The 57,671-nt window shown below is 40.0% G+C and carries 58 protein-coding genes and 4 tRNA genes (2 of these 62 cut by a window edge); 22 read left to right on the top strand and 40 right to left on the bottom strand.

What is annotated here, in order from left to right:
* Positions 1 to 690 carry the 3' portion of a hydroxyacylglutathione hydrolase gene (gloB, locus tag FTU13_RS10035; RefSeq protein WP_180127861.1) on the top strand. 42 nt of this gene lie to the left of the window's left edge, so only the last 690 of its 732 coding nucleotides appear in the window; its start codon lies beyond the left edge, outside the window; its stop codon occupies positions 688 to 690.
* A 91-nt stretch (positions 691 to 781) separates the two neighbouring features.
* Here the strand turns inward: gloB and FTU13_RS10030 are convergent, their stop codons facing one another.
* Positions 782 to 1,048: a hypothetical protein gene (locus FTU13_RS10030; RefSeq protein ID WP_257226740.1), complete on the bottom strand. Its 267-nt coding sequence runs from the start codon at positions 1,046 to 1,048 to the stop codon at positions 782 to 784.
* A gap of 441 nt (positions 1,049 to 1,489) precedes the next feature.
* On the opposite strand from FTU13_RS10030, the gene FTU13_RS10025 reads away from it, so the two are divergent.
* Entirely contained in the window at positions 1,490 to 1,693 is a 204-nt protein-coding gene (locus tag FTU13_RS10025; RefSeq protein WP_078188846.1) for a hypothetical protein, read from the top strand.
* Between the two features lie 318 nt (positions 1,694 to 2,011).
* Here FTU13_RS10025 and FTU13_RS10020 read toward each other — a convergent pair.
* From FTU13_RS10020 to FTU13_RS09995, 6 genes are all read right to left on the bottom strand, one after another.
* Positions 2,012 to 2,096 (bottom strand) — tRNA-Leu (locus FTU13_RS10020).
* Between the two features lie 72 nt (positions 2,097 to 2,168).
* Positions 2,169 to 2,253, bottom strand: a tRNA-Leu gene (locus FTU13_RS10015).
* Between the two features lie 36 nt (positions 2,254 to 2,289).
* A tRNA-Trp gene (locus FTU13_RS10010) sits at positions 2,290 to 2,363 on the bottom strand.
* A 37-nt stretch (positions 2,364 to 2,400) separates the two neighbouring features.
* A tRNA-Leu gene (locus FTU13_RS10005) sits at positions 2,401 to 2,485 on the bottom strand.
* 107 nt (positions 2,486 to 2,592) lie between these two features.
* A complete protein-coding gene (locus tag FTU13_RS10000; RefSeq protein WP_180127858.1) occupies positions 2,593 to 3,417 on the bottom strand; it encodes a protein kinase in 825 nt (274 codons plus the stop codon).
* Positions 3,395 to 4,906 carry a DUF3336 domain-containing protein gene (locus FTU13_RS09995; protein WP_078193611.1) on the bottom strand — a complete coding sequence of 504 codons (1,512 nt, stop codon included), beginning with the start codon at positions 4,904 to 4,906 and terminating at the stop codon, positions 3,395 to 3,397. The genes FTU13_RS10000 and FTU13_RS09995 overlap by 23 nt, the downstream gene beginning before the upstream one ends.
* Before the next feature lie 189 nt (positions 4,907 to 5,095).
* Here FTU13_RS09995 and FTU13_RS09990 point away from each other — a divergent pair, with 189 nt between their 5' ends.
* The gene (locus FTU13_RS09990) at positions 5,096 to 5,968 is read left to right on the top strand and encodes an ATP-binding protein (protein WP_180127857.1); all 873 of its coding nucleotides are present in this window, start codon (positions 5,096 to 5,098) and stop codon (positions 5,966 to 5,968) included.
* A 69-nt stretch (positions 5,969 to 6,037) separates the two neighbouring features.
* Here FTU13_RS09990 and FTU13_RS09985 read toward each other — a convergent pair whose 3' ends face one another.
* Positions 6,038 to 7,381 (bottom strand): amidase, encoded by a 1,344-nt coding sequence (locus FTU13_RS09985; protein WP_180034727.1) that lies wholly within the window; start codon positions 7,379 to 7,381, stop codon positions 6,038 to 6,040.
* The gene (locus tag FTU13_RS09980; protein ID WP_078193614.1) at positions 7,378 to 8,673 is read right to left on the bottom strand and encodes an MFS transporter; all 1,296 of its coding nucleotides are present in this window, start codon (positions 8,671 to 8,673) and stop codon (positions 7,378 to 7,380) included. The genes FTU13_RS09985 and FTU13_RS09980 overlap by 4 nt, the downstream gene beginning before the upstream one ends.
* Before the next feature lie 97 nt (positions 8,674 to 8,770).
* On the opposite strand from FTU13_RS09980, the gene FTU13_RS09975 reads away from it, so the two are divergent.
* Positions 8,771 to 9,739, top strand: a complete 969-nt coding sequence (locus FTU13_RS09975) for an Lrp/AsnC family transcriptional regulator (RefSeq protein WP_180023872.1) — start codon at positions 8,771 to 8,773, stop codon at positions 9,737 to 9,739.
* 39 nt (positions 9,740 to 9,778) lie between these two features.
* On the opposite strand, the gene tsaD is transcribed toward FTU13_RS09975, so the two are convergent.
* Positions 9,779 to 10,795, bottom strand: coding sequence for a tRNA (adenosine(37)-N6)-threonylcarbamoyltransferase complex transferase subunit TsaD (tsaD, locus tag FTU13_RS09970; protein WP_180127974.1), 1,017 nt, complete (start codon positions 10,793 to 10,795; stop codon positions 9,779 to 9,781).
* Positions 10,796 to 10,941: 146 nt separating this feature from the next.
* On the opposite strand from tsaD, the gene rpsU reads away from it, so the two are divergent.
* Both rpsU and FTU13_RS09960 read left to right on the top strand, forming a co-directional pair.
* Entirely contained in the window at positions 10,942 to 11,157 is a 216-nt protein-coding gene (gene rpsU, locus FTU13_RS09965) for a 30S ribosomal protein S21 (protein ID WP_001136722.1), read from the top strand.
* Between the two features lie 39 nt (positions 11,158 to 11,196).
* Entirely contained in the window at positions 11,197 to 11,643 is a 447-nt protein-coding gene (locus tag FTU13_RS09960) for a GatB/YqeY domain-containing protein (protein ID WP_078193617.1), read from the top strand.
* 114 nt (positions 11,644 to 11,757) lie between these two features.
* Here the strand turns inward: FTU13_RS09960 and FTU13_RS09955 are convergent, their stop codons facing one another.
* The 14 genes from FTU13_RS09955 to FTU13_RS09890 form a co-directional block, all read right to left on the bottom strand.
* Entirely contained in the window at positions 11,758 to 12,315 is a 558-nt protein-coding gene (locus tag FTU13_RS09955; RefSeq protein WP_180127855.1) for a GNAT family N-acetyltransferase, read from the bottom strand.
* Positions 12,316 to 12,362: 47 nt separating this feature from the next.
* Positions 12,363 to 12,722, bottom strand: coding sequence for a hypothetical protein (locus FTU13_RS09950; RefSeq protein ID WP_180115231.1), 360 nt, complete (start codon positions 12,720 to 12,722; stop codon positions 12,363 to 12,365).
* A gap of 121 nt (positions 12,723 to 12,843) precedes the next feature.
* Positions 12,844 to 14,283 carry a M48 family metalloprotease gene (locus FTU13_RS09945; protein ID WP_180127853.1) on the bottom strand — a complete coding sequence of 480 codons (1,440 nt, stop codon included), beginning with the start codon at positions 14,281 to 14,283 and terminating at the stop codon, positions 12,844 to 12,846.
* Between the two features lie 85 nt (positions 14,284 to 14,368).
* Positions 14,369 to 15,340: a D-glycerate dehydrogenase gene (locus FTU13_RS09940; RefSeq protein ID WP_180127851.1), complete on the bottom strand. Its 972-nt coding sequence runs from the start codon at positions 15,338 to 15,340 to the stop codon at positions 14,369 to 14,371.
* A 20-nt stretch (positions 15,341 to 15,360) separates the two neighbouring features.
* Complete coding sequence (locus tag FTU13_RS09935; protein WP_180127849.1) at positions 15,361 to 16,008, bottom strand: hypothetical protein; 648 nt, start codon at positions 16,006 to 16,008, stop codon at positions 15,361 to 15,363.
* Positions 16,009 to 16,182: 174 nt separating this feature from the next.
* Complete coding sequence (locus FTU13_RS09930) at positions 16,183 to 18,072, bottom strand: M48 family metalloprotease (RefSeq protein WP_180127847.1); 1,890 nt, start codon at positions 18,070 to 18,072, stop codon at positions 16,183 to 16,185.
* Positions 18,073 to 18,163: 91 nt separating this feature from the next.
* Complete coding sequence (gene purF / locus FTU13_RS09925; protein ID WP_078193623.1) at positions 18,164 to 19,702, bottom strand: amidophosphoribosyltransferase; 1,539 nt, start codon at positions 19,700 to 19,702, stop codon at positions 18,164 to 18,166.
* A 24-nt stretch (positions 19,703 to 19,726) separates the two neighbouring features.
* Positions 19,727 to 20,314, bottom strand: a complete 588-nt coding sequence (locus tag FTU13_RS09920) for a CvpA family protein (RefSeq protein WP_078188866.1) — start codon at positions 20,312 to 20,314, stop codon at positions 19,727 to 19,729.
* Between the two features lie 5 nt (positions 20,315 to 20,319).
* Entirely contained in the window at positions 20,320 to 21,321 is a 1,002-nt protein-coding gene (locus FTU13_RS09915) for a quinone-dependent dihydroorotate dehydrogenase (RefSeq protein ID WP_078188867.1), read from the bottom strand.
* Between the two features lie 90 nt (positions 21,322 to 21,411).
* Positions 21,412 to 21,891: a type II secretion system protein GspM gene (gene gspM, locus FTU13_RS09910; RefSeq protein ID WP_078188869.1), complete on the bottom strand. Its 480-nt coding sequence runs from the start codon at positions 21,889 to 21,891 to the stop codon at positions 21,412 to 21,414.
* Entirely contained in the window at positions 21,891 to 23,030 is a 1,140-nt protein-coding gene (gene gspL, locus FTU13_RS09905; protein ID WP_180127844.1) for a type II secretion system protein GspL, read from the bottom strand. Before gspL ends, gspM begins: the two co-directional genes overlap by 1 nt.
* Before the next feature lie 27 nt (positions 23,031 to 23,057).
* Positions 23,058 to 23,513 carry a histidine phosphatase family protein gene (locus tag FTU13_RS09900; protein ID WP_078193626.1) on the bottom strand — a complete coding sequence of 152 codons (456 nt, stop codon included), beginning with the start codon at positions 23,511 to 23,513 and terminating at the stop codon, positions 23,058 to 23,060.
* Between the two features lie 79 nt (positions 23,514 to 23,592).
* Entirely contained in the window at positions 23,593 to 24,666 is a 1,074-nt protein-coding gene (locus FTU13_RS09895) for an NAD(P)H-dependent glycerol-3-phosphate dehydrogenase (RefSeq protein ID WP_180127842.1), read from the bottom strand.
* A 60-nt stretch (positions 24,667 to 24,726) separates the two neighbouring features.
* Entirely contained in the window at positions 24,727 to 25,317 is a 591-nt protein-coding gene (locus FTU13_RS09890; RefSeq protein WP_218955020.1) for a nitroreductase family protein, read from the bottom strand.
* Between the two features lie 212 nt (positions 25,318 to 25,529).
* On the opposite strand from FTU13_RS09890, the gene FTU13_RS09885 reads away from it, so the two are divergent.
* Positions 25,530 to 25,919: a hypothetical protein gene (locus FTU13_RS09885; RefSeq protein WP_180049388.1), complete on the top strand. Its 390-nt coding sequence runs from the start codon at positions 25,530 to 25,532 to the stop codon at positions 25,917 to 25,919.
* A gap of 98 nt (positions 25,920 to 26,017) precedes the next feature.
* On the opposite strand, the gene rhlB is transcribed toward FTU13_RS09885, so the two are convergent.
* Together rhlB and FTU13_RS09875 are read right to left on the bottom strand one after the other, a co-directional pair.
* A complete protein-coding gene (gene rhlB, locus FTU13_RS09880; protein ID WP_078193628.1) occupies positions 26,018 to 27,169 on the bottom strand; it encodes an ATP-dependent RNA helicase RhlB in 1,152 nt (383 codons plus the stop codon).
* A gap of 99 nt (positions 27,170 to 27,268) precedes the next feature.
* Positions 27,269 to 27,481, bottom strand: a complete 213-nt coding sequence (locus FTU13_RS09875) for a cold-shock protein (RefSeq protein ID WP_005014923.1) — start codon at positions 27,479 to 27,481, stop codon at positions 27,269 to 27,271.
* 415 nt (positions 27,482 to 27,896) lie between these two features.
* Here FTU13_RS09875 and FTU13_RS09870 point away from each other — a divergent pair, with 415 nt between their 5' ends.
* The 6 genes from FTU13_RS09870 (at position 27,897) to FTU13_RS09845 (ending at position 31,444) form a co-directional block, all read left to right on the top strand.
* Positions 27,897 to 28,091 carry a sulfurtransferase TusA family protein gene (locus FTU13_RS09870; RefSeq protein ID WP_078189214.1) on the top strand — a complete coding sequence of 65 codons (195 nt, stop codon included), beginning with the start codon at positions 27,897 to 27,899 and terminating at the stop codon, positions 28,089 to 28,091.
* 142 nt (positions 28,092 to 28,233) lie between these two features.
* Positions 28,234 to 29,103 (top strand): RNA polymerase sigma factor RpoH, encoded by an 870-nt coding sequence (gene rpoH / locus FTU13_RS09865; protein ID WP_078188879.1) that lies wholly within the window; start codon positions 28,234 to 28,236, stop codon positions 29,101 to 29,103.
* Between the two features lie 168 nt (positions 29,104 to 29,271).
* Positions 29,272 to 29,637 carry a DUF423 domain-containing protein gene (locus FTU13_RS09860; protein WP_111885687.1) on the top strand — a complete coding sequence of 122 codons (366 nt, stop codon included), beginning with the start codon at positions 29,272 to 29,274 and terminating at the stop codon, positions 29,635 to 29,637.
* Positions 29,638 to 29,694: 57 nt separating this feature from the next.
* Positions 29,695 to 29,892 (top strand): sulfur carrier protein ThiS, encoded by a 198-nt coding sequence (gene thiS, locus FTU13_RS09855; protein WP_111885686.1) that lies wholly within the window; start codon positions 29,695 to 29,697, stop codon positions 29,890 to 29,892.
* A gap of 12 nt (positions 29,893 to 29,904) precedes the next feature.
* Complete coding sequence (locus FTU13_RS09850; protein WP_180127840.1) at positions 29,905 to 30,690, top strand: thiazole synthase; 786 nt, start codon at positions 29,905 to 29,907, stop codon at positions 30,688 to 30,690.
* Positions 30,691 to 30,757: 67 nt separating this feature from the next.
* Entirely contained in the window at positions 30,758 to 31,444 is a 687-nt protein-coding gene (locus FTU13_RS09845; RefSeq protein WP_180127838.1) for a hypothetical protein, read from the top strand.
* Between the two features lie 81 nt (positions 31,445 to 31,525).
* Here FTU13_RS09845 and FTU13_RS09840 read toward each other — a convergent pair whose 3' ends face one another.
* Entirely contained in the window at positions 31,526 to 32,137 is a 612-nt protein-coding gene (locus tag FTU13_RS09840; RefSeq protein WP_078188886.1) for a glutathione binding-like protein, read from the bottom strand.
* A 215-nt stretch (positions 32,138 to 32,352) separates the two neighbouring features.
* Here FTU13_RS09840 and FTU13_RS09835 point away from each other — a divergent pair, with 215 nt between their 5' ends.
* From FTU13_RS09835 to trmB, 4 genes are all read left to right on the top strand, one after another.
* On the top strand, positions 32,353 to 33,795 hold the full coding sequence (locus tag FTU13_RS09835; RefSeq protein ID WP_180127836.1) for a SulP family inorganic anion transporter: 1,443 nt from the start codon (positions 32,353 to 32,355) through the stop codon (positions 33,793 to 33,795).
* Between the two features lie 286 nt (positions 33,796 to 34,081).
* Entirely contained in the window at positions 34,082 to 34,354 is a 273-nt protein-coding gene (locus FTU13_RS09830; RefSeq protein ID WP_180161108.1) for a hypothetical protein, read from the top strand.
* Between the two features lie 18 nt (positions 34,355 to 34,372).
* Complete coding sequence (locus FTU13_RS09825) at positions 34,373 to 36,025, top strand: sensor histidine kinase (protein ID WP_180127832.1); 1,653 nt, start codon at positions 34,373 to 34,375, stop codon at positions 36,023 to 36,025.
* A 174-nt stretch (positions 36,026 to 36,199) separates the two neighbouring features.
* Positions 36,200 to 36,916 (top strand): tRNA (guanosine(46)-N7)-methyltransferase TrmB, encoded by a 717-nt coding sequence (gene trmB, locus FTU13_RS09820; RefSeq protein ID WP_180023891.1) that lies wholly within the window; start codon positions 36,200 to 36,202, stop codon positions 36,914 to 36,916.
* 103 nt (positions 36,917 to 37,019) lie between these two features.
* On the opposite strand, the gene FTU13_RS09815 is transcribed toward trmB, so the two are convergent.
* The 6 genes from FTU13_RS09815 to FTU13_RS09790 all read right to left on the bottom strand — a co-directional run bounded on the left by FTU13_RS09815 (position 37,020) and on the right by FTU13_RS09790 (position 44,384).
* Complete coding sequence (locus FTU13_RS09815) at positions 37,020 to 38,636, bottom strand: GMC family oxidoreductase (protein WP_180127830.1); 1,617 nt, start codon at positions 38,634 to 38,636, stop codon at positions 37,020 to 37,022.
* A gap of 221 nt (positions 38,637 to 38,857) precedes the next feature.
* A complete protein-coding gene (locus tag FTU13_RS09810) occupies positions 38,858 to 39,535 on the bottom strand; it encodes a class I SAM-dependent methyltransferase (RefSeq protein ID WP_180127828.1) in 678 nt (225 codons plus the stop codon).
* Between the two features lie 62 nt (positions 39,536 to 39,597).
* The gene (locus FTU13_RS09805) at positions 39,598 to 40,374 is read right to left on the bottom strand and encodes a Rossmann-like and DUF2520 domain-containing protein (protein ID WP_180127826.1); all 777 of its coding nucleotides are present in this window, start codon (positions 40,372 to 40,374) and stop codon (positions 39,598 to 39,600) included.
* 227 nt (positions 40,375 to 40,601) lie between these two features.
* Positions 40,602 to 40,814: a hypothetical protein gene (locus FTU13_RS09800; protein WP_078193638.1), complete on the bottom strand. Its 213-nt coding sequence runs from the start codon at positions 40,812 to 40,814 to the stop codon at positions 40,602 to 40,604.
* A gap of 332 nt (positions 40,815 to 41,146) precedes the next feature.
* Positions 41,147 to 43,756 carry an aminopeptidase N gene (gene pepN, locus FTU13_RS09795; RefSeq protein ID WP_180127824.1) on the bottom strand — a complete coding sequence of 870 codons (2,610 nt, stop codon included), beginning with the start codon at positions 43,754 to 43,756 and terminating at the stop codon, positions 41,147 to 41,149.
* 352 nt (positions 43,757 to 44,108) lie between these two features.
* Positions 44,109 to 44,384: a hypothetical protein gene (locus FTU13_RS09790; RefSeq protein WP_078193640.1), complete on the bottom strand. Its 276-nt coding sequence runs from the start codon at positions 44,382 to 44,384 to the stop codon at positions 44,109 to 44,111.
* Between the two features lie 494 nt (positions 44,385 to 44,878).
* On the opposite strand from FTU13_RS09790, the gene FTU13_RS09785 reads away from it, so the two are divergent.
* The 3 genes from FTU13_RS09785 to thiM all read left to right on the top strand — a co-directional run bounded on the left by FTU13_RS09785 (position 44,879) and on the right by thiM (position 47,330).
* Complete coding sequence (locus FTU13_RS09785) at positions 44,879 to 45,142, top strand: hypothetical protein (RefSeq protein ID WP_078193641.1); 264 nt, start codon at positions 44,879 to 44,881, stop codon at positions 45,140 to 45,142.
* Between the two features lie 149 nt (positions 45,143 to 45,291).
* Positions 45,292 to 46,449 (top strand): hypothetical protein, encoded by a 1,158-nt coding sequence (locus tag FTU13_RS09780; RefSeq protein WP_180127822.1) that lies wholly within the window; start codon positions 45,292 to 45,294, stop codon positions 46,447 to 46,449.
* A gap of 11 nt (positions 46,450 to 46,460) precedes the next feature.
* Positions 46,461 to 47,330, top strand: a complete 870-nt coding sequence (gene thiM, locus FTU13_RS09775; protein WP_180026863.1) for a hydroxyethylthiazole kinase — start codon at positions 46,461 to 46,463, stop codon at positions 47,328 to 47,330.
* A 99-nt stretch (positions 47,331 to 47,429) separates the two neighbouring features.
* Here thiM and FTU13_RS09770 read toward each other — a convergent pair whose 3' ends face one another.
* From FTU13_RS09770 to FTU13_RS09760, 3 genes are all read right to left on the bottom strand, one after another.
* Positions 47,430 to 47,981 carry a hypothetical protein gene (locus FTU13_RS09770; protein ID WP_180127820.1) on the bottom strand — a complete coding sequence of 184 codons (552 nt, stop codon included), beginning with the start codon at positions 47,979 to 47,981 and terminating at the stop codon, positions 47,430 to 47,432.
* Positions 47,982 to 48,000: 19 nt separating this feature from the next.
* A complete protein-coding gene (locus FTU13_RS09765; protein WP_180127818.1) occupies positions 48,001 to 48,729 on the bottom strand; it encodes a hypothetical protein in 729 nt (242 codons plus the stop codon).
* A gap of 380 nt (positions 48,730 to 49,109) precedes the next feature.
* Positions 49,110 to 50,630 carry a transporter associated domain-containing protein gene (locus FTU13_RS09760; RefSeq protein ID WP_180110638.1) on the bottom strand — a complete coding sequence of 507 codons (1,521 nt, stop codon included), beginning with the start codon at positions 50,628 to 50,630 and terminating at the stop codon, positions 49,110 to 49,112.
* A gap of 616 nt (positions 50,631 to 51,246) precedes the next feature.
* Between FTU13_RS09760 and FTU13_RS09755 the strand changes: the two genes are divergently transcribed.
* Entirely contained in the window at positions 51,247 to 51,711 is a 465-nt protein-coding gene (locus FTU13_RS09755) for a MarR family winged helix-turn-helix transcriptional regulator (protein ID WP_078193646.1), read from the top strand.
* 20 nt (positions 51,712 to 51,731) lie between these two features.
* Here the strand turns inward: FTU13_RS09755 and FTU13_RS09750 are convergent, their stop codons facing one another.
* Complete coding sequence (locus FTU13_RS09750) at positions 51,732 to 52,391, bottom strand: SOS response-associated peptidase family protein (RefSeq protein ID WP_180003049.1); 660 nt, start codon at positions 52,389 to 52,391, stop codon at positions 51,732 to 51,734.
* Between the two features lie 38 nt (positions 52,392 to 52,429).
* Between FTU13_RS09750 and FTU13_RS09745 the strand changes: the two genes are divergently transcribed.
* Entirely contained in the window at positions 52,430 to 53,416 is a 987-nt protein-coding gene (locus FTU13_RS09745; protein ID WP_180127816.1) for a hypothetical protein, read from the top strand.
* Between the two features lie 76 nt (positions 53,417 to 53,492).
* On the opposite strand, the gene FTU13_RS09740 is transcribed toward FTU13_RS09745, so the two are convergent.
* The 3 genes from FTU13_RS09740 to FTU13_RS09730 all read right to left on the bottom strand — a co-directional run.
* Complete coding sequence (locus FTU13_RS09740) at positions 53,493 to 54,935, bottom strand: aldehyde dehydrogenase family protein (RefSeq protein ID WP_180127814.1); 1,443 nt, start codon at positions 54,933 to 54,935, stop codon at positions 53,493 to 53,495.
* 111 nt (positions 54,936 to 55,046) lie between these two features.
* Complete coding sequence (locus FTU13_RS09735; protein WP_180127812.1) at positions 55,047 to 55,523, bottom strand: hypothetical protein; 477 nt, start codon at positions 55,521 to 55,523, stop codon at positions 55,047 to 55,049.
* An 88-nt stretch (positions 55,524 to 55,611) separates the two neighbouring features.
* Positions 55,612 to 57,671, bottom strand: the 3' portion of a protein-coding gene (locus FTU13_RS09730) for a malate synthase G (RefSeq protein ID WP_180023904.1). 103 nt of this gene lie beyond the right edge of the window; 2,060 of the gene's 2,163 nt are visible here — the last part of the coding sequence; its start codon lies off the right edge, out of view; its stop codon occupies positions 55,612 to 55,614.

The following is a 57,671-nucleotide window of genomic DNA, read 5'->3' as shown; positions in this document are numbered from 1 at the left end:
CAAAATTATATTTGGCTGCTTGAACACACCGAAAGCCATGATGTCATTGCAGTAGATCCTACTGAAGCTGCCTTGGTCGAGCGCTATTGTCAGGAACATCAGCTCAATCTTACGCAAATTTGGCTAACGCATTGGCATAAAGATCACGTTGGTGGCGTACCAGAACTTATTCAGGATAAAAACATTGCCGTTTACGGTCCCCGTGCAGAATTGAGCCGTATTCCATGGGTGAATTTTCCTCTCGATCATAATGACCGTTTTGAATTTCATGGTCTTGAAATTGAAATTACAGCAACTCCCGGCCACACCCTCGGTCATATCGTATATTTTATCGATGACATTCATACACTTTTCTGTGGCGATGTATTATTTGCTATGGGTTGTGGACGTGTATTTGAAGGCACCTTTCAACAAATGTACGATTCCTTGAACCGTATAGCCGCATTCCCTGCTGAAACTCAAGTGTATTGTACTCATGAATACACCCTATCAAATGCTCAGTTTGCGCGGCATGTTGAACCTGACAACCTTGCCATACAACAGCGTTTTGATGAGGTTGAATCAATGCGCATGCTCAGACAATGTACTTTACCAAGCAGTATTGAATTAGAATTAGAAACCAATCCATTTTTACGCGCAGAAAGTGTTGAAACGTTTCAGCGCTTAAGAGAACTTAAAGACAATTTTTAATTGGATTGAGAGGTATAAGCATTTTAGATTTCATCACAAATAAACTGTTTTATTTGTGATGAATGTTTCGGGCCGATTCATCATTTTATATTTATAAAATTTGATTGGTGGCAGCAAACTCATCCAATTCAGCTTGTGTTACAACTTGAACGGCTTGCATTTCATCGATACGTACCATCAATAAACCACCTAATGCCGGTTGATAACGTCGTGCACTACCAAATGGTGTATATGCCACTTTGGATTGCTCCGAAAAGACCAACCAATCTTCATGTCCAAGCATCACCGCAACAGGCGTCTGTCCCGCTTGTTGCATCTGTTCAATTTTTGCTTTTACAGCGTGCTCAATGTTCTGCATGCGTTCAATCTACTTATACCAATAGAACATAGTATAAAAGCTTTTCGATAAATCTTGATGAGAAATAGCATTGCAAGCTCACCTATCCAGCGAATTAGGCTTTGAACAAGCTGTTATTTGCAATCCACAACTGCATGCCCAAACAGCTGTGCATTCTAAGCCAAACAATCGTTTATTTTGCGCACAGCTTCTCTATAAACATAGTTCAGATTTTAAGCCAGCAGTTAAAACCCAAATTTTTAAAATACGTTATATTTACTTACATTAAGTTTAGCTTGTTATAAAACAGCGAGTTAAATAAGTTTATACCGTTTACAAGCCGATAATCTGTTTATTTATCCATCAAAATTTCATATTTTAAATAAAAGTTTTCCATTTCCCCTTTAAAAAATATTTTGACACCCCTATTTAATATTTTAATGATTGATAAGGAGTTCGCTCGTGAAAAAAGTGGTTAAAGCAAAAAATTTAGTTGCCTTCCGTCTTTGGTTAGAAAAGTTAGGATATTCTGTTCGTACACTGGCAGATAATCGTGGATTTACATTCAGTTTTAAAAAAGAATATGGTCTAGTGACTGTAGACTTGTCTGGTAATGCTTTGGCCATGCAGCTCGGTGAAGAGTTTGAAGATCATTTAAAGGCATAATCTTCTTTATAATTTATGCGAACGATTAGAAATAAATGATTTAATTCGATTGATTCGAATCCGCATTTCTAAATTTGCCCGTATATGCGGGCTTTTTTTCACCTTTGTTTTACTGACTCATTTTAACGAGATAAATTTCAGACAATAAAAAAGCAAGATAAGACATCTTGCTGTATCTCTGGTTCATCATTCTTTCATTAGATTTTTTTATTAGATTTTTTTATTAGAATTAGTCTTCAAAAAAGACCATGTTTAAGACACTGATTTTTTCGCATTTCAAAAACAAAAAAGCAAGGTATAAAACCTTGCTTAATCTAATGGTGGGGACGGAGAGACTCGAACTCTCACACCTCGCGGCGCTGGAACCTAAATCCAGTGCGTCTACCAATTTCGCCACGTCCCCAACTCGGGTGCTGACAATGTCAGACTTTAATTTGTTTAAAAACCTGTTTATTTGGCAACTTAATAAATTAAGTGGTGGGGACGGAGAGACTCGAACTCTCACACCTCGCGGCGCTGGAACCTAAATCCAGTGCGTCTACCAATTTCGCCACGTCCCCAACAGGGTTGCTGACAATGTCAGACTTTTTAAAACTTGGCAGAGGATCAAGGATTCGAACCTTGACGAACGGTTTTGGAGACCGTCATGCTACCATTACACCAATCCTCTGTGACCTTCATTACCAAACTCATGTTTAGTAATTCAGTGGTGGGGACGGAGAGACTCGAACTCTCACACCTCGCGGCGCTGGAACCTAAATCCAGTGCGTCTACCAATTTCGCCACGTCCCCGATGGCTGTGTATATTATAGAGATCACCCCTACATGACAAGCCTTTTTTATAAAAAAGCATCTTGTTTGTTTAAATAAAAAACAATAGTGCTTTTTTTGTATTTTTCTTAAGCAAATTCAGCAACTAAGTCGCTTTTTAAGCGATAAAAATCCACCAATCTGTCATTTTTTTGCTTCATCAACATGTGTTGCATTAGCTGATTAAACCCTTGATATTGCATTGGCAGATCAAGCTTTAAGCGTTGGCAATGTAAATAGGCCCAATCTTCATAGTTTTTCGCCTCTAAACGCTGTGATGTCAGCCATTCCAAGAAAATTATCCCCAATGCGTAGATATCACTGTGCAAAGATTTTGCTTGTCCATGGAAAAGTTCTGGAGCCATATAACGTGGTGTCGCAGTTAAGGCATTTTGCTGGTCAACAGCCAACGGGAGCGCTTGCTCAAAGTCGATGAGTCTGCACTGCCCTTGCCAATTCACAAAATGCTCTTGTTTTAAATCTGCATGTATCCAACCGTGCAAGCTTAATCGCTCAACCACATCGATTGCTTGCCATAGCACTTGCCTCACCTGCTCAATGCTCAAATTCGATGCAGACTGTAAGAACCAAGGCTCAGCATTGGGCAGTATTAATAGGCGATCAATAGGCTCTTGCTGAATACTGAGATGCGTCTCTTTTATCACTTGAAAAGGTAGCGTGATACTGTTTTGTCTAGACGCTTGATTGAATAGCTGGTACAGCTCAATTTCTCGACCAAAACTAGCTACATGTTCAGGGCTGCTGTCACTGACTTGCGCCTTGAGCCAATAACGTTGTTGATTGAATTGAAATTGATATAGACGACGGCCAAAAACCAAACTTTTGGTTTTGGTTTTTGGCTCGCAAATGGTTTGCGCTAAATCTGTGGATTTAAACCGCAATAAATTCTGCATGTCGTTGACTGGGTTCATTTTGATAATTTAATAATTCCAAACAATGCTGAATGGTCTTACCAATGCGGGCTTGCGTTTCGATTAATGAAATTTTCGGCCATGTGGCTCTTTCACCTTCACGCTGCAATACTTTAAACAGATAAGGTCGCGGATTTTGCAACATATAACTATAGTGTCTTAAGCCATATTTCCCCACAATATTGACATCACCATAGTAACGCTGATCCACCACGCCATAACCATGATCAAGCAACCGTCTTACCGGTGGGATACTTCCTGCACGCTCACGGGCAAAATCCATCACCCCTTTACTAATCACCTTACCTTGACGACGAACGATCCGCTCAGGCCAACTCAACATACTTTTACGAAAGCGTGATGCATCATCCTGCATAAACGGCACAATATGCGGATTGACCTGACTAGCGATACTGTAATTAATATTATACAAACGCGCCATTTTCTCCTGTGGGAAATCACTGCGCACACTGCCATCCACCCAACGCGTTGCCGACATATATGGCGTAAATTGCCCGTCATAACGCTTACTGGTCAGTCGTACCGGTGGAAATAGAATGGGCACTGCACAAGATGCCAACACTGCACTCCACACCAACAAATCTGGTGATGTATACGCATTCATAATTCGTGCATCTTGTGATGCATCATAAGGCGCAACTGCCACATTGATATGCAGACCTGATTGCTTATATGCTTCGGCAAAAGTTAAGTCACCTAAGTTTTCAACCAAAAACTTTTTCAGATATTTTACATCTGCCAAACCGCCATTACCCTGCACTAACTCAGTCAATTTACGAAAGTGAAATGCCTCACTAAAGAAATTTTGTCCGTTTAATAAATTGGTAAATTCTGACGGTTTAGATACACCCAACATCCCGGTCATAATTGCGCCAGCACTGGAACCAGACAGAACTTTTGGCATCAAATCTTGTTCCATCAGTGCTTTACACACACCGGTATGAAACAAACCTAAAGTTGAACCGCCTGAAAACATCAAAACAGGTTGACCATAGGCTTTTTGGCTTTGTTCAAAGAATTCAATTTTTTGTGCAGCATTGAGACAAACGCATTCGTGGGATGCGATAAATGCCAAACTTTGACTCACCTCATCAACATAGTCTTCAATAATTTTTTTGGTACCGACGTAGGCTTCTGTAAACAGCAAGGGATGGGCAATATTGCCCACATCATAAGTTAAACCTTCACTTAAAATGTACATCAAATCTCGAGTACGTTTCTGAGCACGATATCGTCTCAGTAACCCTAAACGATGTGTGATGATTTCTGCATCAAAATACGGTGAACTATTATCGAGTTTCCATTCTTGCGCACCCGATTCTTCATCTATTTTAAGTGCGATATCTTTCCATTCTTCATAACATTCAGCACGGTCGAGCTGACGCTTTAATTTTTTTATCCGATATGCCTGATGTGGATTAATACTTTTTGAAAACCCTGTAAACAACATGACTATCCCTCAGCACATTTTAAACTGTTCACTCAGCTAGATTTATAACAACTTTTTGGTTATTCGAATAGCGCTGATCTCCTAGAACAATCATTTAACTTTGACATATTGAGGCGATTATAACTGCATTATTGATGTACACTGCTGTCATATACCAACCAACAACAAGACACGACAAGCTGACTTATCATGGCTACAATTGATTTACCTGACAACATCCTTCAATCGCTATCTACTGTACTCTTACAACTACAGCACAGTTTGCCTGAGCTTAAACAAGCACCCGATTTTTCGAGTATCGCTTTCAAATGGCAAGATAAGCAGCTTAAGGCCATTAAACAGCCCAAAGTCATGTATTTAGAAGACTTAAAAGGAATTGAACGTCAAAAAGAAAAAGTGATTCAAAACACTTTACAGTTTTTAAAAGGCTTACCTGCCAATGATGTTTTACTCACTGGCTCTCGTGGTACAGGTAAATCATCCATCGTACGTGCTCTGCTCACCCATTATGCAGACCAAGGTTTACGTTTAATTGAAATTGAGCGTGATGATTTATCTGATTTGCCAGAAATTCAAAAGTTAATTGAAAATCGCCCTGAAAAATTTATCGTGTATTGTGATGATTTGGCGTTTAATGCTGAAGATGAAAACTATCGCAGTTTAAAAAGTGTTTTAGATGGTTCATTACAATCAGGTTCGAGTAATTTTATTATTTATGCTACCAGTAACCGTCGTCATTTATTGCCTGAATTCATGCATGAAAACACACCTGTAACAAAGGTAGATGTGCCTCAATATACCGAACTTCACCCTCAAGAAGCGATTGAAGAAAAAATATCTCTTTCTGACCGCTTTGGGATGTGGCTGTCTTTTTATCCAATGGATCAAAATTTATATTTAGAAATTGTTGAACATTATTTGGCTAAAGCCGAGATGCCATGGACAGATGAAGCGCGTGCTGAGGCACTACGTTGGTGTCAAGGTCGTGGGCAACGTTCAGGGCGTGCTGCTTATCAATTTTCAAAGCATTGGATTGGGTCAGAACAACTTAAACAAGCCTAGAGCCAAAAAACTAAATAAAAAAAGAACCGCTATAGCGGTTCTTTATAATTGAATATGACAAATGATTCTTTAATTCTGACAAATAGGTGGAAGGACAGAACGAATACCTAAACCATTGGCAATTTTCTGCACTGTGTTTACCACATTAACATCATTAGCTTGATATGAAACCAACTGAATACCCATCGGCAGTCCACTTTCACTTTGAGTCATTGGAAAAGCATAACTTGGTGCATCTAAATAGTTAAATGGACGCGTGTATTCACCCACATGACTAAACTCGGTATCCGTTGAGCTTGACACAGCTGCAAGGAATGGGCTCACTGGAAACAGCAAACATTGACCATTTAAAGAAGCTTTAAATGTCTGCTGAAACTCAGTTCGCTCTGCAATCAATGACTCGTATTTTTCCTGTGAAATACTCTTACCGCGTAGCACACGCTGACGAACTAATTCCCACATCTGTGTTTCAGCATTTTCAGCTGTATCGCCATGATATAAATAACTTTCATAAGCAATAATGTCAGACGTCCGGTCTGATAAATTATGAAAATCGAAATGTGCAGGTGGTTGCCAGTTTTTAATTTCGATTCCCAATGATTCAATGCGTTTTAACCCTTCGCGCCAAAGGGTTAATACCTCAGGCTCAAGCGGATATGGAAATGCAGATTCATCTAAAGCATAAATTACATTTTGACTTGATGCCGCTCCAACATCTACATCCATCAGTACATTGACTAAAGCGCTAATATCATCTGCAAATCGTGCAAAAGGCCCTAGAGTATCTAAAGTTTTGGATAAAGGTACTGCACCCGTGTCGGCAATTTTATGGGCTGAAGGTTTAAAACCAAATATGCCATTTAATGCTGCTGGTGTACGAATCGAACCACCTGTATCACCGCCAAAGGCCATAGGACTAAGACCACTAGCCACAGCAACCGCTGAACCTGAAGATGATCCACCCGGTGCAAATTGCTGCTCTGCCCACGGGTTTTTAGGTGTGCCTTGCATTGGATTTTGACCAGACAAACCAAAAGCCAACTCGGTCATTTTAGTTTTACCTAAAATCACAAAACCTAAATCTTGCAATTGATCAACCAGTTTACAGTTCGCTTGCGCTTTTTGATCTAAATAAACCGTACCTGCATAGGTGATATGACCCGCTACATCCAGATTATCCTTTAGTAAAATTGGCACACCATGAAATGGACTCAATCGTGTGCCTTGCTGAAGCAACTCATCTAAATGTTGTGCCTGTTGCAAAGCCTCAATTTCGAATAATTCCGAAATACAATCTAGATGTTTAAATGTTTGGTTTCGATCAATATAAAATTGAACTGTCTCTACTGAAGTTATCTTTTTGCAGGCAATCTGGCGACCAAGCTCAAGTGCAGATAAATTCACAATATTCATTTTATATCTTCCAAACCTTTTCCTGCCGTTTCAGGCATTTTCATAAATGTGATTAATGTTAATAATGCGCCAACCAATACCATAAAATAGAAGTAATCTTGTTTACCAATACTTTGTAGCCAAGTTAGCACATACGGTGTTGTGCCACCGAGTAAAGCCACCATCAAGTTGTAAGGTGCGCCAATACCGACAGCTCGTACTTCTGTCGGAAACTGTTCAGACATGACAGCTGGGCCAATGGCGGTATATAAAGCATATAAAACCAAGCCGAAAAGCTCGACCAATAAAATTGATGCAAACGTGCCATCCATCCATTTAATGATTGGATAAAAGAACACTAAATATCCCACAGCAAACACGATCAACTGCGGTTTACGACCAATTTTGTCTGATAGCCAGCCAAATACAGGCTGACACAGCATAAAGATAATTAAGCCAACAGTATTTGCAGCAAAGGCTGTTTGTGGCTCTGCGCCTAAAACTTTAATGGCATAGGTCGGGACATAGACCACAAAAATATAGAATGCAAATGTTGTTAAGATAGAAATACCCACAATACGAAGCGTTTCTTTCGGATGACGTTTAATCAGTACAACCAAAGGATTTTTTACTGATTCTTTTTTATGGGTCATTTCGCTATCAGGTACTGATTTACGAATCCACATACCCACCAAGCCGCCAATCGCACCCAAAATAAACGGAATACGCCATCCGTATTCGCTCATTTGCGTTTCAGTTAAAGTACTTGTTAAAGCCCAAGCAAGACCTGAGGCCATCAAAATACCAATCGCTGAACTGAAAAACATAAAGCTTGAATAGAATCCGCGTTTATTTTTCGGTGCCATCTCTGAAAGATAAGTTGCCGCTGAAGCGAACTCACCACCCAAAGATAAACCCTGAAGTAATCGCGCTAATACCAAAATAATCGGCGCAAAAATACCAATTGATTCATAGGTTGGTGAAAGACCAATCATCAAAGAACCACCTGCCATCATTATGATGGTTGCGGCCAAAGCTGCTTTTCGACCATAGCGGTCAGAAAAGATACCCAATACGATTCCACCTAATGGTCGCATGAAAAAACCTACAGCAAAAATTGCGAAGGTCGCAAGCAAGGATGCGGTTGAATCATCTGATGGGAAAAATTGTTTCGCGAAAAATACTGCAAAAGTTGCATAAATCGTCCAATCGAACCATTCAATAGCATTTCCTACAGTTCCTGCAAGAATAACTTTCTTTTGTGATACATTTCCTTGTGTGGAAATTGAGTTTTGCATTTTTGACTCATCCATAAGCGTCTCATTTAATATTTAGACATAAATAAAGGTTGTATTTTATTTTCTAGACTTAAATTTAGATTATAATTAGTTTTTGGACAAGTCAATCATCATGAGTGAATCTTTTAGTTTCGACGAAATCGATACTGCATGCATCAAAGCTCTTATCTCCAATCCGAGAGGATCATGGCGAGAACTGAGCCAGATTAGTGATGTCCCTGAAAAAAAGCTGTCTCGACGTCTAGGTAGATTGCTAGATGACCAAGTTATACGAACTGCAATTGAATTAAATCCTGTGGTTGCCAATAAGGGTTACACCGTTCATGTCTGGATCAGTGTGAAATTTGGGAAGGAAAAAGAAGTTGCGCAATTTTTTGCAAACCGTCCAGAAGTACGCATTGTTTTTCTAACCACAGGACTTGCCGATATTTTTCTTGAAATTGGATTAGAAAAGGCCGCCGATCTCTCTGTTTGGATGCATGATTTTGTTACGCATATTCCGGATATTAAAACCGTAGAAACCCAAGCCGTATTAAAACCATTTACTTGGGCAAGCAAACCCAAAGCTTTAGAAGGTACAAGCGATAAAAACGTCAATTTTAGAAGTTTGACTGAAATAGAGTTAAAACTGATTCATGCTCTGTCTATTGATGGGCGTTCATCTATTAAAAGTTTGGCAGAGCAAATCGAACTCAGTGAACATAAAACACAGAAATTATTGAATGATTTATTGGAAGAAGGCATTTTCAACATTCGTGTCGATGTAGAACCCAGTTTGATGGGCTATAAGTCCGAAGCGATTATTTTGATTAAAGCTCGTCCAGATGCAGCAAATCAAATTGCCAAAACCTTGTCTGAACTTAAAAACACACGCTGCCTATTTGGCATTAGTGGAGATTCACAATTTTTCTGGCATGTCCTATGTAATGATTTAAGTGATTTATGGAAACTCATTACAGAAGATCTTGGTAATTTTGAAGGCATTCAATCTTGCAATACCAACATGGTGACATTGGCATTAAAACGTGCAGGATTTATGCGAAAAATCAGCAGCGCGCAGTTATTTTCAAATTTAGATTAAAAAAAAGAACCGCAAATGCGGTTCTTTTTTTAACGATTTTTACGCTTCGTTTGGATTACTTAATTCCGTCATCGGCCAACGCGGTGTAGTTGTAACAGACAAACCATCATGCTGACCCGCTTTAAGACGCTGATAACCTGCAAACGCAATCATTGCACCATTATCTGTACACAGCGCAGGTTCTGCATAAAACACATTTGCACGGATTTTTGCCAAGTCAGCTTCTAAGCGCTCACGTAAACGCTTGTTTGCACTTACACCACCGGCAATAACTAAACGTTTTAAACCAGTTTGTTTTAAGGCCTTCACTGATTTTTTCACCAATGTATCAACCAACGCTTCTTGGAATGATGCAGCGATATCCGCCTCACTACCTTCGCCTTCAACTTTTTTCAATTGAACTGAAACGGCAGTTTTTAAACCACTAAATGAAAAATCTAAACCTTGGTGTAGCATTGGACGTGGAAATTCAAAGGCATTGATGTCGCCATTGATCGCCAATTTCGAAATATTTGGACCACCTGGGTATGGTAGACCCATCATTTTAGCGACTTTATCGAATGCCTCACCTGCTGCATCATCAATCGACTCACCCAATAATTCATATTGACCAATTCCATAAGCAGCCATCAATTGAGTATGTCCGCCAGAGACTAAAAGTGCCACAAATGGAAATTCTGGTGGAGTTTTAGACAACAAAGGCGCCAACATATGACCTTCCATATGATGTACACCAATTGCAGGTTTATTCAGTGCAAATGCCAACGTACGACCAAACAATGCGCCTGTCATTAATGCACCCATCAAGCCCGGCCCGCGAGTATATGCAATGGCATCAATTTCAGATTTATCCATCTGACTTTCTTCAAGCAATTGTTTTAATAACGGAATTAACTTACGCACATGGTCACGTGAAGCTAATTCAGGTACCACACCACCATATTCTGCATGCAGTTTGATTTGGCTATACAATACTTGTCCGCGTAATCCTTGCTCACTATCGTAGAGTGCGAGTCCTGTTTCATCACACGAAGTTTCCAAGCCTAAAACGATCATTAAACTGCCTTTTGCCCATTTCAAAATATTGCGAAACCTATTATAGACTTGTGATATGAGATGTAAATGAGTAAAATACTGACCTTCACTTGTGATCAAGGGTAATTCGACCCGAGATCTTATCCATAACTTAATGAGGATTCTTCATGCCACAAGTTAAATTGAAAGAAGGCGAACCAGTAGACGTAGCTATCCGTCGTTTCAAACGTTCATGCGAAAAAGCAGGTGTTCTTGCTGACGTTCGTAAACGTGAATTCTACGAAAAACCAACTCAAGAACGTAAACGTAAAAAAGCTGCTGCTGTTAAACGCTACCAAAAGAAATTGGCTCGCGAATCAGTACGTACTACTCGCCTTTACTAAGATTAATTTGTGATTGATTGACTAACCTGGACAAGATAAATGACTACTTTAAAAAACCAAATAACTGAAGTTTTAAAAGCCGCTATGCGTGCTAAAGAAATGGACAAGTTAACGGTAATACGTAGTCTACAGGCAGCAATCAAGCAAATCGAAGTCGATGAGCGCATAGAGCTTGACGATAAGCAAGTTCTTGCGGTCATTGAAAAGCAAATCAAACAACGCAAAGAATCGGTTAAAGCCTTTTTAGGTGCAAACCGAGATGATTTAGCTAGTAAGGAACAAGCCGAAATTGAGGTGTTATCTCAATTTCTACCAGAAGCTATGACTGAGGAAGAACTTGATTCCATCATTGCGCAAACAATTACTGCGCAAGAAGCTACTAGCATGAAAGATATGGGTAAGGTGATGAACTCTCTACGTCCGCTCATAGCCGGACGTGCCGATCCTGCACAAGTTTCAGCTAAAATTAAAGCGAAACTCTCTTAATCTTTCATCTATATTGTTTGATTTGGTCTATTTAAGTACGCTGATGACTTAAATAGCCAAATTATCCAAATTCAAAAATAATTCAAATTCATTCATCATTTATAATTATCTTTCTTATTTAACGATTTCATACTTACATATATCTCGCCAACTTCCATCTACTGGATTTTGAATTGCAGCTTGTTCGATTTCAATCAATTTAAAATTTGCTCGTTCACATAGACGTCGTGCTTGCTTGTTCTCTACATCTACAAAAGCGTTTAATTGCTGAAATCCTAGATCATTCAATAATTGATCCACAAATAACTGCAAAGCTTCTGTCATCAAACCCTGCCCTTTAAATTCAACATTTCCCCAAAATCCAACGTTAGCTTGGTTTTCCATCCAATTGATTTGATGAATATCCATGACACCTAGAAAGTTATGCGACTGTTGCTCACGAATCACATAAACAAAATTTTCCTGATTTAACGCTGCCAACACCCTCGAATCACAAAATGCCAATGAAGCATCTAAATTAGGTTCTTGTAAGGACCAAGCCAAACTTGCAGGAAACATTCGTAAGGTTACTATACTTTGACAAATAGCCTCATAAAGTGCTTTTGCATCGTGGCGCTGAATCAACTGAAGCGTGATTCTGCCATGACTCATATCAAAATCATCGAGTTTCATTTTTATTCAGTTTCTCGTGATGAATTAAAATGCTTATAAATTTATTTTTAATTTAGGGCACATTGCACATTATATTTTTTTAATAATTGCATCTCTTTTGATGCGATCACCTGTTGAATCACATCCTGCTTATTCATAGTACGGTACTCACGATCTAAAAATGCACGATTTTCGTCAGCAGCACGATAAAGATCATTCACATAAGTCTGAACAATACCGCAGTATTTCACTTGCTGGTCTGCTTTAAATCCCTGTTGCTGTGGATCTAACTGACTAAAAAATTGTCGTACATCAGTTTTGTATTTTTCGTTAATATCATTCACAGCGATCACATATTGCTCTGCGCTAGCTGCTGCAATATTCGTTGCTAAGCCCAACAGACAGGCCGCCAAAATCATATTTTTCATTTGTAAGTTCTTAATCATAAATATTTTACATCCAGCTAGTTTACACTGATTAATCCAAGCCACTAAAACTACAATTTGCACTTTATAATCGACATAGATAAGTGCATCACATTTGAAATCTTTATATTTTTAATTTCCGTTCATTTTGCATTTCGTCTACACGATGCTTGATTTTCGCAGAAAGACTTTTCGAGTCTTTGGCGATGCGCTGCGCCTGTAGCAAAGATTTAATCGCGCGTTCTTCATCCCCGCCCCAATACTCTACTTCAGCTCGATATCGTAGTACATTGACTGAACGGAAGCTTGCATCTTTATCTGCATCAGCCATTTGCAACATCAGTCGCCAACCACTCAAGTCACGCGGATTTGCTTGTAAAAAACGCTGTAGAATCAGTTGTGCTTGCGCATATTCTTTGTTTCGAATCAAAGCCTCTGCATATTTATAATTTAATGCACGATTTTCAGGCATGATGATTGCCGAACTTTTCACAGCGTTCACGGCTTCAGCCGCTTTGTTTTGACCCAACAGCACATCGGTCTGCAAAATAGTAAAAAGTGCATGCGAAGCATTTTGTTTTGCTGCTTCATTTAATAACTTTTGAGCAGCACTAAAGTCACCTTGTTTAATATGCAAGCTCACCAAAGCCAACTCAGCTGCATAGTTCTTTTGTGCCACCATTGCATTTAATTGCAATTCAGTCGCCTGACCTGATAGTACTCGACTATACCAATGCAGAATTTCAAAATCTTGATCAACCAAACTGGTTTTAACTTGAGGCAACTGATTGGCACGTAAGCGCGCTTCGCTCATACGCTCCGTGGTTAAAGGATGTGTCAACCAAAAATCAGGCAGAAAGCTCACTCGACTCGTAGAGCGATGCATCACTTCAAAGAAGTCAGCCATGCTCTGCGGATTGTATCCAGCACGGTACATATACTGCATCCCAATACGGTCTGCTTCACGTTCTTGGTTTCGGCTATAGGTTAGTTGCTTATCCATCAAAGCGGCTTGTGAGCCCATCATTACAGCCGCACCGACATCACCATCTGCCTGTGAGGCCACCAAGGCTCCAACCAAAATACCGGCTAGTGACAGTAAACCTTGCCCTTTAAAAGCTTCCTGCGAACGACTGTAATGACGTTGTGATACATGTGCAATTTCATGTGCCATCACCCCTGCCACTTCATCCATATTACGTGCTGAATTAATTAATCCCGCATTTAATGCAAACAAGCCACCTGGTACAGCAAAAGCATTAATTTGTGGATCATTAATTAATAACAAACCAACCGGTTGATTGAGTTGAGTTTGACTCAAAATATGCGTAAAGACAGATAAAAGACGATCTTCCATCCACGGATTTTCAGTCACAGGGAGTTGACGATGCACCTCACGATACACTTTCTCACCAATGGCACGTTCTTTTTGTTGATCCAACAAGCCGACGCCACTACCAATTTCAGGCACAGAAAATTGTGGGGATGAACTAAAATCTACGGACTGCGTCTGCGCCAATGTCGAACAAAGCCCGAGACCACATGCCAGTAAAATCTTTTTCAAAGTCTATTCTCTAAATTTCATATTCGTACTTCATCGAATATAGCATTGAATTTTGGTGAATTATGGAGAAAACTGTTGTGATTGTTTATTCAAATTTTGGATTGACCACATAGCGTGGCGCACGCTCATGTACCAAAACATCCACTAGATTTTGATAAGCCAATTCCGCCATACGTTTACGGGTTGCCGCTGTTGCTGAACCCACATGAGGCAATGTCACGACATTGGCTAATGTAAATAATGGCGATCCCTGAAGTGGCTCTTGCTCATACACATCTAAGCCGGCTGCAAAAATTTGACCACGACTTAATGCATCGATTAAAGCGGTTTCATCAATCACTGAACCGCGTGAAATATTGACCAATACAGCATGCGATTGCATCAAGGCCAACTCACGTTCACCAATTAAAGCTTTCGATTCTGCATTTAAATCCACTGCAACGACCACAAAGTCAGCACGTTGCAACAAATCATCCAAATCGCAATATTGCGCTGATAACGATTCAGCCAATTCAATTTTTTCTCGGCGATTATGATAGAGTACATTCATATTAAAGCCGTAGCGAGCACGACGCCCAATGGCTGCGCCAATATGTCCTAAGCCAATAATACCAATAGTTTTAGCAAAGACATCCATGCCAAATTGCTCAGGGCCCACTGTACGCTTCCACTGCCCTTGTTTGGTCCATTGATCCAATACAGGCACTTTACGTGCTGCACTCATCAATAAGGTAAATGCTAAATCTGCTGTAGTTTCCGTCAATACATGCGGAGTATGGCTCAACCAGATATTTTTTTGATTTAAAAATGCTAAATCATAGTTGTCATAACCGACACTTACACTTGAGATGACTTTTAATTGTGATGCATGCGCTAAATTTGAGGCATTCAACAAACGTCCCGCACCAATCATGGCGTCAGCATCTTTTGAATGCTCAAGAATTTGCTGATTCACATCGCCCAATTTAGGACTAATTTGGAAAACTTTAAATTGCTGTTCTAAACTTTGGATTATTTCTTGATCTATTTGACTAAAAACCACTACTTTTTTTTGCATAAATTTTCCATTTACGTAATTTAAGTATTTTGTCCTGCCTTATTTTGCATAAATTGCCATAGGCGTTTTTTCAATAAAGGCTGTTCAATCATTTGCTGTAAAGATGCCAATGGATACACCTTCGCATGCTCTAAATGCGGAATATCGCCTAGACAAATGACATTTTTATCCAAGCTCATCGCATCGATAAAACCCTGTACATAAGATGCTGCACCACGACCATCTTGCAAATTCACCCAGCCAAAAGGCCACTGTAAAGCAAAGAAATCGGCACTGACTGCGCGCTGAATATTGCTCCACAAAACTTGCTGCTCTGCCGTTAATTCTGTGGCATCAATGACAATGACACAGTGCATTAAACAGATGGCTTCTAAGTTAAACGAAGGGATTTGAACAATTGGACGAATTTCAACAGGCTCAACAACCTTTGGTTCATCTTTAGGTGCTTCTACAGGTTGATTTACAACAACATCAACGTTCTTTTTAAGCTCAGTCTGTGATGAAACAGGCGTTGGCTGAGGCGCATTTTTGAGTAGAATTTCAGAGACTATTTCAGGAGCCGCCTGATCTCGCCAAATATTTGAGCTAAATTGCTGACACGGTGCTGCCTGAGGAATCCATATATCAATTCCCATTGCCGCCATTATGCTTCGCTGATGCCCAATCATGCTTTCATTTTCACCTATTCAAGGCTTGATATTCTAACGGGATTCACTCTGTTTTGCTGAACTTTTATAAATCAATTAGATCATACTATTTCTTTAAAGATTCTGTAGACTTGCTCAGACTAATTTTGACTTAAAATTAAACAATTTATTAATAAATCAAGCCGCTATAAATAATTATACGATCATCAAACTATTTTTCTTTTGCATTAGTTCAACTATCTCAGCTGATTCAAATCCAATACGCCAATATAATAGTTGCAAAACATCCAACTCATCTTGCGTGATAATTCGATCATTCCATAAACATATTTCAGCAACCCCAAGAATGCTTAACCGCTCACGCAGCAGCAGCCCAGAAATATCATTTAGGATTTCAGCCAAATCAATTGGCTCATCAGATATATCGCGATAGAACTCAAGTTCTTCTTTCGTTAAGATTCGATTGAGGATTTTTTCACGCACTTCGAGTTGGTTGTCACTGTTAATTTGTTGCACATGCAACAAGGCATCAATCAAACGCACAATACTCGGTTTTACATCTTCTAAAGACGTAGGTGTATGTGCAGGCAACTGATTCAACTCATATTTCACTGTTTCAAGTAGTAAGGCATCGAGCAAACCAATTTCACCATCTTCTTGAATAATTTTGGCCAGCTTGGTTAAGAACTGCCGTGAAATCGTCGCAGGCATAGTGCCAATATTTTTACATGCCTCATGAAAAATGGAGATATGCACACGACCATCAAGATTCAATAAGGCATCTACAATCGCACGACTCACTTCAGCTTCAGTCGGAATAAACTCTCGATACTGACGAATCATTAAAATAGCAACCATCACCTCACGCGAACCCGTTGCTGTTTGCAAGGCACGTTGGATCAATTCAGGCCGCTGCCAATTTTCACGAATCTCGGGGTTCAACGGTTTAATTGCATCTCGTATCGCAAAACTAATCGGTGACAAGCGCAGTAAAGGTAATGGTTGTGGCGAGTTCCATGGTGTTGCAACATCTGGACTAGCTTCTTCTAGTGAACGGAATAAATAAAATAGCGGCTGGTTTCGCAGTTTTTTTAAATTTTCTAGTTGCAGGTCATGAATGAGAGCCGGATTTAATTCAAAAATACGCTGTTCAATACTTGGGTGAATATTCATCCAGTTTTGCGGACTGAGTGAGTTTGCAAAACACATATGAGAAATCGATTCCGCATATTCACTATGAATTTGCGAACCTGAATGATGCACATAAATCCTTAATAAGGTTTGAATATTGGCATCATTTTGAATCAGACGTTTAGTTTTCTGGTCATTACGATAGGTTCGAGAACCCAAAGAGATATATTTAATAAAGCGGGAAATCAAAACACCTAAACTACCGATCAACCAAATAACTGCGCCAATCGCTACAAAGAGCGTTTCAAACTTATTGTCCCTTGCTTGTCCATTTTTATAGAAACCACGTTTTGCAATTTTACTGCCCCACTGACTAAAGGTCGTCAAACCGCTATATAAGATTTTCAAACGGGTATTTTCAGCAGCTTCCCCCGACAAGATCTTATTAAATTCATGGCTCAGCAAACCATACATTTCCATCTCATCTAGGGTTTGTAAGGCACCCCAGGTTAAAATGATCGATGTATCTCGAGGGCTAAAACCAGCGGTGAGCGCATTCACACCCACTTCATCAGGTAGGACATAAAGTGCGGGAGTATCGATTAAAAAGGTATCTGCCAGTTGCTCTGTCATACGCAGTGCAACACTTTCTTCAGGAATACTTTCAATCAGACTCAGACGTCGCGCACCTAACTGTTTGGCAAGTGAATAACCACCTAAACGAAAGGTGTAAAAATCATAGAGAACTGAAACCAACATAATCAGCAGTACAGCAGCCACTAAAAATGGGCTAAGGACATGCCAATAGATAGACTGAGTGGAATCATAATAATCCACAATTAAACCGACAATTACATTAATAATTGCGACGGTCAAAAACACTGCCGCCATACACATGGTGACAGGCCAAAACATATTTTTGTTTTTTATAAAATCATAACCCACACGTCTCAATGTAATACCCTTAAGTTACATTGTCTTTTGTTTGCTCATCATAAATGAAAAAAGCGGGAAATTCCCGCTTTTTCAGTGTGTTTTCAGCAGATTATTCTTCGCGAACACCTGTTAAATCCACAGAAGCCGCATCAATGTTAACATCAATATAGGCCGGCTTTTCATTTTTTGCAGAGTCATTACGCTTACGCTCTAATGCTGCCAAATATTCAGCATCAATACCACCTGCCACATATTTACCATCAAATACCGAGCAATCAAAGTCCTGTAACTCAGGGACTTTCTTGGTACGTACTGCAGATTTTAGATCTTCCAAGTCTTGGAAGATTAGGCGATCAGCACCAATAATTTCACGAATTTCTTCAACGCTACGTTCTGACGCAATCAGTTCAGATTTGGCTGGCATATCTATACCGTACACGTTTGGATATTTCACCATCGGTGCAGCAGATGCAAAGAATACTTTTTTCGCACCCGCATCACGCGCCATTTGAATGATTTCGTTACAAGTCGTACCACGAACAATCGAGTCATCGACCAAGAGTACGTTTTTGCCTTGGAACTCTAGCTCTACAGGGTTGAGCTTTTGACGCACAGATTTCTTACGAAGTTGCTGACCCGGCATAATGAAGGTACGACCGATATAACGGTTCTTCATAAAGCCTTCACGGAATTTCACACCTAAGGTATTTGCAAGTTCTAGCGCCGAAGTACGTGAAGTATCAGGAATTGGGATCACGACATCGATATCGTGCTCATCACCCCATTCACGTAGAATTTTCTGAGCAAGTTTTTCGCCCATTTTCAAACGTGCTTTGTAAACTGAAATACCATCAATAGTCGCATCTGGACGCGCAAAATATACGTATTCAAAGATACAAGGACGATATTCAGGGGCTACTGCACACTGCTTGGTCGACATCACGCCATCAGCAGTAATATAAATTGCTTCGCCCGGTGCAATATCACGCTCAACTTTAAAGCCAAGCGCTGTAATTGCGACAGATTCAGACGCAATGATATATTCCATACCATTTTCAGTTTCACGAGAACCGTAAATTAATGGACGAATACCATTTGGATCACGAAAACCCACTAAGCCTTGACCGGTGATCATAGCAACAACCGCATAACCACCTTTGCAACGTTCATGCACACGTGAAACCACGTGGAATACATCTTCAGCGCTTGGTGTAAGTTTTGCGCGTTTTTGCAATTCGTGAGCAAATACGTTTAATAATACTTCTGAGTCTGAATCGGTGTTCATATGACGTAAGTCAGTCTTGAACAAGTCATCATGAATTTCAGCAGCATTAGTTAAGTTACCATTATGTGCAAGCGTGATGCCATAAGGTGAGTTTACATAGAATGGCTGAGCTTCAGCACTGCTTGAAGAACCAGCAGTTGGGTAACGAACATGGCCAATACCATAATTACCCTGTAATGCACGCATATGACGTGTGTGGAACACATCACGCACCATACCCGTATCTTTACGCAGGAATAAACGACCATCCTGACAAGTTACGATCCCGGCTGCATCCTGTCCACGATGTTGTAACATCGTTAACGCATCAAACAACATTTGGTTAACAGGTGATTTACCAGCTATACCAACTACTCCACACATAGCAACCTCGCAGACAAGCTAGGGTTAATAAAAAGGATTATTTGTTGACTCACCCGATCCAGAACGTCCGTGCTTGTTCTGCGACTCAGATGGGAGGTCTGAAGATTTCTGAGCATCTTCAGACTGAATATGATGAAGTGCTTGATTTGCAGCATCTTTGGACAATTCGGTTGCCCAAGGCGCATATGGCAATAATGACTGAACCATTTTAGATTGTTTCCAATGTGGTGAACTTTCTACCCAAGGACCTAGCCCCTGCATAGTGATCAGCACCACCAACAATCCTTTTAAGCTTCCAAAAACACCACCTGCCAGTCGATTTAACGGACCGAGCTTTAATGTTTTCAAAATACTGTTCAATAACCATGTCGCGACCCAAGTCATGACTACAATCAACAATACAATAAATGCGAACGCGGCAATCTTCTGTACCACTGGATCTGTACTTAAAGATGTCATCGAAGGTGCAAGGACGGTTGCATACTTTGCCGCAATGACAAGTGCAAGAATCCATCCAATGAAGTTCGCAAAGGCTTTTACAAATCCTTGACGCAAACCGTTAAGCCCTCCAATGAGCAAAATAATCAGTATAAAGATATCAATGGTATTCATGATATTTACAATGCGTCTACGCAGTCTTTTACAAGTGTCGGACCTGTATATATGAGGCCACTATACACTTGTACAAGGCTTGCTCCTGCTTTTTGTTTCGCAACAGCATCCGCGCCCGACAAAATACCACCAACACCGATCAATGGAATTTGACCGTTTAATACTTTAGCAAAAGCCGCCAAACATGCCGTACTTTTTTCAAAGACTGGTGCACCGGATAGACCACCAGCTTCATCACCAAATGGAAGGCCTTCAACACCTTCCCGTGACAAAGTCGTATTGGTGACAATCAGACCATCAATTTTAAATTTTAACAATTGTTGGGCAATAAAATTAATGTCTTCAGGTTCTAGATCTGGTGCAACTTTAAGTACTAAGGGTACATAATGTTGATTTTCATCCGCCAACTCGAGTTGACGTTTCTTGAGCGTCTCTAACAGTTCAGTCAAAGCATCACCGCTTTGTAAGCTGCGAAGATTTTTTGTGTTAGGAGATGAAATATTAACGGTAATATAAGAAGCGTAGTTATAAACTTTTTCTAGACAAATCAGATAATCGTCAACTGCTTTTTCAACAGGTGTGACTGCATTTTTACCGATATTGATCCCAAGTACACCCTTAAATTTTGCAGCTTTGACATTTTCGATCAACTGATCCACGCCATCGTTGTTAAAACCCATGCGGTTAATAATGGCTTTTGCTTTCGGTAAACGAAATAAACGAGGTTCAGGGTTCCCTGATTGTGGAAGTGGTGTAATTGTACCAATTTCAATAAAGCCGAAGCCCTGGCTCGCCAGCGCATCGATATAAGCACCGTTTTTATCAAGACCGGCTGCTAAACCAACTGGATTCGGAAATTCGATTCCCATACATGTCACTGGTTTAGACGCCACGTTTTGACGCATCATTCCCATCTTGTGAGAAGATTTCAACAGCGATAATGTCAGCTCATGTGCACGCTCTGGTGCTAAAGTAAACAACAAAGGGCGGGCTAGAGAATACAACATATCTATAAAAGTCTACTGCTTTTTAAGTCGGCATATTATAGGCACAGCACAAATAAAACGCCATGCTTAGCAGATCTTTATTTTTACCGATTATTGTACACTCGCTGTTAATTTGACCTGTCCTGCTTCAGAACTTAACTCCATCTTTTCAATACTTAAGCCCATTTGAACCAATTGAGTCAAAAAATTGGCCAGAATTGCATAATTTTCATGCATCACTGCAATCTGTATTTGCTCACCGACTTGTTGAGATGCCACTGACAAGCCCTGTTGTTGCGACACACGCTGAACTTTTTCCAACGCACTCAGTTGTGTATCACCTGCTGGTTTCATCGTGACGGCATTACTTTGCATCCAAACAACAGTATCTTTAAGTTCATTCACGCGCTTTTGTTGAAAATTTGCAGCTTTGTTCATATAAAATAGTGCCGAACCAATCGCTGCCACTACAACAAAAATCGTGGTAAAGATCACCATGACTCGTTCACGAGTAGAAAGTTGGTCTAAATAATCAGTGATGCGCTCAATTTGCCCATCTATACGTTGCTGTAGGTTTTCCATTTTTGTCATTATTGTATTTTCACCAATCCAATCGCGCCGTTGGCACTTGGTTGAATATTCCCTAATTCAACTTTAAAACCTTGTTGTTTTAATTGATTGGTTAGGGTTTGTAGTACTTCTGCCGAATTGGCTTTTAGCTCCATATTTAACATCGAGGCTTCATAGCTCACACGATTTGCAGAAATTTGGTTTTGCATCAAAACTGGCCCGACACGGCTCAGCAAGGACAGCGCCTGCGCATTGCCCGTTTGACTCTGACGCAATTGTGATTCGAACTGGCTTTTCAGCGTTTGTTCAGTCACAGGATAGCTTTGCCCAAACCAATATTTAAACTGATCAATCGCTTGTGCCGCAGTGATATTAGCCACTTTTTTGTATTGATACCAACGAACTGCATCATAGCTAAACTGTGTAATTACAGCCGCGACCAAAACTGCTGCACATGCTTTCCAATAGCCACTCACACCATTATTGGCTTTGGCTTTCGGAAAAACATTGAGTGGATGTTGTTTTGGTTTTTTTATATTGGGTAGTTCATAATGAAACGATTCAATGTGATCATGCGTTACAGCGGCTTCAAGACTATGCGTCTGATCTGAACTTAGATTTGAAATCTTATAGTTCGGCTGACCAATTTGATAATCCAAGTACAATGCCAAATCATCAACAGACTGACCGACATATTCACTATTTCGGACCAATAAATGACCGCTGACATTTGCCAAAACATGTTGCCCAGCTTCTGGGCTTGGCAAGACCAAAAAGTCAGGTAATAACGAAATGACTTTTACAGGAATTAGCGTCAAAGCATGCTGCATCGTTTCAACTGTACTATGCGCAATCCCCATGACCGTTAATTCATCCGGACTTTGAAAATGATGCAATACTTTCATTGCATCCAAAGGCAAAATGACATATTCCTCAAGTAAATATTTTACGCCGTCTGGGCCAAGTTTTTTATACTGGTTTTTTGGAAAATTTTGCTGAATGATTTGTACATCACGACTTGGAAAGAAAACAACCGCTTCCTTTCCCGCATGTGGCTGAATTTCCTGAATCAATTGTTCAAGTGTCGATGACTGCTTCCAGAAATCCCCTTCTGACCATTGCCAAACCCCATTGGCTTCGGGCATCCATAAATACAACATTAATTTTTCTGCCGTTTTAATTGGTTTTTATGTTGATGGTATAAACGTTTTAATTTGAGTCGATAACCCTGGAGCAATGACCGCTTGTTCATAAATACGCGCTTCTGCCAAAGCATAGGGATTAAAATATTCTGAGACTAAAACACTGGCCATATGTGCCACAACGTTCATATGGCACACCACCACAATAGACTCATACGGTAAATGTGATAACCATTCCACTGCAACTTTGGCATCATCTTCCGGTTTGATGGCATTACAAATAACCACAGGCACATGTGGAAAATGTTTTTGCAAAGATGAAAGTGTTTGCTGCGCACGCAGTAGCGGACTCACCACAAAAACGTCTGGTTGAATTATATCTTTCAAATATGCTGCAGTTTCTGCCGCTTGAGTTTGTCCGCGCGCTGTTAAAGGACGCTTTTCATCATTCCCCATTACTGGCGGAGCAGCTTCGCCATGCCTAACCAATGTCAGTTGCATAAAATTTCCTTATTCTATTCCGCACATTATATACAGCCAGTATGACAAAGCTATGTGTATTGCATATGAATCAGCAAACTTAAACTTGCTGATGTGGCAAGACAAATTCAACATCACTACGATGGCCATTTTTCATCAATGACAATGCAATGTTCAGTGCCGGCGCACCTTCAAAAATCACTTCGTACAAGGCACTGGTAATTGGCATATACACATCGAGCTCTTCAGAGCGTGCGCGTACTTGCACAATAGTATTAATCCCTTCCGCAGTTTGTCCCAGTTCTTTGGTCGCTTGTTCTAAGCTTTTACCACTACCGAGTGCAAAGCCGACTTGGTAATTACGGCTGAGCGGACTACTACAAGTTGCAAATAAATCACCGACACCAGATAAACCTAGGAATGTTAATGGGTTTGCGCCTAATTTCACTGCAAAACGGCTCATTTCTGCCAAAGCACGTGTCAAAATCATACTCTTGGTATTTTCACCGACACCATAAGCCGCAGCTAGACCCATCGCGACTGCATAGATATTTTTCAAAGCACCACCCAATTCCACGCCATGCACATCATCACTTGCAAATACACGGAACAACGCACTGTGTAGCGCTTGTTGAACTGCATAACGAACCAGTTCAGATTGGCTTGCGATCACTGTTCCTGCAGGCTGTCCCGCAACAATTTCCTTCGCCAAGTTTGGCCCTGAAAGCACACCGTAAGGAACTTCTGGTAATTCTTCACGAATAATATCGCTCATAAAGCTAAAGGTATTGGCTTCAATACCTTTGGTTAAAGACACCACTGCTTGTGAGGTGATAAAAGGCTTGATCTGCTGTAAAACACTACGGAAAGAATGGCTCGGAATGGCCACCAAAATAATGTCACGATTACATACTGCTTTTTCTAAATCTGAAACAGCAAGCAAACTTGCTTCTAATTGAAAATCTGGCAAGTAACGTTTATTAATATGTGTTGCATTAATTTCCGCAGCTACCGCCTCATCACGAATCCATATCATGGTGTCACAGCCATTACGTACTGCGGTATTGGCCATCGCAGTACCAAAACTCCCACCACCCAACACCGTAACACGTAGTGCAGTTTTTTGGTCAACTGACACAGGGCTAACAAGACTTGCAAAATCAAGTTCTGACATTGTTCTTTTATCCTAATTTCTTTACTGATCGATCTTGTTCAATCGACCTATTTTTCACTTTTATTGCTTTGCTTTATGCCAATGGCTTACAAAGTCAGCAGATTGTATTTCAGCACGCGGTGGAATGGCTTTCACAGCTGTACCGATATAAATAATGCCTGAAATCAAATCATTTTCCGTTAAGCCTAAGGCTTGTTTAAACAATTTAGATTCAACCACCGCCCCACTACGCCACATGGTTGAAAAGCCCTGTGCTTGTAAAGAGAGCAAAAAGTTTTGTACTGCTGCGCCTGAACTTAAAATTTGTTCGAAATGCGGAACTTTGGGATGATCTTGTAATTGAGTTAACGCCAAAACCAATAGTGGCGCACGAAATGGATGGTGTTTCACACGTTCCAACTGCGCTTCTTCTGTTTGTCCAGTATCGGCTAAAGCATGTGAAAGCAACTCACCAAATGCTTCACGTTCAGTTTCAGGAATAATCACGAAACGCGTAGGCTTAAGACGATGATGATCTGGCGCCGTTAAAGCGGCTTGAAACGCATTTTCCAATTGCTCAGCATTCGGCGCAGGTTCAATTAAATGACCAATCGACTGACGCTGATGAATATTTTGATGAACTGTATCAACTGCTGATTTTAGAATTGACATCTATACACTGTACTTTAAAACGTTTGCTCAAGATTAGCATATTCTCAATAACTTACTCTAGAATGTTTACGTCAGACTCGGTGCTTATTTGTTAAGTCAGCTTTATTCACAGATTTACTATAAAAAAACCGCATAACTTGTACAGCAGTTCCCTGTTCTATAAGAAATTTTATGTTCAAATAAATCAAATTATTTCTAACTCGGGGCACCGCATGAAAAAATTCAACAAAACTGTTGCCATTGTTAGCACGCTAAGCGCAACTGTGCTTTTAGTTGCATGTACAACTACGCCAACAAAATCTTTAGCGATTCAAAAACCAAATAATCAATATGAAGTGACTGCCGTAGGTAAAACCAGTTTAGCGGCAAAAAATAATGCAATTGCAGCTGCAAATAGTACCTGTGGTAAAAATGCGACCCCTGTCGTGGTGGATGAAAAGCAAGAATACAACGGTGTATTAAAAGGCGTGGTCGATGAAAAGACAGGTCAAATGATTCAGGCTGCGGCTGGTGTACTTGGCACCATTACAGGAAATAGCGGTAGCATCAGCAAAGATGATGATTACCAAACCGTACTAACCTTTAGTTGCCGTGCAAACTAAAACGCTAGTCTGTGATTTTGTTTTGCCATTAACTCAAAATGAAATAGTCGACATGAAATAAAAAAGCCTGCAAATCTGCAGGCTTTTTAGAAGCAAAATTAGCAATAACCGTCTAAACGGGTTAAAGGTAATTTTTGACCAATGGCTTTTTCAATTTCAGGCAGTGAAAAAGCATCATCTTCAGACAAGAAACTAATACTCACACCACGAGTACCTGCACGACCTGTACGACCGATACGGTGTACATAATCATCAGACTGTTCAGGAAGTGTGAAGTTCACTACATGAGAAACACCATCGACATGGATACCACGACCCGCAACGTCTGTTGCAATCATGATGTTATGTTGACCATTTTTGAACTGATCAAGCATTTTCAAACGCTTATCTTGAGCGATTTCACCTGACAACATCACCACTTTATAACCGTCTTTTTTGAGATGATCATAAAGTTTACGCACCTGATCACGACGATTGGCAAAGATCATGACCTTTTCAATTGGTTCATCACGTAAGATGTCTTCCAATAATTTATATTTATCAGACTTCGCCACCATGTAGACACGTTGCTCTACATCTGCATTGGTTTTTTTCTCAGGTTCAATTTCAACAGTGACTGGTTCAAACAACCATTGCTGTGCCAAATTTAAAACGTCATAACTAAACGTCGCAGAGAACATTAGCGTTTGGCGTTGTTCTTTACGTGGTGAAAAGCGCACGATACGTTTCACTGAAGGAATAAAGCCCATATCTAAAAGACGGTCAGCTTCATCGATCACTAAAAATTCAATTTGATCGAGCCAAACTTCTTTTTGTTCCACAAAGTCAATTAAGCGACCCGGTGTCGCCACCATAATGTCGACAAAATTACGATTTAATAGATTTTTTTGCTTATCAAAATCTACCCCACCGAGCAAAGTCATGACATTGAGATCAGTGTATTTCACTAAATCTTTTGCATCACTTTCAATTTGCAAAGCAAGTTCGCGCGTTGGTGCAAGAATCAATGCACGCGGTTCACCACGATAACGCTGTTCTTTAATTGGATTATTCAACAAGTCATTGATCACACTGACCAAGAAAGCCGCAGTCTTCCCAGTACCAGTTTGAGCACGACCAATAGCGTCATGTCCAGCCAATGTAAATTTTAAAACCTTTTGCTGAATAGGCGTCATATCCTTAAAACCTAAAGCATCAATGGCTTTTTTAAGGTTCGGATGTAAATTTAAGGTTTCAAAACCTGATGACATATAGATGTGCCCTAAATGAATAATCACAAAATTGCTGAAGCATTATAAACAAAAAACGCCCCAATTTACATTGGAGCGTTTTTGAGTACATTCAGACGATTAGTCTAAAGGTTGTACTTCTTCAGCTTGGAAGCCTTTTTGACCTTTAACAACGCTGAATTCTACGCGTTGGCCGTCACGAAGTGAACGGTGGCCTTCGCCCATAATTGCGCGGAAATGAACGAATACATCGTCGCCGCCGTTACGTTGAATAAAGCCGAAGCCTTTAGTGTCGTTGAACCATTTAACAACGCCTTGTTCACGAGCTGTCATAAGTTAATCCTTATCGTATTTAAAAAAGAAGGACCACCCGGTGTTGCAAACAGCAGACCAAACAAGGTTAAAAAAAATATTTTTATTTCTAAGCTTGTAATCATTCTGTAAAACTATCAACAAAATCCCGGTTACATCCAAATATATCAAGAGTTAAGAGGCTTCACAGCCAACAAAAATCTTAACAACGCAACGAGCTTAACACGGGTTTACCGCAATTAATAGATTTTTTTGATCTATTTTCCTTTTGAATATTCTTATTTTTTCACATCGTTTGAGTTATAAATCACAAAGGATTTTTACCTATTTTAGGTTGGGATTTAGCACTGTATTTGCTAATATTTCCATTGAAATGTAAACATGTTGGATCTGCTTCGTGAGTGACAGCCAAAATTCGCTTTTAACTGTAGATGCAATGGGTAAACCCTGCCCGATGCCACTATTGATGCTCAAAAAAGCTTTAAAGAAAAGTCCAGACCAATCTTTATTGTTAAAGTCATCCGATCCGCACAGCCAACAAGATGTATCACGATACTGTCAAATACATCAGTTAAACTGTGAAATGCGCAAAATTTCCGATTCTGAGTTTCATTACTTAATTGAATCTTAAAAAGATTCAGTTAAACTAAATTGCTTCATAATTGAATAAAAGTTTACATTTCTATACCCAATTTTCCATAATTTACGGAAATATTGGATTAAGATGAATCTTAGTTATTGGGCTTACCCATTTTAATTCTCAAGGAGAAAACATGAGTGACAGCAGCAATCAATTGATGCCCCTGTCATTATCGGCACCTGGGGTGAATCTTGGTGCTTATATTAGTACTGTTAATCAGATTCCAATTTTATCGGCCGAACAAGAAAAAGAGCTGGCCGAACGTTATTATTATGACCAAGATTTAGACGCAGCTAAAATGCTGGTGATGTCACATCTTCGTTTTGTTGTGCATATCGCACGTAGCTATGCAGGCTACGGCTTGCCACAAGGTGACCTGATTCAAGAAGGTAACTTGGGCTTAATGAAAGCGGTAAAACGTTTTGACCCAAACATGGGCGTACGTCTCGTATCTTTTGCTGTGCATTGGATTAAAGCAGAAATTCATGAATATGTGATTCGTAACTGGCGTATTGTCAAAATTGCGACCACTAAAGCGCAGCGTAAATTATTCTTTAATTTACGTAGCTTAAAAAAGTCATCTAAAAAATTAACTTTGGCTGAAGCACAGTCGATTGCCAATGACTTAAATGTAACACCTGAACAAGTCTTGGAAATGGAAGGCCGTTTAACTGCTTATGATGCTGCCTTTGAAGCTCAAGGTGATGATGACGATGAAGGTTCGACCCATGTCGCTCCTGCCCTTTATCTCGAAGATAACCGTTACGACCCTGCGCGTTTAGCGGAAGATGAAGATTACGAAGAACAAAGCACTTCAGCTTTACATGAAGCCATGGATCAGTTGGATGACCGTTCACGTAACATCTTACAACGTCGCTGGTTAGATGACGAAAAGTCGACGCTGCATGAATTGGCGGCGGAATATAATGTATCTGCTGAACGTATTCGTCAGTTGGAAAAAAATGCGATGGAAAAAATTAAAGTCGCAATGTCCTCAAACTAAGTTGAAGGCTTTTCCAGTCATTCTTAAAAAGAGCATTTCGATGCTCTTTTTTATGTCTGAATAGTATTGAATGACAAGCTACAACACAAAAACTTTGGGCATTTTTGCTTTAACCCTGCGTGCTAAATATGCTATGGTTATGCGCAAATTTTGTTAAGGTGAATGCACATGTGGATTGCCATTTCCGCACTTAACTTAGCTTTTGCTGTAATGCTTGGTGCCTTTGGTGCACACGGATTAAAAGCTCGCGCGACTGAAGCCCAATTGGCTTGGTGGCAAACTGCAACGGACTATTTCTTTTATCATGCACTGGGCTTACTTGCCCTCGCGATCTTATCCAAAGTCATTCCCCAACTTCCAATAAAAGCCAGTTTCCTACTTATACAAATTGGTATTTTCTTCTTCTGTGGTTCTTTATATGTGATGGCTCTAGGTTTACCACGCAGTCTCGGTGCCATTACTCCAATTGGTGGAGCGTTGATGATTGCTGGATGGCTCATATTGGCCTGGAATGCATTTAAATACGCAAAATAATTAACAACAGATTTTGGCCTTATTCAATAGGTAAGGCAGCAAGAACGGAATCCACAAATGCAAATCTATTTAAACGGCGAAGCTACACAAACCGAATGTGTCAACCTCTTGCAATTGGTTCAACAATTACAACTGGAAGGCAAACGCTTCGCTGTTGAAAAAAATGAAATGATTATCTCGAAAAGTAAATTGGAACAAACCCCAATTGCAGAGCAAGATCATATTGAAATTATTCATGCCGTAGGTGGCGGCTAAAATGGAGCTCCCATGGAAGATACACCCCTAATCATTGGTTCACGTACATTTAATTCACGACTTTTAGTTGGTACAGGTAAGTACAAGGACTTAACGGAAACTGACCTGGCCATTCAAGCCAGTGGTGCTGAAATTGTGACCGTTGCCATTCGCCGTGTGAATATTGGTCAACATCCAGACCAGCCGAACTTGCTTTCTGTAGTTCCACCTGAGAAATATACGATTTTGCCAAATACAGCCGGTTGTTTCGATGCGAACAGCGCGGTTCGTACTTGTATGTTGGCGCGTGAACTATTAGATGGTCACAATCTGGTTAAACTTGAGGTTTTAGGCGATGAGAAAACCCTATATCCAAATATTACCGAGACTTTAAAAGCTGCACGTACATTGATTGACGATGGCTTTGAAATCATGGTTTATACCTCAGATGACCCGATTGTGGCACAAGAACTGGAAAGCATGGGCTGTGTAGCGATTATGCCTTTAGGTAGTCTCATTGGCTCAGGTTTAGGCATTCTCAACCCACATACTATTTCGATCATTAAAGACAATGCCAAAGTGCCTGTCTTGGTCGATGCGGGTGTAGGTACAGCAAGTGATGCAGCGATAGCGATGGAATTGGGCTGTGATGGCGTATTAATGAATACAGCAATTGCAGCTGCACAAAACCCTGTTCTGATGGCTTCAGCGATGAAAAAAGCAGTTGAAGCAGGCCGTGAAGCATTCCTAGCAGGACGTATGCCGCGTAAACGCATGGCAAATGCCAGTTCACCTGAAACCGGATACTTCTTTAAATAAGAACTCATTCACGGTATAAAAGAGGACTCTATTGAGTCCTCTTTTTGATTTTTCAAACCTGATAATAATGAAAATATTCCATATATTCTGTACCTTGAGTCTTTGTGTCGCATCTAGTTGGCTGTCTGCCCAAGTACCCAGCACAGCCAAATCACTTGCACCGCATGGTTGGAACATTTTGATGGCTACGACTGGCGACCTAAACAAAGATCAAATGCCAGATATTGCGATGATCGTGGAAAAGCAAAAAGTCGATGTAGCGACCTATGATGACGATGGCAAAGTCGTTCATAACCATCCACGAAAACTCATCGTGTTTTTTAAAACCGCAAAGGGATATCAACGTATCGTTGAAAACAACAGCATCCCTGTCGCTCAGCAGCCCAATTCATGCTTACTTGACCCACTTGCTGAAGCAGAAGACATCCAAATCAGTAAAGGCAATTTACTCATTCATTTTAGTTATTTTATGGCTTGTGGTGGCTGGGAATGGCCCCGACATAGTTATACCTTCCGTTTGCAAAATCAACGCTTTGACCTGATTGGTTTTGATTACAATAGCTTTCACCGAGCTTCTGGTGAAGAAACATCGAAAAGTTATAATTTTTCGACCTTAAAACGTAAGGAAATTGTAGGCGGCAATATGTTTGAAGATGCCAAAACTCATACCAAATGGTCAACCTTCAAAGCACCACAACAGCTGACGCTTAAAAATATTAACTTTGATGATTTCTATACGCAGTTCGAGTACTAAGTTAAACCTGAGCAATAAAAATCAAGCAATAAAAAACCGCCAATTTCGGCGGTTTTTTTTAATTCAATTTCAAAACGCAACTTAAGGAATCAATCCTTCATCTCGCATCGCAATTTGAACTGATTGGCGCTCTGCAACTTTGTTGCGTAATGCAATGATATTCTTATATGGCGTTAAATCATGACCGATGCCATTTGACCAATTTGTCAGTACAAAGAGATAAGCATCTGCTGGGCCAAAGTTATCATCGACCAAATAGTCGTTATCCGATTCACCAATCGCTTTATCGATGTATGTCAATAAACGATCAATTTCTGCATAAGCTTTTTCTTTAGCGTCTGCATCTAGTGGTGCACCAAAGAATACGGCATAAGCATCATGTAATTCTGAGTTCAAATAGCCAAGCCATTCTAAAACTTTGGCACGACCTAAACCTGATGGCGGAATTAAGTCTTGTTTTGGATCATGCTGTGCAAGGAACGGTAAAATGGCCACATTCTCGGTCAAGATCAAACCTGGGTTAATTTCTAATGCAGGTACATAACCTTTTGGGTTGATCTCGTAATAATCTACCCCTTTTTCTGTTTTATGGTTTTTTAGGTCAACACGGACCAAATCAAAATCGACATTAATTTCATTTAAAATAATATGTGATGCTAATGAACATGCACCTGGAGAATAATAAAGCTTCATATCTGATCCTTGTTATGTACTATTCAATGTTTTAAATCTCTTCTGTCAAACTTTCAAGTGATCAAACCTGTAAATTGCAAAAAAGCGTAAATGCTGAAACACATATACTCATTGACTATTATCCATATTTAAGAAGATTTCAAGTCACTGTGTTATGCATTTTTATACTCAGTTGTTTTAACATAGCCGCGTTTAAGGTTTGATGAAAAGTTACCGTGTTACAACTTAAAAAAGAACAATGGTTTTCCAATATTCGTACTGATGTACTCGCTGGCTTGGTGGTTGGACTTGCGTTGATTCCAGAATCCATCGCCTTTTCAGCTATTGCTGGGGTTGACCCTCAGGTTGGTTTGTACGCTTCGTTATGTATTGCCGTCACCATTGCCTTTTTTGGTGGTCGTACAGCAATGATTTCAGCTGCTACGGGTGCGATGGCCTTACTTATGATCACTTTGGTCAAAGATCATGGTTTGCAATACCTTTTGGCTGCCACGGTTTTGACTGGTGTGATTCAGATCATTGCTGGCTATTTTAAAGTCGCAAAACTTATGCGCTTCGTCTCGCAGTCAGTGGTGTATGGTTTTTTAAATGCACTCGCGATTTTGATTTTTGTCGCACAGCTACCTGAAATGTCAAAGATGGATAGTTGGGGCTATGTCTTTATGCTTTTAGGGCTTGCGATTATTTATCTTTTTCCATATCTACCTAAAATTGGCAAAGCCATTCCATCACCGCTGATTTGCATTATTGTCCTCAGTGGTTTGGCATTATTTTTAGGTGCTGACCTGCGTACTGTGAGTGATTTGGGTAAGTTTCCAGAGACTTTACCTATTTTCTTGATTCCTGAAATTCCTTTCAATCTTGAAACCTTCACGATTATTTTCCCCTATTCCATCACCCTTGCAACAGTTGGCCTATTAGAAACCATGATGACCACGACAGTGATCAATGAAGTCACTGGAACTGAAGGAGATCGTCATCAGGAATGTCGTGGTCAAGGGATTGCCAATATTGTCAGTGGCTTTATGGGCGGCATGGCTGGATGTGCCATGATTGGGCAGTCGATTATTAATGTTAGTTCTGGCGCGCGAACTCGCCTTTCCACTTTGGTTGCAGGTGTATTTTTGTTGTGTTTGGTGGTGTTCTTAAAAGACTGGCTGGCTTATGTCCCAATGGCTGCCTTAGTCGCGATTATGGTCATGGTGTCATTCACTACGTTCCAATGGAATTCTGTCAAGCAATTTTCAAAGCATCCAATGTCTTTTAATGTCGTGATGATTGCTGTGGTGATCGTGGTGCTTGCAACACATAATTTAGCCCTTGGCGTATTGGTTGGCGTGCTCCTCTCTGCATTGTTTATTATCAATCAACTGGAAAGCTCGGTAAAAGTCACATCTGAATTTAAAGACAATATTCGTAGCTACACAGTCTATGGACAAATTTTCTTTAGTAGCTCTGAGAGTTTTTATCAATTTTTTGATTTTCAGGAGATGGTTAATCATGTACGAATTGATCTGAGCCATGCCCATATTTGGGATATTACTTCCGTTAATATTTTAAAGAATGTCGTGCAAAAATTTGAGTCAAAACAGATTCAAGTAGAGGTTTTTGGCTTAAATGAAGCAAGTAGCACTTTACTTGACCGTGTCAGTGACTAATGGATTTTTGAAATATTCACTTTGAATCAAATCAATTTTCAATAAAGCGCGACCTATTGAGACCCTAAGCAGGATATATATAGCAAAGGGTTTCAATAATCAAAGTCTCATTTGTAATGACATTACATAAAATACTAAGCCTATAAAAAAGCGAAAAATTCACCATTCATTCGATTTAACTGTATAATTCATCTCATAAAATTATAACTATCAAAAATAAAACAAAGATTTGATGTGACTTTCTATTTATTTTTTTAAATTGTGGATACACAAAATTGGGGGAATTTTGATGGTATGGTTTTGGTCACGACACTGCATTCAAGCAAATCGGCTGCTGGTCTTAGCGAGTCTATTTTGCCTGCTATGTTGTATTGCTATACCCACTTTTGCCAATGCCACCCCTCAGATCTCAAGCAGTCATTGTCCTGTTGAAATTACCCATATTGCCACAGCTAAAAGCGCTGTCGAGCAAGAGCGCCCACGTACAGGTTGGCAAAATCTGCAAAAGCTTCCAGACACTTGGAATAAACGTTGGCCGGATTATCATGGTATCGCTTGATACAAAATCCAATTTAAGTTGAACTGTGACCTCCATCAGTTAAATCAACCCATTGCTATCGCTATACAAGGCATCACCCAAAGTGGTCGGGTTTATATCAACGATGCCCTACTTTGGCAAGATTATATTTCAACAGAACATTTTTCACGAAGCCAACATCAGCCTAGACTATTGAACTTGCCTAGCTCGAGTTTAAAGCAAGGTGTAAATACCATTTGGGTACAAGTGTATGGTTCGGTGACCCAAAAATCAGGACTCAGTTCAGTTCAAATTGGGGAATACCAGCAAGTCTATGACACCTTTAAGATTTGGCTACTCGAACAACGACAATTAGTCGAACTGAATACGATGATTAATTTCGTCGTGGCTGTGTTCTTTTTTTTAGCATGGCTCGCCAATCGTAATGAAAGAGCTTACTTATGGTTAACCATCACAGGCATGGCTTGGGTATTTTATAGCCTGTGTATTATTTTTAATGGGCCAATTACATTTCTAACCACCGTTCAAGCCGACCGCCTACAAAATATAACTTTCTGCTTTTATACGGTTTTTGGCTGTATTGGTGCATGGTATTTTGCAAACCACCCATTCCCGAAAATTCAGAAAATGTTATTAAGCCTAGCCACCATCGCCGCGCTCTGTATAGGTTTTGCGCCAGAGGCTTATTTAAAGACCGTCATCCAAATTTGTTTTAGCTTCTTTGTTTTTGTCTTTGTGGCCAAATGTATTAGCTACCCCTATTTAGCCTATAAAGCCAAAATGGCTGAAACCTATTTGCTTGCAACGCTTTATCTGATTTATTTACCGATTGCGGTACATGATGCTCACTTTATGATGACCATGGAAGGTCATGCGCTCTCGCCCTATACCGGGCCAGTGACCACACTCGTCTTGGGCGGTGTACTGGCTTTGCGTTTAGCTCGACACACCCGTCAAATTGAGCGTTTTAATAAGACCTTAACTGAAAATGTTCAACGAGCTGAACTGAAACTCGCCACTTCACTTGGTCAACAACATCAACTCGCACTTGAAAATGCACGACTTCAAGAACGAATTCATTTATCTCATGACTTACATGATGGTTTAGGCGGATCAATTGTTCGTTCAATTTTACTGTTAGAACAGAATGACAAAATTGAAAAACCACAAATCATGTCGATGCTTAAACTGTTCCGAAATGATTTAAGACAAGTCATCGATTCAGGTTCGAGTATAGGAACGAAAGTTCCAGACACTCCGATCGAATGGGCGGCACCGATTCGCCATCGCTTTGTACAGCTCTTTGAAGAATTAGACATGAGCTCGAGCTGGAAAATTGCTGCCGAATGGATTCACTCACCTTCTGCGACCCAATGTCTCAATTTGACTCGTGTCGCAGAAGAAACCCTGACCAACATTTTAAAGCATAGTCGGGCTAGCAAAGTTCAGGTCAGTTTGTGCGAAACAGAGACTCAACTGATATTACGTATTGAAGATAACGGTATCGGCTTTAATCCTGACGAAGTTGAACAAGGGCTACATGTCGGCCTACACAGTATGCAAACGCGAATCCATCGTATCGGTGGTGAATTTAAAATACAGTCACAGCCGGGTTCTACCGTTCTTGAGGCCATTTTGCCATTTAAATCTGATGGTGCTGACAGTGAAGATCTTGATGAAAAAACAGCCTAGATTAATGTTAATTCATGACTTTTGAGCTAAGTAATTCACTGTACATTGCAAATCCTCGGCACGGCTTCCGTCGGTGAGATTGAGCAAAAAGCGGATTTATTCACGGTAAAAATTTGACTTGTGTATCTCAGGACTTAAAATACGGCATTCGAATTTTTTACATTTGCCAAAGTTATGTCGAACGATCAATTAGACCAGCACGCAGTAGATCTGGATAACCTGAACGAACACCGTGAAATCGTGACGTTTATGCGCCGCTCTGCGCCACTTAATACTTCGCAACGTACTGCGCTGGAACAATATGGTCATCTAATTTTGGAATATCCTGTTGGGGATTTGCGTCAGCATTTTGAACACCCTGAACGCCCATTAACTGTTGAGATCGGTTTTGGTATGGGGCGTTCTTTGGTACTAATGGCAAAAGCAAACCCTGAACGTAACTTTGTCGGTATTGAAGTACATGTTCCGGGTATCGCTCAATGTGTGTATGAAGCAGGTCTTGCAGGGTTAACTAACCTTCGAGTATTGGATGCTGATGCCATCCAAGTGCTACGTGAAATGCCAGACAACAGTATTAACACTGTGCAATTATACTTCCCAGATCCATGGCAGAAGAAACGTCATTTCAAACGTCGTTTTGTATCTCATGACCGTATGCCATTGGTTGAAGAAAAATTAGAAATCGGCGGCACATTCCACTCAGCGACTGACTGGGAACCGTATGCTGAATGGATGATCGAAGTGCTTGAAGAACGCCCACGTCTTGAAAACCTTGCGGGTAAAGGCAATAGCTACCCTCGTCCAGACTGGCGTCCACAAACTAAGTTTGAACGTCGCGGAATTGAAGCAGGCCATAAAATTAATGACTTCATCTTCAAAAAAGTATATTAATTTTTGAATGAAGCAAAAAACCACCGTTAGCGGTGGTTTTTTATTGCTGTTTTTGATCTAAGATTTATCTGTGTTGTATCAAATCATATAAAATGAATAACCACTAAGCTACTTGCGCTTGGAGCTGACTTTGTCGAATCATATCCACGGCTTTTTCAGCAATCATCACTGTCGGTGCATTGGTATTGCCATTCACCACAGAAGGCATGATAGATGCATCGACGACACGAAGGTTTTGAATGCCGTAGACTTTTAATTCAGGCTCAACCACAGACATCTCATCCACACCCATCTTACAACTACCGACAGGGTGATAAACCGTATCCACACGCTGACGTAAGATTGCACGTATGTCATCATCGGTTTTGACCAGTGAGGTAAATAAATCTTGCTGATAATGACTCGATAAAGACGGCGACATCATCAATTGCTGCGTCAACTTAAAACCTTGTACCAAATCTTCTAAATCCTGTTCATCCCCTAAAAAGTTTGGATCAATCAATAATGGATCATTGACACTGGAACCACTTAGTTTGATCGTGCCACGACTTCTTGGATTGAGCAGACACACATGACACGATAAACCATGTCTTGTATGAAATTTCCATGCATGGTCATCTACTAACGCCACGACAAAGTGTAATTGCAAATTTGGTATTGCCAAATCGGGTGAAGACTTTAGAAAACCGCCACATTCTGCAAAATTTGAAGCAATCATGCCCCGCCGTTCCTTACGATAGCGACTGATCTGCTTGAACATATCAATTGAGCCGGGTAAAGACATGCCAAATGTGCCTTGGTATTCTTTGACTTTATAACCAAAAATGAAATCGGGATGGTCGTGGAAGTTCTTTCCTACACCCGGTAAATGGTGTTTCACTTCAATGCCATGCGCTTGGAGCTCGGCCTGATCGCCTACTCCAGACAACATTAAAATCTGCGGTGACTGCATCGCTCCGGCACTGAGTAAGACCTCCCGTCTGGCTTTTAAGTGTTTCATTTGCCCTGCATGTTGTACTTCTACGCCAGTCGCAACTTGATGTTCTATGGCAATTTTATGCGTTGTTGCTTTGGTTAATACCGTTAAATTTGGTCGGTTTAAATGCGGAAACAAATAAGCACGCGCCACACTACAACGCTCTCCATTGATATGCGTAACTTGATAAACCCCTAAGCCTTCTTGTTCTGCACCATTAAAATCATCAAGGACTTTATGACCTTGTGCACGAGCCGCTTCGGTATAGCGTTGATGGAAAATATTGTCACTTTGTACATCTGTTACGGACAGAGGACCGTCATTACCGTGGAATTCATTCTGTATTCGGTTGTTATTTTCTGAGCGAATAAAATATGGTAAGACCTCATCATATGACCAGCCAGTATTTCCCTGTGCCGCCCATTGATCATAGTCATTTTTATGTCCACGAATATAAATCATGGCATTAATACTCGATGAACCACCAAGGCATTTTCCACGTGGTTGATAGCCTTTACGACCATTCAAGCCAGCTTGAGGCACAGTTTCAAAGGCCCAATTATTGATCTTGGTCGGCAAGCTCACCACGCATGCAGCTGGAATATTGACCGTCCACTGATCACCTTGCCCACCTGCTTCTAATAAGCACACAGATATATGTGGATCTTCACTGAGTCGAGCAGCCAATACGCACCCCGCACTTCCTCCACCAATCACAATATAATCAAATTCCATTTTTGACATTATTTTCATCCAATTGATTCTTTTTATAAATGCACAGTAAGGGATTTAGCCCTGACTGAAAAGTTTCTTTTTTAAAATAATAAGCGTGCTACTGTGCAAGAAAAATGAGACTATTGATCAAAATTTTGAGGCAAGCGTCACTCATGCAAGGTAGCAATAATATCTGTCAAAATAATCAATGAACTTGATAAGCCCAATCTTGGACTCTATTATTTTTTAATTTATCGACATTTAAAAGCACAGTAAGCCGCATAGCTAAAGATTTGACTGAAACAATAAATTTGATCAAAGCCTATTTCCGTTAGTAAGCTTTGATAATGCTGCTGGCTAATCAGTTCAAAATCATCTTCTAAACGCTGCATCATTTTTGTCGCTTGCGCAGCAGATAAACCTTGCATTTGGCAAAATTCAGGCAGGACACGCTGCTCAAAATTCGAATGAGTTTGCATCAAGTCAAAACTTAAAAAAATGCCCTGCGGTTTAATCAGTTCAAATGCTTTTGCTAAAAAATTCGTTTTCTCTGACAACGCAATGAAATGCGTCACCAAGATACTCAGCACCGCATCAAAACAACTTACTTCCTCAAAAGCAGTATGACTACCCAAAACAAAATTGACGCGATGCAACTGTCCAGCAGCTTCAACACGTTGGCGTGTTTGATTCAGCATGTTTTCAGACAATTCTGTAACGGTAAATGACCATGTTGGATTCAAGGCAATAAGATAGCCCAATTCATAACCCGTCCCACATCCAATAATCAATATATGGGCATCTTCAGCGACATGGCAATTCAACACCGCCTGAATTTGTTGATGGACAAGTTCATAGCCGGGAATTAATTTTCGAATATGCGCATCATAACTTGCGACCACTTGTGGGCTATTAAAATCTTTTGCCATGTAACATCCTGTTTGACATGTATGTCTAAGCTAATAAATATTCATTGTTCTATACGGATTATTTATTTCTGATGATGCCCAAGAATCTGCTGACTCAGCATTTCATAGACCGCTTTCAGATCGACTTGATCAGCTTGCTCAAGCATATGGGCGTGCATTTGCATGATATTTTGATCCCCACGCATGGCAGGACCTGTTTGCATGTTACGTGGTTCAGCCTGAGTAGCTTTATTGGCTGTCTCTAAAATCAAAGGATAAAGTAAGCTAAAATCGACGTGTTTTGCATCAACAATCTGCTTTGCCATGTCATAACAATAATTACTAAAATTACAGGCAAACACCGCAGCAAGATGCAGACTTAAACGCTGTGCCGAATCATATTGATAAACCCTTTGGCTTATGCTGTTTGCTAAATCTGTAAGTGTCCTCAAATCTGTAGAATCCGCCGCTTCTACAAAGATCGGTGTCGAGGTCCAATCCACATCTCGATCTAAACTAAAGGTTTGTAAAGGATAAAACACCCCTGCTCGTGAATGCTGTTGGGTCAGTACCGTGATATTGGTGCTACCAGACGTATGCACAATCAAAACCTGTGACAGATAGGCTTTGACTTGCTGAATAACGGTTGCAATCGACTGGTCGCTCACTGCAATAATCAAAAGATCAATCTCAGCATTCAACTCAGTTGGGGAATGAATGGCTTCTGCACCTACAGTTGCTGCAAGTTTTTCTGCATTATCAAGATTTCGCGCAAAAACTTGCACAATGTAATGTTGTGGATGAAGCACATTGAGCAAATGATGTGCAACACGACCTGCACCCACAATACTGATTCGCATATAATTTTAACTCATTTTGGATGGCTACAGCATGTCAGGAAATTATCCGACGTGCAAATCGAGTCGTATTGATAGAATGATTTATTTTCAATACTTCCCATCAATTTCGCTCAGATAAGCACAAAAAAAGGGATGCGCTCCATCCCTTTTGCTAGATATCAATCTGAGTGTAATTCATATCATATCGCTTTCAATCTAGACAATACCCACGATATGCATTTGAGCCTTTACGATTTACCAATGATTTGATTCAGAGTCTGTAGGTATTGTTCTGCATCTCGGCGCGCATTGAATTTCTTTTCAAATACACCTGTGTTTTGCACACTGTTGGGTGTGTATTCTACCGAAACAACAAAGGTATCAAGCAAATCTCTATTAATCCGAATTGCAATAATATGATGTGAGTTTAAATAAAAACCTTCATCAACCTTAACTAACATGACCCGCCTCAAAAATCCCACATAATAAAATAGATAAAAAATCTAAACATTCATAAACTTGGATGCATTACCGCATACAGTCATTCATGTGTTAGACCTATTTTATTGTAACGCCATTATGTGATTTATGTTGCAATTATTATAAAATTTAAATGAATAATCAGAGAATGTCATTCAGTTTCTGTCTTCTAAACATGATTGATTTTCAATTCTAGCTAAAGATTGGATAAAAAGACTGGATATAAAAAAAGCCTGCTGCCATAGCCATGGCAACAGGCTCATTTCAGTACGACTGATTTAACTCAAATCAATCCTACAGAGAGGTTGAATGATTAAACACTTAACATGCTATTTAAGGTTTCTGATACATTCTTCGATTTCACAACAGGTTTAAGCGCTTCAAGTTCGGCTTTAACTTCACTACGCTGCGGCTCTGCCAACGTGTACCAACGGGACAAAATTTGCAGTAAACGTGAACCGACAATTGGATTTTTCTCATCGAGGAATTTTGCTAATTCAACAATATGCTGCACACCAAAGCTCCAAGTGTTGACAGGATTGCTATTTAAGCCACCAGTAACCGCACGAATACGGTTCGGTACTTTCAAGTCATAGTCAGGATGAGCAGTCAGTGCCTTAATGGTTTCCGCAGTTGCTTTCGGATGTGCCGCTTGCAACATAAACCATTGGTCCATCGACAATGCTTCATTTTTAAAGCGTGTATAGAAGGTTTCTAAAGCTTGCTGTGCTTGTGGTGCATCATTCCAAACCAATACTTTTAAAGCACCAAGACGTTCAGACATATTGCCTGTAGAGCTGAATTGTTCATAGGCCAATTCAAATACGGATGCATCGCCTTGACGTGCCATCATACTCAACATGATGTTTTTCAATGCACGAACACCCATAGCTTGTGAAAATTCTTTCTGCGCATCTGGGTCTAAAGTTGCATAAGTCTCTTTAAAGAAAGCACCTAACTCACGTGCCACACGACTTAAAAGTGCTTCACGCTGTTCTTGCACTTGGGCAGGACTGTAGTCGGCATCAATACGGCTACCTAAATAACCCTCTGTCGGTACATCGAATAAACGTGAAGCAAGTAGTGGATCACGCTCAACCAATGCTGGTAATGTATTTTGAATAGCTTGAACATAGATGTCGGCATCATGGCCATTTAACAAAATACGTTCTAACAAGGTTTGGCTGGCTTGCCATTGGTTAAAACCATTCGGCTCGTACTGCATCAGGAAAGCAAGCTCTTCATCTGAATAGTTAAATTCAAGATTAACAGGTGCAGAGAAATTACGCAGTAAAGACACAACAGGCTGGGTTTTTACACCGCTAAATGTAATGGTTGCAGTATCGGTATCAAATAAATACATGCCATCTTTGATGCCATTTTCAACCAATGCATCTGAGCTGAGAACTAACTGTTCACCACTCGTCGCATCAAACAATGCCAAAGCCACAGGAATAGGCACAGCTTTTAAATTTGGATATTTCGGATGAGCTTTTAAGCTTTGTTTCAAGCTTAAAGTATAGGTTTGATTTGCAGCATCGTACTCACCTTTTGCTTCAAGTTTTGGTGTACCCGGTTGGTTATACCAAATCAAGAAACTCGATAAATCTACACCTGATCCCGCTGTTAGTGCTGCTACCCAATCTTCAACAGTCACGGCTTGACCATCATGGCGTTTGAAATATTCGTCTGTACCTGCACGGAATTTTTCTTTGCCCAACAATGTCGCCATCATGCGGTTAATTTCCGCACCTTTTTCGTACACTGTTGCGGTATAGAAGTTATTAATTTCAACAAAATGATCTGGACGCGGTGGATGTGAAAGCGGGCCTGAATCTTCTGGGAACTGATGTGCTTTTAACACAGCAACATCATCGATTCGTTGTACCGCAGCAGATTGTAAATCTTCTGAGAACGACTGATCACGGAATACCGTCAAACCTTCTTTTAAGCATAGTTGGAACCAATCACGACAGGTAATACGGTTACCTGTCCAGTTATGGAAGTATTCATGTGCAATCACAGACTGAACGCGCATGATCGCAGCATCAGTGGTGTATTCTTCATCAGCAAGCACACAAGAGGTGTTGAAAATATTCAAACCTTTGTTTTCCATTGCACCCATGTTAAATGCACTGGTTGCCACGATCATATAATTGTCTAAATCATAAGGACGACCATAATGTTCTTCGTCCCAACGCATCGAATGTTTTAAAGCTTCCATGGCAATATGACATTTTGGAATGTCTTTTTCTTCTGCATAGATTTCTAAAGCAACATTACGACCTTCAGACGTCACATAAGTGTCTTTAAGTACTGCCAAATCACCAATCACACAAGCAAATAGATACGATGGTTTTTTGGTTGGATCTTGCCAAACGGTATAATGACGACCTTCACCGGTTTCACCCGCTTCAATCAAATTACCATTGGCAAGTAATACAGGAAATTTTTTATCCGCTTCAACACGTGTGGTAAATACCGATAGCACATCAGGACGGTCAGGATAATAGGTAATTTTACGGAAGCCTTCAGGCTCGTTTTGGGTAACGAATAAATCGCCTGCCGCTTGGTACAAGCCTTCGAGTTGAGTATTGCTTTCAGGATGAATCACGACTTCGGTTTCAATGATAGCTTGGTCAGGTGCATTTGAAATCACCAGTTGTTCTGCATCTACAACATAGGCATCTGCTGGCAAAACTTGACCATTTAAGCGAATTGATTTGAGTTCCAAATCACGACCCAATAACACCAAATCCCCTGCCGTTTGACGCTGCATCACTAATTTTGCATTTACATTGGTATGCTCATCAAAGACTTGAATATCTAGATCGATACTATCTACGACAAATGATGGTTTTTGATAATCTTTTAAATAAACAGTTTGGTCTGCTTCGACCACTGGATTTGCCGCAATATTCATATCTCGTCCTATTCCTTAGTTATTGCTTCATCAGCTTTTTGAACACATTGTGAATGACTTGATCATACGACAAGATGCATAAGCTGTCTTCGCATTTACAATGATTTATATATGGGCTCAGCGCATGTTGTTTTCAATCATCTTTATAGAATAATTTAAAGGCTGGCACATATTTTCGCCATGTTTAAGCAAATAAATGCCTGAGTTGAGTACAGCTATAACAATGTGCAAATTTTTTATCTACCTAAAATAAATAAAGCGCCTATATACTAGAAAGAGAAAGTACAGGTGCTTAATCCATCTGTACGTTCAAATTATTGCGCTCAAACTTTCCTGATTAAGACTTAGAGGATTATTGATTTGCGAAAATTAAATCGAGTGCACTGTCGTAGTCTGCTGCAAAGTAAAATTGAAATGCCGTGACTTTTGAGGTGAGGAATTGCTGAATTTCTTCCGTCGCACCCGCCACATAAATTTTAGATACTTGATGTTGCTGCGCCAGGCCAAGTAACTCGATCGTCTTTTCCAGTGTTTGATCATGCCCAATAATCAGCGCACCAACCGTACCCTGTGGCTGCTTATATAATTGCATACGGGTGATATTGCTGTTTTTAAGTGCGTCTGACATATGTATTCCATACAAAGAAAGGATAAAAAAAGATCAAAACCTTTAGAAATCCAGCTGAATCATACTATGTATCAATTTCAGTAGATTCCGCTTTGTTTCAGTCCTGCAAGTTAAGATCATTAGAATTATAAGCTCAATATATACAAATATACTTTTCAAATCCAATCGCTTAGACGACTCCCTCCAAAAAGCACCTGAGCTCTCAAATAATCTCAGTCTTCTAATTTGGATTTGATTGCATACTTCTGTTTAAACCATGCACCAAGATGTTTCTTTTTCAACAGTTTAAGCATTTTGAGAATGCATCTAGGATAAAAGGATTCATCATTATTATTTTGTTACCTTTAGATTAATATTCTATTTTCAATATCTTAGTAAATAATTATAAAGTTTATCTGCTTTAAAATGTCTACTCAAAACATTTGAGCATGCGTTTTGCATCTACTTAATTGCCAAAAGCAAAATCATCAGGCTAAAACAAAAAGAGGTGCATTATGTTTATTAAAGAACACATCATCCGTATTGAAAATATGAAGACCCTGCAAGCGCTTGATGCTGCAAATATCGATCATCAGGTAATTGCAATGTTTATGACCTGCGAAGGGATCCCACTCAAAGCCTTTGAGGTCAGTTCATTACTTAATTCATATAGTGCATTAGGCACTAAAAAAGTCGCGTCTAAAAAAGTGCAAGCTTTAATACAAGCCAAACAACTTGGAGAGGAGGACGAATCTATCCCATGCCCAGCCGCCTATTAATAATGCATTCTGACTAAAAGCTGCATCATCACTATGCAGCTTTTTTTATTTGTCGACATATCGCCTGAGCTGCCGCAACTGAAATTGCAAACCCGTCTTTAAACAGAGATGTGTATAATCAATTTAACCTTTCAAGAAACGCTGGCAACATGTTCAATATTCTACGCAAACAAATGGATGAAAGTACGCAATGCCCGTTGTGTCGTGCATCAATGTATTGGGTAGATGCTGAAAAATTAGATGAGCAAGAATTTAATTTTTATCAGTGTAGCCACTGTCATCATCAAATATTTCCAGAACAGCAATACAACTGTCATTGTGAAAACTGTCAGGCTGCGCGAAAAAAACTACTGAAAGAAACCCGTTTACAAGAACAGCGTAAACTCAAAAATAAAGATATCGTTGAACGTGAATTAAGTGAACTGAGTTTTTTACAGAAACTCTTTTTGCTGGCTTTATTGGATAATCACGTCCAAGAACATACGGCGCATCAAGAATTTATCGACTGGGACGCTATTAAGTATCATAACATCAGCCCGAATTATTTCTTCCAACAATCACTCAAAAAGCATCTCGTGCATGAGCAAATTTTGATTGTGAAAGATGATGCGCTACAAGCTGAACAGTATTATATCAATGTCCGTCTGGATGGCTATTCGGAGCCCAGTCTTTTTAGCGTAGCGCAGCAACTCCGTCATTGGTTTTATGAAAATTTAGCCTTGGGTGTTCCCTTTAAAAGTGCTGACGAAGTGAAAGAATGCTTGTATCTCCTACTTTTTCAAGAAATTGTGCAATTCATGCAGTTTTACTGTAAGACATGGGGTATTCAAATTGCAGGGAATAAAAGCTTTCAAGTGTTCTGTTATCGCCTACTCGACCATCTAGCGGTTGGGCAGATTTATTATATGATTCAGTCAGCACTCGAATACCTACATAAACAAAAAGCCCTGCAAGTCCGTAATGAAAATTTCATTAACACCAATCTGTTAAAAAAGACCTTACAGCAATACCGTGAACGTGTCTTACAGGAAAAATGGGAAACTTTTACCCTCCCTCGTCCGCCACAACTCCCCTTTAGTAAAATGAGTGAAATTTTGCTCTTTAACTTTTTAGGACTCGATGAAAGTATCTTTGTGCAACCAATACGCCATGCTTGGAAAAAAATCGAACCTCGCTTAAATTTTTATTCCACAAAGCGTTGCATGTACTGTGGTTCACAAGAACTCTCTGTCGATTATGATGCCGCAGATTATGTGACCCTGTTCTGCCGTAATTGTAAACATCAAGACCATTACTTCACCCGCTAAGGGAGAAAACGATGAATCAATCTGAAAATTTTGAAACGACCATGAACAGTGAATTGACTGACTTAAATAGCCCGCTTTTGCAAAGCGTTATTAATGCGTGGATTGAACTTCAATCCAAACAACCTTTGGTGCATATCCTCACCAATGCAGTCGCGAGCAATTATGTGGCCAATGTCCTTTTAGCTGCGGGTGCTTCTCCTGCAATGATTGACAATCCCTTTGAAGCTGAAAGCTTTGCCTCGATTGCCAGTGCATTGAATATCAATTTAGGCACGCCAACGTCTGAACAAATGCAGGCCATGCAAATTGCTGCACAAACAGCACAAAATTTAAATAAACCTTGGGTGCTTGACCCTGTCGGTTATGGCCCCGTTTTGCCGTGGCGATCTGAAATGGTTGATCAATTACTCCAGTACAAGCCAAGTATAATCCGTGGCAATGCATCAGAAATCAGTGGTCTTGCAGGTAATCAAGGTGAATCCCGCGGTGTCGATAGCACGCTCAATAGTGCAGAAATTTACTTAAATGCTGCGCCCTTATTAGAACACTGTGAATGTGTGGCAATTTCAGGCGAATCGGATTTCATCTTATCGAAAGAAATGAATGCGGTGATACAGATTAATGGTGGATCTTACTTACAACCCAAAGTGACGGCTTCTGGCTGCGCTTTAGGTGCGTTAACAGCGGCTTATTGCGCCGTGAGTGAAACGCTAACTGCTGGCACGGTCGCAGCACATTTGCACTTTGCGATTGCGGGTCAAAAAGCCTATGAAATTAGCTCAAGTGTCGGCAGTTTTAATGTTGCATTTTTAGATGAAATTTATAATCTCAATGAAGATGATTTCAATCAACTTGCCAACATGCAAATTTATGCACTATGAAGCTATGATAGCTTGAGAAAAACAAAAACAGCTTGAGTAAAGACTCAAGCTGTTCAGGGATTCATACTGTTTTGTACTAATTAATATGCGACAAAAAATTTACTGTGCCGTACTGTTAATTGCAGCATTGGCATCAAACATTTCTGAATCTTCGATCGTTTCTGTTGGATTACTCAAAATCATGTCGAGGTCATAGTCCCCCGCATAGACAATATTTTTGATTTTTGAACAGTCGCCATCACTCATTTCATAATTTAAGACTTTGGCTTCATCACCAATTTTAAACTCAGCACGAACAACGTTTTTATTTTCATCAAAACTCAGTTTAGGCTGAACGCCCTTTTTGGAATTTTGCTGCGGATCTTGGCTGTCCGTGAAAATATCAAAATCCACATTACACTCTTGTTGCGACTGCTTACAGTTAATTTCTGCTTGCATACGTTCCACTAACGATGGCTCAAAATAGGCAGCAAGTTGATCTTTACTCAAAGCGTGCAATTTCAACTCTTGATCATAAATTTGTTTGACCACTTTTTCCGGTGCAACACATTTCTGCGATTGCTCTTGTACTTTTTGCTCTGCAGGCTGACAAGCCGTTAAAAAGATTGCCGCACCGAAACCGAATAATCGATATATTGTCATTTGTCCCATAACACATCCATGTCCGTCATTAAACTGCTCGCCCAACTGCCAGATTCATACTTGCTTCAAAAATGGTTGAAACATTTAATTTACAAATACACATTAAACCCATGCCATCAAAATAATCTGGCACGTGCTGCATAAAAAATTGAACATGTTCATCAGATTTTTTCCGTAGCCGAACCAATTGCTCAGGCGTCACCTTCGGTAAATCACAACGATGAACAAAAATATCCTCAGCCCGATGCTGCACATCATGCTGACGGATTTTATAACTATTTAAAACATCCGCATACTCAGTGGGCATCGGGACACCGTGCCTTGGATAAAACTTAACAGAGCGCGAGGCAAATAATGTATATACCTTTGGTTGTGCCAATGTAGCCACAAACCACATCGGAATCGCTGGAAATCGAATCTGATGCTGCATCGCCACTTTAATCGCCGAGTTTAAGGTCAGGTTTTTCCGACGATAATCAACCAATACCCCTGCCCGTGAATTAAAAATAAAAATCGGCCGATTGTTATGCATAATTTTTAATATACGCACAATATTTTGCCCGATCAGTTTATCGTGCTCAAAATACTGAATGATTGGTAATGCCACAATATCGGGGTCATGCATGTATTGATAGAGTTGCTCAATCCTAGAAGTTGGAAAAATACATTGATCAAACTCCCAGAGCCGTTGAAACAACTCATGTTTTTCTTCAATCGTGAGTTTGCAAAAATCAATGATATTCTCAGTGATCGCCATACCAACACCCATTTTCTTAATGGATTAACTTTGATGTTTTTTCAAAGTCCCTAGTTATAAAGTTTTCCGAAGCGGTATTTAAATGAAATAAAATTATTCATAGATCATCAATGATGATTAAAACCCCAAGTTAAAAATGAATCGCTATTTACCCTCATGCTTTTTTAAAATCAACCCTATCAATATTTTTTACTTTTGAACCGCTTTAACCCTCTAAAAGCTCAAAAGTTGCAGCGTTTTTTGACTGTTACATCATGTAAATATAATACGTTTTAACATCGTGAATTGCAGCCCTCGTTATATAGGATTTCTTATACTTTCTAGTCATAAAAAAGACAGCTTCGAAAAGCTGTCTTAAGATCATTTTTAATATTTGAGCATTAGGCCTGGTAATAGATATCAACCGTTTTAATGCGGTTTTCATCCATTGCCGTGACTTTAAATTGAATGCCTTTAAAATCAACCACAGTCCCGACTTCTACATTGCCGTGGGTCTGATCTAAAATGAGGCCTGAAACACTGATATAACCATCATCTTCTTCGATCAAATCCAGCATTTCCAATTCAAGTTCTAACTGATACAGATCGAGCATGCCTGAAGCTTTCCAATGTTCATCATCGATTTTAATCAAATCAAGTTGTTCATCTGCATCAGGGAATTCACCAGCAATCGCTTCAAACACATCGAGTGGTGAAATCAGACCTTGTACCGCCCCAAACTCATCCGTAACCAACACCAAAGAGCCTTTTGAGGTACGCAAGGTATTAATCGCATCAATCACCTTCATCTTTTGGAAAATAAAGATTGGACGATGACGTTTAATCAATGCTTTTAGATCATCTTCACTGTCTAGAACATCAATAAGTTCTTTCGCGCGGACAATACTAATCACTTTATCCAAGCTACCACGACACACAGGGAATAAACTGTGCGGCACTGAAAGGACTTGCTCACGAATTTGTTCAGGTGTGTCATTTAAATCCACCCAAGAAATTTGATTACGGGGAGTCATGATCGACGCAACTGAACGCTCTGCAAGCGTCAACACCCCCCCAATCATGTAACGCTCTTCGTCTGCAAAGGTTTCTTGCGCCTGATTACCAACTTGATCGGATTCTAAGCGCCCACCCATCAGTTTTAAAATACTGTCCGCAGTACGATGACGTAATGGAATTTTCGCTTCATGTTTTTGAGCATTGCGTTGACTAAACTGGTTAAAGGCTTCGATGACAATCGCAACACCAATACCTGAGTAGATATAGCCTTTCGGAATATGGAAACCAAAACCTTCTGCTATCAAACTAATACCGATCAGTAATAAGAAGCTTAAACATAGGATCACGACGGTCGGATGTCGGTTTACAAAAGCCGTTAGCGGTTTAGATGCAAGTAACATCACTGCCATTGCCACAATCATTGCTGCCATCATGACATAAATGTTGTCGACCATACCGATCGCTGTAATGACAGAGTCTAAAGAGAAAACCGCATCTAAGACAACAATTTGCGCAACAACTGCTGTAAAGCTGGCATATGCCACTTTTGTTGTCACTTGAACTTCTGGTTTTCCTTCTAATTTCTCATGTAGCTCTGTGACTGCCTTATAAACTAAGAACAATCCACCGAACAATAATATGAGATCTCGACCAGAGAATGTCCAATCAAAAACGGTAATCAGGGGCTTTGTTAATGTGACCAACCAAGAGATTGCAAATAACAATCCTAATCGCATAAATAATGCGAGTGAAAGACCAAGTACGCGGGCTTTATCACGTTGTTCTGGAGGGAGTTTTTCTGCCAAAATGGCAATAAAGACTAGGTTATCAATCCCTAGTACAATTTCTAAAATAATTAATGTAAGTAAACCAACCCAGATTCCGGGATCTAACAAAAATTCCATTAGCTCTCTTCCTCATTCTGGATTGTAAGAATATCTTCAAGCAGACCAACGCACGGCGACGGATCCATAAATTTAACCTGTGTAACTAGAGACCATTCCATTATGCATAATCTTGCGCATTTGTAATGTATTCAAGCATATTTTTTCGCATCAACAATATGACAAAATGTTAAAAACGCTGAATGTATTACAAATCGAATGGGCGATATAAAATACACATCTAGATGTTAAAACCTACTTTTTGAGATCTCCTCTTCCACTTTAAAATAAGTATGAATTCACCTGACTTTTAATTAAATGTAATTAAATACGTTGTATGAGATTGTATGACAAATCTAATGAATTATTTATTTCTACCTTTTGGTAAAAAATATTAATATTCAATTCAAATTAAAAACTTATTTATTTTCACTACACTATCTCTATACCTAACCTTATTTTTAATTTCTGTTAAGCATTTAGACAGAATATCAATATAATCTATTTAGATAATCTAAAAATGAGATATCCTCTACTTTCTATTTTTTTATTGTGAACTCTTGCTATTACCCTCTATTTTTCAATAGAATGTTAAAACATTAAATAAAATTAAAACAAATATTCAGGGGACTCCTTTATGACAAAAAAGTATTCAAAATTTTTACCATCCACCGATGACTTTAGTTTAGAAAATTTTCCTTTCTACTGGGTTACTCAGGTGCATTCACAATATGTTTTAAACGTCGACCATGCATTGAAAAAGTATGGCGTTGATAATTCACGTCGTCGTATCCTGCTCGCACTCAAGTCTAAACCACATGCTAGCGTTTCAGATTTATCTGAAATGGTCGTATCTAAAATGTCGACCACAACCAAGATCGTTTATCGCTTAAAAGATGAAGGCTTGGTAGATACTTATTCTTGTGAAGATGATGCACGTATTACCCGGGTTGTATTAACTGATAAAGGCACTGCAATGACGCAGAAGATTAACGATCTAACGAATGTCGTTCTAGAGCAATCTTTTGAAGGCTTAACACCCCTACAAATTGAAAAAACCATGGAAAGCTTAAAGCATATCTTTAAAAACTTAGCTCGCTAAGCATTTGCATCACCGAAATATCAATCGAAAAAGTTCAGTTGGGGACTGATTTTTTCGATTTTTATTTTGGGTGCGTGCGCACATTCAAACTCATCAACAGGAAAACCCTGTACAAAACTTTGGATGTTGGGTGATTTCCAACTTAGCCATTCCTCTAATCGCGCATGCGGAATCACAATGACCGAGCGCTTTACATTGCCCGGCTCATGAAAGTGTTTCATCATCTCATGCTGAATAGCATCCATCGTAATCATGGTACTTGAACGTACAATCTCATCACCTTGTCTACAAATGTCATATAAGGCAGCTATATAAAACGCTTCTCCATCTTTGCGCTTAACACTCCAACGCTGCGGCTTATTATCGATATACATTGACTCATAAAATTCAGACACGGGTATCACGCCAAACTTACATTTTGAAATCGCATTAATAAACGTAGGCTTTTGATACAAAGTTTCATTTCGTGCATTATAGGTTTTAAGTGCAATTGATTTGTCTTCGGCCCATTTAGGCACCATGCCAAAATTCACTTTTCGCCACTCTAGCCCTTGTTCAGACTTAAAGAGTAGCGGCAAATCATAATTTGGATAGACTTCCTCAGGATATTCAAAGCTGATTTCAGGCAAGTTTTGAGACTTTAATTGCGATAAGGTAATCGGTTTGAAATTAGCACACATATTTGCCATAATCCGCAAAAAATCAATCTTTATAATAAATGAAAAATCTAGACCGAAGTCGCTTTATCGTCTTACTTCTAAGTATGTGCCTGTATCCAACCGCACATGCCGCAAAAGTCTCTGTACATACCGTTTCATTTCTACCTTTTAGTCTCGACGCGCTCTATCTCAACGAATATCCATTTAAACAAGACCTAATCAATGAGACTGAGATTCCTGCAGGCAAGTACCGCATTCAATATAAGCATTTTCGCAATCAGCAAATGATCAGTCCGAATCACTGGGTTACGGTCAAAAATCTTCCCAACACCCAAGAACAACAATTTTCATTGGTCATCTTGCCTGATGGTGAAGTAATCAATGTCACAGACTTTAAAATTACATCTCCAGAGATGTTTCCTGAAATCCGTTTTGCAAAACGTGCTCAAAATAGTTATCGCTTGATGCAAAATCAGCAAAGACAAAGAGATCAGTTTGGCGTGATTCTTCCTGACGTAGATGAAGCCCATACGACGGAATTGGAAGATCAATTTGGCTGGTTTACGGTGAACTCAGATGAAGGCCGTGTCAGGATTTCTTGTACTGGCACGTTTAAAATCAATCCTGAAGATGCGCTCCCCTATTTCACTACTGCAAATTCAGCACTTCAGTTTAATTATCAACAAGGAAACAAAATACATAACGCATATTTAGCGTTTAGTGATAACAATCCGCTTATTCCAATTGCAGATCGAACAATTCATAAGGCAACAGATTACAAAAATGGCTTGAAGTTTGATGTGTATATTCACAATATCCAAAAAATGAAAACCGAGAGTATTTCTTCTAATTATTCAATCTACAATTACAAGGTTCAGGTCAAGCTGTATATGACGGCCTTGCAGCGTAAACCTATGCTGTTGATGAATCACAAAATGTACTATCAGGATAATTGTTCAAGCCAAGATATTGGCTCTTTTCTGTATTACAAAACACGTTGGAGTCGTTTTTGGGACTATATTCTGCCTGATATTTCATGGAAATAAACTAGAAATGTCCTGCATAACAGAACCTGCAGTGAAGTCTATTGCACAAGATAAAATAGACTTCAATTTGTGTATTTTAAGCAGGGAACGTTTGCCAATGGGTGCGGGTAAATTCCTCAAATATCCACTCACCATTAAAGCGACCAAGGCCTGAATTCCGTTCACCGCCAAAGGGTGCATTAGAATGATCCGCCACACTGATGCCATTGATATGCGTCATGCCTATATCGAGTTTGGCCGCAAACTCTCCGCCGCGTGCTAAATTTGAGGTACATACCGCACTCGATAAACCAAATCGGGTTGAATTCGCCAATTCAAGTGCATGCGCTTCATCTCGCGCTTTTAAAATCGGCAAAATTGGCCCAAAGCTTTCTTCTAATGCAATATCAGCGTGCGCATCCACATGGGTGAAAATATGCGGTGCAACTAATTGACCTTCTATACCGCCTGCATAGGCTAAAATCGCATCTTGCTGAATGGCATTTTGAATAATGGTTTTTAATTTATCGATTTGCGACTTATTGATGATAGGGCCTATCAGAGTTTCGACATCATTCGGATCACCGACCACAATGCTTTTTACCCGTTTAATTAATTTTTCAACATAAGCATCGTGCAAGGATTCATCCACAATCACTCGATTGGTACTCATGCAGATTTGTCCTTGATGCAAAAAACGCCCCATCACGGTCAGTTCAACGGCTAAATTTAAATCTGCATCATCTAAAATCACCAAAGGCGCATTGCCGCCAAGTTCCAGCGCTAAACGCTTAATCCGTGAACTTGCCAAAGCTTTCACCCCCACCTGTTGACCTACTTCAGTTGAACCTGTAAATGAAATCATTTTAGGCACAGGATGCTCTACAAAATAGTCGCCAATTTCACTGCCGCTGCCTGCAACAACATTTAATACGCCATGCGGCAAACCCGCTTCTTCAAATAATTTCCCGAGTAACGTTCCACCTGTCACTGGCGTGTCACTTGCAGGCTTCAGCACCACACTATTGCCGCAAGCAATCGCAGTCACCACAGAACGCATCGACAAATGAAATGGAAAATTCCAAGGGCTAATCACCGCAATGACACCCAAGGGTTTGCGCAAGACAAAACTCTTTCGACTCGGATCTTTACTCTCCAACTGCGTGGTTTGCATTTTTTCAGGAAAACTCAGCGATTCTTGGATAATGCCGAGCGCCGCATCAACTTCAATATTGGCTTTTAAACGTGTACTCCCAGATTCATCTATCAGCCATTGAATAATTTCTTGTCTGCGCTGCTGAATGGTTTGAGCTAATTTGTTGATAACTTGCTGACGTACTTTAATAGACTTGGACTTTTCTGATTTAAATGCTGCTGCTGCCGCACTATAAGCACTGTCTACATCGACACTGCTGGCAGCCTGCAATTCAAAAATTTCTGCTTGGCTAAAGGGATTGATATTCTTGATGTGACGCGTTGAAGTCCCTGCTCGCCATTGCCCACCAATATATTGCAAATCTAATGCGGTATAAGCTGACATCGTTTCCATCCTATTTTTATCATTCATCCCAATGTAAAGGCTTCAGCATTGAAAAGCTATGAGAAAAACAGGATAAAACTTTATAATTAATTTCTTTTACAACCTTATACTTTAAACAGGCTGATGAATCTGCCGCATCGCTTTATAGATTCGCCAATAAATATAACAGCTAATGATGACTTCAAAACTTAGATCTTTAACTGTGGTGAGTTGCTCAAGCACAGCCTCCTCCATGTTTAGGGTCAACATGGGTAACAGCCCTTCGACAACAACAGCGATCAAGATAAAGAGGACTAAACTCTGAATCGTTACGGGCAAATACAATGCAATAAAGCGCTTTAAAAAATCTCGGCCTTGCTCGCCGCCATTGGCTTTAAATATGGCATTCACCCAGCTAATCAGCAGACCAACTTGTAAAACAAACGAAGCCCAAGCTTCTGTAGGTTTGGATTCTGGGGTTAACGTCAGTGCTAAGTAGCTAAAGAAAATCAATATTGAGCTGGCAATATAGTAGTTTTTATAATGGGTTTCAGAGACTTTATTCAGTCTTATATCCTCCACCAACCGACTTACATTCCATAAATACATGGAGATTCCTTTTCATTTTTTATGTCGACATTCTAACTTTCTCAAGCAATAAAAAAAGCCTCCGAAGAGGCTTTTTTTGATTTACAGATTAGTCACCTGTATAACCTTTTAATTTTAAACGGTAAGCATGTAATAGAGGCTCTGTATAACCAGATGGCTGCTCGCCGCCTTTGAATACTAAGTCATAAGCAGCTTTGTATGCATAACCATCAAAGCTTGGTGCCATTGGCGTGTAAAGTGGATCGTTGGCATTTTGCTCATCCACAACTTTCGCCATGCGCTTAAATACTTCTTCAACTTGCTCAGCAGTTACGATACCGTGACGTAACCAGTTTGCAACGTGTTGAGAAGAAATACGTAAAGTTGCACGGTCTTCCATCAAACCAACATTGTTGATGTCTAGAACTTTTGAACAACCTACACCCAAATCAACCCAACGAACTACATAACCCAAGATACCTTGAAGGTTATTTTCGAGCTCTTTGGTTTTCTCTTCTTCAGACCAGTTTGTATCTGTCGCTAAAGGCGGTGTTAACAAGTCATCTAAAGATAGCGGTTGAGTATTCAACAACTCTTTTTGACGCTCAGAAACATTGCACTGATGGTAATGGATCGCGTGAATAACAGCACCAGATGGAGACGGAACCCATGCACAGCTTGCGCCAGCTTCTGGATGCTCAATCTTAGTTTTATACATATCAAGCAACATATCTGGTTTTGGCCACATGCCTTTACCGATTTGCGCTTTACCACGTAAGCCGGCTTGAAGACCGATCATCACGTTACGGTTTTCATATGCAGGGAACCAGATTTGAGACTTCACTTCGCCTTTACGAACGAATGGACCTGCTTCCATGAAAGTATGGATTTCATCACCCGTACGATCCATGAAACCTGTATTAATAAAGATCGTACGATCTTTCGCTTGCGCGATACAGTTTTTCAAGTTCACAGAAGTACGACGTTCTTCGTCCATGATACCGATTTTCAAAGTCTTCGCAGGTAGACCAAGCGCTTGTTCAGCACGCTCGAACAATTCAACTGCAAATGCCACTTCTTCAGGACCATGCATTTTTGGCTTCACGATATACATTGAACCTTTACGCGAGTTCTTAATCGTGTTTTCACCACGGATGTCAGCAATCGTAAGAAGCGGAGTAACCAAGGCATCCATGATACCTTCATAAATTTCTTCGCCATCGACAAGGATCGCAGGGTTTGTCATCAAATGACCCACATTACGAAGCAACATCAATGAACGACCGTGAAGCGTAGTTTCACCACCGATTAAATTTTTGTGCGTACGATCTTTATTTAATGTACGCGTGATGGTCTTACCATTTTTCTCGATTGACTCAGAAAGTGTACCTTTCATTAAGCCTAACCAGTTACGGTAGCCTTCAACTTTCTCTTCAGCATCAACTGCTGCAATTGAGTCTTCTAAGTCTTGAATTGTGGTTACCGCAGCTTCAAGAACTAAGTCTTTAACGCCCGCAGCATCAGTTGAACCAATTGGGCTCGTCGCATCAATTTCAATGATTACATGCAAACCATTGTTTAAAAGTACGATTTCGGTTGGCGCAGCTTCGTCACCATTAAAACCAACAAACTGAGCTTCTTTCGCTAAAGTTGCAGTTGAGCCATCTTTTAGGCTTACAACTAACTTTTTGCCTTCTACCGCATATTTAGTTGCATCTGCATGCGAACCATTAGCTAGCGGGAAAGTTTCATTTAAGAAGTTTTTAGCAAATTCGATAACTTTTGCGCCACGAGCTGGGTTATAGCCCTTACCTTTTTCCGCGCCGTCTTCTTCAGAGATCACGTCAAAACCGTAAAGAGCATCGTAGAGTGAACCCCAACGTGCGTTCGCAGCGTTTAAGCAGTAACGTGCATTACGTACAGGCACTACTAATTGCGCACCAGCCAATAATGCGATTTCTTCGTCTACATTTTCTGTGCTGATTTGGAAATCTTCTACTTCTGGTAATAAGTAGCCAATTTCAGTAAGGAAAGCTTTGTAAGCTTCGAGTTCAAATTTGTTGTTGCGGTGCCATTCATCAATTTTAGCTTGAATGTCGTCACGCTTAGCCAATAGTGCTTTGTTCTTTGGGCTAAGATCGACAACGACTTGTTCAAAGTTTTTCCAGT

It is taken from the genome of Acinetobacter sp. YH12064 (assembly GCF_013419735.1).
Taxonomy (GTDB): Bacteria; Pseudomonadota; Gammaproteobacteria; order Pseudomonadales; family Moraxellaceae; genus Acinetobacter; species Acinetobacter amyesii.
The sequence above is the reverse complement of the archived record's forward strand: the minus strand, read 5'-3'. Positions and strand labels throughout refer to the sequence as shown.

Excerpts from the sequence above, each read along its gene's own strand:
- FTU13_RS10030 (WP_257226740.1), bottom strand. The coding sequence starts at position 1,048 with ATGCAGAACATTGAGCACGCTGTAAAAGCAAAAATTGAACAGATGCAA.
- FTU13_RS10000 (WP_180127858.1), bottom strand. The coding sequence starts at position 3,417 with ATGCAGAATTTATTGCGGTTTAAATCCACAGATTTAGCGCAAACCATT.
- FTU13_RS09995 (WP_078193611.1), bottom strand. The coding sequence starts at position 4,906 with ATGTTGTTTACAGGGTTTTCAAAAAGTATTAATCCACATCAGGCATAT.
- FTU13_RS09990 (WP_180127857.1), top strand. The coding sequence starts at position 5,096 with ATGGCTACAATTGATTTACCTGACAACATCCTTCAATCGCTATCTACT.
- FTU13_RS09985 (WP_180034727.1), bottom strand. The coding sequence starts at position 7,381 with ATGAATATTGTGAATTTATCTGCACTTGAGCTTGGTCGCCAGATTGCC.
- FTU13_RS09980 (WP_078193614.1), bottom strand. The coding sequence starts at position 8,673 with ATGGATGAGTCAAAAATGCAAAACTCAATTTCCACACAAGGAAATGTA.
- FTU13_RS09975 (WP_180023872.1), top strand. The coding sequence starts at position 8,771 with ATGAGTGAATCTTTTAGTTTCGACGAAATCGATACTGCATGCATCAAA.
- tsaD (WP_180127974.1), bottom strand. The coding sequence starts at position 10,795 with ATGATCGTTTTAGGCTTGGAAACTTCGTGTGATGAAACAGGACTCGCA.
- rpsU (WP_001136722.1), top strand. The coding sequence starts at position 10,942 with ATGCCACAAGTTAAATTGAAAGAAGGCGAACCAGTAGACGTAGCTATC.
- FTU13_RS09960 (WP_078193617.1), top strand. The coding sequence starts at position 11,197 with ATGACTACTTTAAAAAACCAAATAACTGAAGTTTTAAAAGCCGCTATG.
- FTU13_RS09955 (WP_180127855.1), bottom strand. The coding sequence starts at position 12,315 with ATGAAACTCGATGATTTTGATATGAGTCATGGCAGAATCACGCTTCAG.
- FTU13_RS09950 (WP_180115231.1), bottom strand. The coding sequence starts at position 12,722 with ATGAAAAATATGATTTTGGCGGCCTGTCTGTTGGGCTTAGCAACGAAT.
- FTU13_RS09940 (WP_180127851.1), bottom strand. The coding sequence starts at position 15,340 with ATGCAAAAAAAAGTAGTGGTTTTTAGTCAAATAGATCAAGAAATAATC.
- FTU13_RS09935 (WP_180127849.1), bottom strand. The coding sequence starts at position 16,008 with ATGATTGGGCATCAGCGAAGCATAATGGCGGCAATGGGAATTGATATA.
- purF (WP_078193623.1), bottom strand. The coding sequence starts at position 19,702 with ATGTGTGGAGTAGTTGGTATAGCTGGTAAATCACCTGTTAACCAAATG.
- FTU13_RS09920 (WP_078188866.1), bottom strand. The coding sequence starts at position 20,314 with ATGAATACCATTGATATCTTTATACTGATTATTTTGCTCATTGGAGGG.
- FTU13_RS09915 (WP_078188867.1), bottom strand. The coding sequence starts at position 21,321 with ATGTTGTATTCTCTAGCCCGCCCTTTGTTGTTTACTTTAGCACCAGAG.
- gspM (WP_078188869.1), bottom strand. The coding sequence starts at position 21,891 with ATGACAAAAATGGAAAACCTACAGCAACGTATAGATGGGCAAATTGAG.
- gspL (WP_180127844.1), bottom strand. The coding sequence starts at position 23,030 with ATGTTGTATTTATGGATGCCCGAAGCCAATGGGGTTTGGCAATGGTCA.
- FTU13_RS09900 (WP_078193626.1), bottom strand. The coding sequence starts at position 23,513 with ATGCAACTGACATTGGTTAGGCATGGCGAAGCTGCTCCGCCAGTAATG.
- FTU13_RS09895 (WP_180127842.1), bottom strand. The coding sequence starts at position 24,666 with ATGTCAGAACTTGATTTTGCAAGTCTTGTTAGCCCTGTGTCAGTTGAC.
- FTU13_RS09890 (WP_218955020.1), bottom strand. The coding sequence starts at position 25,317 with ATGTCAATTCTAAAATCAGCAGTTGATACAGTTCATCAAAATATTCAT.
- FTU13_RS09885 (WP_180049388.1), top strand. The coding sequence starts at position 25,530 with ATGAAAAAATTCAACAAAACTGTTGCCATTGTTAGCACGCTAAGCGCA.
- rhlB (WP_078193628.1), bottom strand. The coding sequence starts at position 27,169 with ATGTCATCAGGTTTTGAAACCTTAAATTTACATCCGAACCTTAAAAAA.
- FTU13_RS09875 (WP_005014923.1), bottom strand. The coding sequence starts at position 27,481 with ATGACAGCTCGTGAACAAGGCGTTGTTAAATGGTTCAACGACACTAAA.
- FTU13_RS09870 (WP_078189214.1), top strand. The coding sequence starts at position 27,897 with ATGGGTAAACCCTGCCCGATGCCACTATTGATGCTCAAAAAAGCTTTA.
- rpoH (WP_078188879.1), top strand. The coding sequence starts at position 28,234 with ATGAGTGACAGCAGCAATCAATTGATGCCCCTGTCATTATCGGCACCT.
- FTU13_RS09860 (WP_111885687.1), top strand. The coding sequence starts at position 29,272 with ATGTGGATTGCCATTTCCGCACTTAACTTAGCTTTTGCTGTAATGCTT.
- thiS (WP_111885686.1), top strand. The coding sequence starts at position 29,695 with ATGCAAATCTATTTAAACGGCGAAGCTACACAAACCGAATGTGTCAAC.
- FTU13_RS09850 (WP_180127840.1), top strand. The coding sequence starts at position 29,905 with ATGGAAGATACACCCCTAATCATTGGTTCACGTACATTTAATTCACGA.
- FTU13_RS09845 (WP_180127838.1), top strand. The coding sequence starts at position 30,758 with ATGAAAATATTCCATATATTCTGTACCTTGAGTCTTTGTGTCGCATCT.
- FTU13_RS09840 (WP_078188886.1), bottom strand. The coding sequence starts at position 32,137 with ATGAAGCTTTATTATTCTCCAGGTGCATGTTCATTAGCATCACATATT.
- trmB (WP_180023891.1), top strand. The coding sequence starts at position 36,200 with ATGTCGAACGATCAATTAGACCAGCACGCAGTAGATCTGGATAACCTG.
- FTU13_RS09815 (WP_180127830.1), bottom strand. The coding sequence starts at position 38,636 with ATGTCAAAAATGGAATTTGATTATATTGTGATTGGTGGAGGAAGTGCG.
- FTU13_RS09810 (WP_180127828.1), bottom strand. The coding sequence starts at position 39,535 with ATGGCAAAAGATTTTAATAGCCCACAAGTGGTCGCAAGTTATGATGCG.
- FTU13_RS09805 (WP_180127826.1), bottom strand. The coding sequence starts at position 40,374 with ATGCGAATCAGTATTGTGGGTGCAGGTCGTGTTGCACATCATTTGCTC.
- FTU13_RS09800 (WP_078193638.1), bottom strand. The coding sequence starts at position 40,814 with ATGTTAGTTAAGGTTGATGAAGGTTTTTATTTAAACTCACATCATATT.
- pepN (WP_180127824.1), bottom strand. The coding sequence starts at position 43,756 with ATGAATATTGCGGCAAATCCAGTGGTCGAAGCAGACCAAACTGTTTAT.
- FTU13_RS09790 (WP_078193640.1), bottom strand. The coding sequence starts at position 44,384 with ATGTCAGACGCACTTAAAAACAGCAATATCACCCGTATGCAATTATAT.
- FTU13_RS09785 (WP_078193641.1), top strand. The coding sequence starts at position 44,879 with ATGTTTATTAAAGAACACATCATCCGTATTGAAAATATGAAGACCCTG.
- FTU13_RS09780 (WP_180127822.1), top strand. The coding sequence starts at position 45,292 with ATGTTCAATATTCTACGCAAACAAATGGATGAAAGTACGCAATGCCCG.
- thiM (WP_180026863.1), top strand. The coding sequence starts at position 46,461 with ATGAATCAATCTGAAAATTTTGAAACGACCATGAACAGTGAATTGACT.
- FTU13_RS09770 (WP_180127820.1), bottom strand. The coding sequence starts at position 47,981 with ATGGGACAAATGACAATATATCGATTATTCGGTTTCGGTGCGGCAATC.
- FTU13_RS09765 (WP_180127818.1), bottom strand. The coding sequence starts at position 48,729 with ATGGCGATCACTGAGAATATCATTGATTTTTGCAAACTCACGATTGAA.
- FTU13_RS09760 (WP_180110638.1), bottom strand. The coding sequence starts at position 50,630 with ATGGAATTTTTGTTAGATCCCGGAATCTGGGTTGGTTTACTTACATTA.
- FTU13_RS09755 (WP_078193646.1), top strand. The coding sequence starts at position 51,247 with ATGACAAAAAAGTATTCAAAATTTTTACCATCCACCGATGACTTTAGT.
- FTU13_RS09750 (WP_180003049.1), bottom strand. The coding sequence starts at position 52,391 with ATGTGTGCTAATTTCAAACCGATTACCTTATCGCAATTAAAGTCTCAA.
- FTU13_RS09745 (WP_180127816.1), top strand. The coding sequence starts at position 52,430 with ATGAAAAATCTAGACCGAAGTCGCTTTATCGTCTTACTTCTAAGTATG.
- FTU13_RS09740 (WP_180127814.1), bottom strand. The coding sequence starts at position 54,935 with ATGTCAGCTTATACCGCATTAGATTTGCAATATATTGGTGGGCAATGG.
- FTU13_RS09735 (WP_180127812.1), bottom strand. The coding sequence starts at position 55,523 with ATGTATTTATGGAATGTAAGTCGGTTGGTGGAGGATATAAGACTGAAT.